Raw genomic sequence first — 57671 nt, 5'->3', positions numbered from 1 at the left:
TGGTACGCGTTCCTGGCGTCAATGATCGTGATGTGCCTGCGCTTTTGGGTCGCCGAGGACCCTTGGAGCATCGGTGCGAAACTAGTCGTCTCCTGCACCGCCTTATGGCATTTGCTTTCCTCCGCGCAAGCGGCATGGGACAAAGACCGTGTGCAAGATGCCCAGGAAATGGCGGTGTAGCAGGTGAGCCATTCGCAGAATCCGCTGCCCGATGAGGCGGCAGAACTACTGTCGCAGGCTGAGCGGTCATCAGCCGACAGTGTCCACTCCACCGAAGCTCCTAGGGCGTTCATGATTGTCTTGGGTATCGTCTCGGCGGCAATCTTTTCGCTCTACGGAGTCATCGACATCGCCCTTTGGTACTGGTCGCCGGTGCTCTTTGTGCCATTGATCGCCTGGTACGCCTACTGGTCGCGACAGCGGCCCAAGTCCCGTCCTGCATTGAGGCACTCGGGCAAATACATCGCTGTCATGCTGTTCATGATGCTCACCCTGCAATTGTGCACCTTCTGGATTCCCCAGACTTGGCTGTTCGCGATACCCAAATTCCTCGCATTGGCCGCTGTCTTCACCGGTTCCCTGTGGATCATGCGCCGCGAAACCATCAAATCCCGCATCAAGGATGGAAATGAACAAGCCATCTAGCAATGCGCAATTCGACGAGCTGATCCATGCACCCATCCGGCTGCGCATTTGCGCCAGCCTCGCCCCGGTGCAGTGGGCAGAATTCGCGCACCTTCGCGGCATCCTCGATGTCGCCGACTCCGTCTTGAGCAAGCACCTCAAGCAGCTCGCCGATGCCGGGTATATCGGCATCGAGCGGTTCACCAAGCTGGGGCGCAGCCATATGCGCGTTTCGCTGACCAAATCCGGACGCCGGGCCTATGTCAGCCATGTGGCGGCCCTGCGGGAGATCACGGCGGGCGGATAATGGCCGATCTTGTCGTTCGCAGACCGTAGTATCGATTCCATGAGCGATGTCCTGTCCCGGTTCGGCGCAGCCACCCGCAAGTGGTTCACCGACGTCTTCTCCGCGCCCACGGTTGCCCAGAGCGGCGCCTGGGAATCCATCTCGGACGGGAAGCACACCCTGGTCATCGCGCCTACTGGCTCGGGCAAGACCCTGGCCGCGTTCCTCTGGGCGCTGGACCGGCTGCACCACGCGGAACTTGACGCTCCAGCATTGCCGGGGATGGACTCCGATGCCGATCATCCAGCAGGCAATGGCACCAAGGTGCTCTACATTTCTCCGCTGAAGGCCCTCGGGGTCGACGTGGAGCGCAACCTGCGTTCTCCGCTCGCTGGCATCCGCGCCACCGCGCACGAAATGGGCTTGTCCCAGCCGTCGGTGTCGGTGGGAGTGCGCTCGGGAGACACCCCGGCCAACGACCGGCGCAAGCTGCTCAAGGACCCGCCCGAAATCCTGATCACCACGCCCGAGTCGCTGTACCTGATGCTCACCAGCCAAGCACGCAAGTCCCTGGCCCAGGTGCATACGGTCATCATCGATGAGGTCCACGCGATTGCCAATACCAAGCGCGGAACCCATTTGGCCCTGTCCCTAGAACGGCTCGACGCGCTGCTGCCCGCCCCGGCCCAGCGCATCGGGCTCTCTGCCACCGTCGAGCCGCCCGAAGAAGTGGCCCGCTTCCTGGCCGGCTCCGCCCCGGTGAACATCGTGCGCCCGCCGTCCACCAAGAAATGGGAGTTGGCGGTGCGCGTCCCGGTGGAAGACATGACCGACCTGCCTTCCGCGGCCGGAGCGCATGATCTGGGTCCGGGTTCCTCCCCCGCGGCGTCGGCGAGCATCTGGCCGCATGTGGAGAACCAGCTGGTGGATCTGGTGCTGGACAACCATTCGACCATCATCTTCGCCAACTCCCGCCGGCTGGCCGAGCGGCTGACCGGACGGCTGAACGAAATCTACGCCGAACGCGAGGGATTCAGCGCCGAGGATGCTTCCACCTCCACCCCTGCCGCGATGATGGCCCAGGCCGGTTCCACCGCTGCCGCGCACCCGGAAGCTCCGTTACTGGCCCGTGCCCACCACGGCTCGGTGTCCAAGGATTCGCGCGCCCAGATCGAGGAAGACCTGAAGATGGGCAAGCTGCGCGCCGTGGTGGCCACCAGCTCCCTGGAACTCGGCATCGACATGGGGCTGGTGGATCTGGTGATCCAGGTCGAATCCCCGAACTCGGTCTCCTCGGGGCTGCAGCGCGTGGGCCGTGCCGGGCACCAGGTCGGCTCGGTCTCCCGGGGCGCTTTCTTCCCCAAGCACCGGGCGGACCTGCTCTCTACCGCCCTGGTGGTCACCCGCATGCGCCAAGGAGCCATCGAGAAGATGGTGATCCCCGCCAACCCGCTGGATGTGCTGGCGCAGCAGACCCTGGCCGCGGTGGCCATGGACGACTTGGACGTAGAGCAATGGTTCGACACCGTGCGCCGCGCCGCCCCCTACCAGCAGCTGCCGCGCAGCGCCTATCTGGCCACCTTGGACATGCTCTCGGGCAAGTACCCTTCGGATGAATTCGCCACGCTCAAGCCGCGGCTGATCTGGGACCGGGATGCCGGCACCCTCACCGCCCGGCCCGGGGCGCAGCGCCTGGCCGTGATTTCCGGCGGCACCATCCCGGACCGCGGGCTGTTCGGGGTTTTCCTGGCCGGATCCGAGGATGACAAGGCGCCCAAGCGCGTGGGCGAGCTGGACGAGGAAATGGTCTACGAATCGCGCGTCGGAGACATTTTCGCCCTCGGGGCGACCAGCTGGCGCATCGAGGACATCACCCACGACCGGGTGCTGGTCACCCCGGCCTTCGGCCAGCCCGGAAAGCTGCCCTTCTGGCACGGCGACGGGCTGGGACGCCCGGTGGAACTCGGGGCGGCGCTGGGCGAATTCACCACGAAGCTGCTGGCCAGCGAACGCACCGAAGCGGCCGAAGTGCTGCACGGCAGCGGGCTGGATCCGTTCGCCGCGAACAATCTGCTCAACTACCTGGACGAGCAGCGCCGGGCCACCGGCCAGGTGCCCAACCACCAGAATTTCGTGGTCGAGCGCTTCCACGATGAACTGGGCGACTGGCGGGTCATCCTGCACTCCCCGTTCGGCTTGGCCGTGCACGCCCCGTGGGCGCTGGCCGTCGGCGCGCGGGTCCGCGAACGCTGGGGGTTGGACGCCTCGGCGATGGCCGCCGACGACGGGATCGTGCTGCGCATCCCCGCCATGGACGATGAGCCGCCCGGGGCGGACCTCTTCGCCTTCGAAGCCGACGAGATCATCGAGGTGGTCACCTCGCAGGTGGCCAATTCCGCGTTGTTTGCCTCCCGCTTCCGCGAATGCGCCGCCCGCGCGCTGCTGCTGCCGCGGATCAACCCGACCAAGCGCACCCCGCTGTGGCAGCAGCGCCAGCGTGCCAGCCAGCTGCTGGATGTGGCCCGCAACTACCCGGACTTCCCGATCATCCTGGAAACCGTGCGCGAATGCCTGAATGATGTCTACGATCTGCCGGCGCTGTCCAGGATCCTCTCCAGCATCTCCTCGCGGGCCATCCGCCTGGTGGAAGTGACCACCGAGCTGCCTTCGCCCTTCGCCCAATCCCTGCTTTTCGGCTACGTGGCGCAGTTCCTCTACGAATCCGACGCGCCGCTGGCCGAACGCCGCGCCGCCGCCCTGAGCCTGGATCCGGTGCTGCTGGGCGAATTGCTCGGGCGCAACGACGTGCGCGAGGTGCTGGACCCGCAGGTCATCTCGGCCTTGCAGGAGCAGCTGCAGCATCTGGCAGCCAACCGCCGGTTGGCGGGCATGGAAGGCGCCGCGGACCTGCTGCGGCTGCTGGGTCCGCTGGACGCCGGGCAGCTGGCCGCCCGGCTGCGCGATCCGGCCGATGACGAGGCGGCGCTGGATCCTGCCAGCGCCCGGGCCCACGCCGAGGCCCTGGTTTCCACGCGCCGGGCTTTCACCCTGCGCCGCTCCGGCCAGCTGGTGTACGCGGCCATCGAGGATGCCGGCAAGCTGCGCGATGCGCTGGGCACCCCGCTGCCCACCGGCATCCCGGCGGCCTTCCTGGAGCCTGCCACCGCTCCGATCCAGGACCTGGTCTCGCGCTTCGCCCGCACCCACGCCCCGTTCACCCTCGGGGAGCTGGCCGCGCAGCTGGGACTGGGCGTCGCGGTGCTGCGCCCGGTCCTCGACCAGCTGGTGGCCGCCGGCCGCTTGTCGCTGGGGGCCTTCCGCCCGCTGGAGCTCGTCCCCGAAGGCGTGGCCGGCGACGAATACTGCGACGTGGCGGTGCTGCGCACCATCCGCACCCGATCCCTGGCGGCGCTGCGCGCCGAGGTGGAGCCGGTGGACCAGCACACCTACGGGCGCTTCCTGCCGGCCTGGCAGCAGATCGGTTCTTCGCTGCAGGGAGCCGACGGCGCCTATGAAATCGTTGCCCAGCTCGCCGGCGCCGAGGTCCCCGCCTCCGCCCTGGAATCCTTCGTGTTCCCGGCCCGGCTGAGGGGCTACCAGAATTCCTGGCTGGATGAGCTGTGCAGCTCCGGGGATATCCTGATCTGCGGCGCCGGAGCCGCCGGCGGCAAGGACGGCTGGCTGTCGCTGCACACCGCCGAGCATGCAGCGCTGAGCCTTCCCCAGCCCGATGCCAGCGCGCTGCAAGCCCTGGACCTGCGCGTGCTCCAGGCCTTCGAGTCCACCGGCGCCTACTTCGCCGAGGAGCTGGCCGGGCGCATCCACCGCAGCGATGAGCCGGCGGCCAGCAGCCACGAGGTCGCCGAATCCTGCTGGAGGCTGTTCTGGGCCGGGTACATTTCACCGGATACCATGGCGCCGATCCGCGGCTACCTGGCCGGCGGAAGCACCGCGCACAAAATCGCCAAGCCCGCCCCGCGGGCCCGCGCCGCACGATTGAACCGGCTCTCCGGGCTGAACCGGCTGGCCCGGGAACAAGCCGGCGGGCCGGCGCGCGGCTCGCGCGGCGCGGCCCGCTGGTCGCTGCTGCCCGCACCGGTAGCGGACCCCACGATCAGCGCCCACGCCACCGCGGAAATCATGCTGGAACGCTACGGGGTGCTCACCCGCGGCTCGGTGGCCGCCGAGTCGGTGCCCGGCGGCTTCGGCCAGCTCTACCGGGTGCTCTCGAAGCTGGAAGAAGCTGGCCATGCCCGGCGCGGCTACTTCGTCGAGAAGCTCGGCGCCGCCCAGTTCTCCACCTCCACCACCATTGACCGGCTGCGCGGATTCCAGCTGGCCGATGACCCGCGCCGCCAGCCGGTGGCCACGGTGCTGGCTTCCACCGATCCGGCGAACCCCTATGGCGCGGCGCTGGCTTGGCCTGCGACCGAAACCGGGCACCGCCCCGGGCGCAAGGCCGGCGCAATCGTCGGGCTGCTCGACGGGGCCCTGAGCCTCTATCTGGAGCGCGGCGGGCGCACGGTGCTGACCTTCGGGCAGCTGCCCGAGCCGTCCTGGCGCATCCTCGCCACGGCGATGGTCGCCGCGCTGCGCACCGCCCAGGTCGACAAGATCGCCATCGCCACGGTCGACGGGCAGCCGGTGCAGGGCCATCCGGTCGGCGCCGCCCTGCTGGGCGCCGGTTTCTATGCGACGCCCCAAGGCATCCGCTTCCGCCGCTGACCCGCTATCGAAGGAGCGCTGCCCATGCCCGAAGGCGATACCGTCTACCGCGCCACCGCCCGCCTGCACCAGGCGCTGGCCGGCGAAATCCTGCTGGCCTCCGATTTCCGCGTCCCGGCCCTGGCCACCGTGGACGTCGCCGGGTACACGGTGCGCGAGGTCATCCCCCGGGGCAAGCACCTGCTGATGCGCCTGCAGCCGCCGGCTACTGCGAACCCGGCCTTCGCCCAGCCTGCGCTGACCTTGCATTCGCATCTGCTCATGGAAGGGCGCTGGGATCTCTATGCGCCAGGCGAACGCTGGAAGCGCCCGGCGCATACCGCCCGGGTGGTGCTGGAAACAGCAAACGCCAAGGCCGTGGGCTTCGAGATCGCCCAGGTGAAACTGCTGCCAACCGAACAGGAATCCGAGGTGGTCGGCCATCTGGGACCCGACCTGCTCGGGCCGGACTGGGATGCGCAACGGGCGCTGGACAACCTGCGCGCCGATCCGCAGCTGGGCATCGGCCAAGCGCTGCTGGACCAGCGGATCATGGCCGGGGTGGGAAATGTCTACCGCAGCGAGATCCTGTTCCTGCGGCGCGTGCATCCGCTCACCGCGGTGGGCGAGGTGGCCGGCCTGCCGGCATTAATCGAACTGGCCCACCGCTTGCTGGTGGTGAACAAGGACCGGTCGCGGCGGGTGACTACCGGGCAGCCGCGCACCCGCGACCCGCTGTGGGTCTACGGCCGGGCGTCGAAGCCCTGCCTGCGCTGCGGAACCCGCATCGGGCTGCTGCGCATTCCCTCGGCTTCCACCGGTGCCGAGCGGGACTGCTACCTGTGCCCTTCCTGCCAGCCAGCGGCCTAGGCGGCGGGGTGCGGCTGCAAGCCTAGAGGTCGACTTCGCCCTGCACGCAGCTGTTCACGTCGCCTCCCACCCAGACCACGCCGTCCTCCACGCGCAGATGCACCCGGCCCTGGTACCCGATCGCGGTGCCTTGGGCGGCGATGTAGCGTTCGGGAGCCAACCCGGAATCGGCCAGCCACCGGGCCAGGCCCGCATTGAGGCTGCCGGTGGCCGGGTCTTCCCACACTGGGTCCCCGCCGACGAAAGCACGCACTTCGAACTGCGTGCCGGCCCCTGGCTCCTGCGGACCTGCAACCCCGATGGCCAGCGTCCCCAGGGCGTTGGGATCCGGGTCCAAGGCCAGTACCTGCTGCGCACTGGAGAGCCTCACCCCGATCCATTCCGGGCCGTTGACCAGCCATGAGGCATCCTGGATCTGCTCCCGGGGAATCGCCAGTACCTCGGCGATGCGCTGCACCAGCAATTCGGCAACCGGTTCGTAGCGGGTCAGCGGCGGGGCAGCGAACCATAGCCGTTGCGGCTCAACGCGCACCTCCACCAGCCCGGCGGCGCATTCCTGGATGACCCGTCCCTTCTTCTTGGGAACCCCGCCGGCCTTCAGCCAGGCAAAGGCCGAGCCCAGCGTCGGGTGGCCGGCGAAGGGGAATTCCTGGGTGGCAGAGAAGATCCGCACCCGGTAGTCGGCGGCCGGATCCTCCGGTTGCATCAGGAACGTGGTCTCGGCCAGGTTGGTCCACTTGGCAAATCCTTGCATCTGCCCGCTGGCCAGGCCTTCTGCATCGTGGACCACAGCCAAGGGGTTGCCCAGATATGCAGTGGGAGAAAAGACGTCGACTTCGCTGTATTTACGCATGGCCATCGAACCAACCTAGCAGACCGCGGCCTGCGCAGTCCTGGCAAAGATGGGAGAATAGCCCCTATGGCTATGGAATCCCCGCTTCCCGTGCGCAACGGCGTCAATGCAACTCGTCTTCGCCTCCCGCGGACCGGTTCGTGGGCAACTGTCGCAGATTATTTGCTTGAGCGCTTCGGCCATGTGGATCCAGAGGGCATCCTGCGCCGCTTCGATGAGCAGCAGATCGTTGGCTTGGGCGGCACTCCGCTCACCCGCCAGACGCCCCTGGGCGAGCACGAATTCATTTGGTACTACCGTTCCCTGCCGGTAGAAACTCCCATTCCCTTTGAAGCCAGGATCCTGCACCAAGACGAGCATCTGCTGGTCGTGGACAAGCCGCATTTCCTCCCCACCACACCCGGCGGACGCTTCATCCAGGAATCCGCGCTGGTGCGCCTGCGCAACCAGACCGGCATCGATGATTTGGTGCCGATGCACCGGCTGGACCGGGCCACCGCCGGGGTCATTCTTTTCGCGGTGAATCCGGCGACCCGCGGCGATTACCAGATGCTCTTCGAACGCCGCGAGATCGCCAAGCGCTACAAGGCGGTGGTCGCCCTGCAGCCGGGCGAAGGCCTGGAAACTGGACGGGTGCTGCATCCAAATGGGGAGCATTCGCAGGTCAAACCGGAATCCGAGCTGCGTGACCTGCTGCAGCGGATGCCGTTGCTCTTCGAGAACCGGATGGCCAAGGTCAAGGGCCAGCTGCGTTCCATTGTGGAAGAAGGCGAGCCGAACGCCCAGACCCTGGTCAAGCTCGAGGCGATCGGAACGAGCACCGGTTTCCATGCCGGGCTGGAGGTCGCCTTGATGGATCTGGAACCGCGATCGGGCAAGACCCATCAGCTGCGAGTGCACCTGGCTTCCTTGGGCCTGGGCATCATCAATGACGCGTTCTATCCGCGGCTGTGGGATCTGGCCCCGGATGACTACCGGCGCCCGCTGCAATTGCTGGCGCACACCATTTCCTTCACCGATCCGCTGACCGGCCACGCGCGCAGCTTCAGCTCGCAACAGCGGCTACTGGAAGCGCCGTCGGTCCCATAACCCCTTCTCACGGGGGAAGAATTGCCCTAGGCTGGTGCCTATTATCCCGTGACCCGTAAGGATGAAGGCAAGATGGCCGAACACCAGCGGACCCCGCAACTCGATTCCCTGGTGGAGTCGGCCCAGTCTGCCATTGCTTCGGCGGCAGAACGGTCCTCCTTCGTGTTGCCCTACACGGCGCCAGATCATCGCCCCAACCCCGCAGTGGAACCTTTCGACACGGTCCGCGGATACCTCTTGGGCGCGTCGGGCTTATTGCTGCTGCTGACCTCGTTGGCGTTGTCTTCCGGCCTGCATGGACGCGCGCCGTCCAGCCTGCTGGATACCAGCCTGGTGCATTCGGTGTTGTGGCCGGCAACTGCCATCGCGCTGGTCCTGAGCGCCGCGTTTTCGCTGCGCCGCAATCAGCTTTCGGCGCGACGCCAACGAATCATTTCCGTTTATTCGATCCCGGCCACAGCGATGATGGCCTGCGCCATCACCCTGGCCTCCGGGTTCTTGGCCATCAGCGCTGCCATCCTGGCAACCATCGCTTCGCTGCTGTCCCTGTACGGCGTGCTCCAGCTGAACAGGAATACTGCGCGAAACCGCTTGGAGCGCTGGGCAACGGATGCCCCGGTAAGCTTCTTTGCCGGTTCCAGCCTGGTCTATGCCCTGCAACTCTGGTTTGCCGCCGCCGGATGGAATGACGGCGGGCAGGGACTTCCTGCTGTGGTGGTGGCGGCCGGAATTTCAGTGGTTGCCGCCGCCTTCGCCCACTCGGAGCGCGGCCGCCACGCCTTTGCCAGCGGCTTCGGAATCTGCATGATCGCCGCTGCCATCCAGGGCTGGCTCAATGAGTCCGCACCGCTGTGGGTCTGCGCGGTCTGGATCTTCATGGCCTTGCTGGTCTTCCTGATGGCCGAGAACCGCCGGTTCCAGATCAGCCATGCCGAGCACCGTGCGCAGCGCGGCAAGCCCATAGAGTTCTAGGACTGGCCGCGCCCGCCACGGGTGCCTAGCGTGGCGCCATGCGGATGGCTCCATCAAGGCGAATGGTTTCGCCGTTGAGCATCGGGTTGGCCACGATGTGCTCCACCAATGCCGCGTATTCTTCCGGACGTCCAAGACGCGAAGGATGCGGCACCTGGGCTCCGAGCGAGTCCTGGGCAGCCTGCGGCAGGCCGGCCATCATCGGCGTGTGGAAAATGCCCGGTGCGATGGTCATGACGCGGATCTGGTGGTTCGCCAGCTCGCGAGCCAGCGGCAGGGTCATGGCCGCTACTGCTCCCTTGGAGGCCGCATAGGCCGGCTGCCCGATCTGGCCGTCAAAGGCCGCCACCGACGCGGTGTTGATGATGACCCCGCGTTCGGTGGTTCCCTGCTCATCGCTCGGCGCTTCGCTATGCGCCATGGCTTCTGCGGCCAGGCGGATCACGTTGAAGGTGCCGTTGACATTGATGTCCAGCACCTTGGCGAAGCGCTCCAGCGGCAGCACTCCCTCGCGGCCCAGCACCTTGCCTGGTGTTGCCACACCGGCGCAATTGACCAGCACCCGCAGGGTGCCAAGTTCCTTGGCACGTTCGATGCCGGCAGCCACCTGCTGCGCGTCAGTGACATCAGCTGGCACGAAGCGGACATTCGCGCCGATCTCGGCGGCGATTTCATCGCCATCCTCACGCGGCAGGTCGAGTACCACCACATGCCTGGCCCCGGTGGCCAGCTTCTGCGCCGTGGCGCGTCCCAATCCCGATAGGCCGCCGGTGACCAGAGCGACTGAATCCTGCAACTGCATGTTTACCCCTTTGTAGACAGTGGTCTTGTGATCTACATTACTGGCCAGTTGCGTGGAGGCGAAGAATCTTGCCCGCGGGCATGGAAAAACCGCTGGACCCCGCGATGGGATCCAGCGGCTCTTGCACTGTCCTGCAGCCTAGTGGCTCGGAACCGTCGCAGGCTCGGCTTCGACTCCAGCCGATTTCTTCTTGCCGCCAAGCAGGAAACCGATCACCACGATGCCGACGCTGCAGCCGGCACCGATCAGGAAGCCAGGTTGGAAGCCTTCGACCGAAGCGGTCAGCGGATCGCCGCCAGCTGCGATCTTCGCGGCGGTGGATGAGGCGACAACGCCAACCAGCAGGGCGGTGCCCATGGCGCCCGCCAACTGCTGCAAGGTCGAGAGCAGGGCCGAACCGTGCGAGTGCAGGCTGTGCGGCAGCGGGTTCAGCGCAGTGGTGAAGGCCGGGGTGAAGATGAAGGCCAGGCCCAAGCTCATCACCAGGTGCATGACAACCAGCAGCCAGATCGGAGTGTCCACATCCAGGACCACCGCGTAGCCCAGCAGCGAAACCAGCAGCACCAGGGCGCCGGGAACGATCAGCGGACGGGCGCCGACCTTGTCGTAGAGCTTTCCGACCAATGGCGCCAGGACACCCATCAGCAGACCACCCGGGAGCATGATCAAACCGGTGGTCAGGGTTTCAATGCCCAACACGTTGGTGAAGAACATCGGCAGCAGGATGATCACGCCGAACAGCGAAATCATCGAGAACATCATCAGCACCAGCGAAAGGGTGAAAGCCCTGTAGTTCAGCGGACGCAGATCCAGCAGCGCCTTGTCTTCCTTCTGCAGGTTCAGCTGCAGGAAAACGAAAGCGAGCAGGCACAGAATCGCGCCAACAAGGATGCCCAGGTTCAGCGGGGTGACGCCAACCGACAAGCCGCTGAGGCCGTAGACCAGGCCACCGAAACCCGGGATGGCCAGAATCAGCGAAGGAATGGACAGCGGCGTCGAGGCGCCGTCAACGTCCTTGGACAGTCGAGGGGTGCCGATCAGCAGAGCCGCAACCGCGATCGGGATGATCACGATGAACATGAATCGCCACGACAGGTACTGCAAGATCAGTCCGGATACCGTCGGGCCGATGGCCGGGGCTACGGAGATCACGATGGAGACATTGCCCATCAGCACGCCGCGGCGCTCAGCCGGGACCAGATGCAAGATGGTGGTCATCAGCAGCGGCATCATGATGGCGGTGCCGCTGGCCTGGATCACGCGGGCCACCAGCAGGACGCTCAGGCCCGGCGCGAGGGCAGCCAGCAGGGTGCCCAGAGTGAACAGGCCCATGGCCAAGACGAAGACATTGCGGATGCTCATCCGCTGAAGCAGGAAGCCGGTCATTGGAATGACCACGGCCATAGTCAGCATGAAGATGGTTGACAGCCACTGAATCGCGTCAGCGGTGACATTGAATTCATCCATCAGAACAGGCAGGGCCACGTTCATGATGGTCTCGTTCAGGATGACCACGAAGCTGGAAACAATCAGCACCGCAATCGTGGTGAAGTTCTGTTTGCTCAGTCGTTCTGGAGCGTTCGTCACGGCAGGAATCTGCTTCCACGAGGATTCGGAAAAGGAAACGCTATCTGACGCTTGCGGCTGCTTCGCCGGGCAAGAAAGTTCAAATAGCTCTATCGATTTTATCGCTTGGGATTGCGGTGCACTAGGGGTGCAGGAAACCTTATAGGTGAGTTCGGCAACACAGATCCAGCTTCACGGAATGTCGAGGGTTTGTGTACGAAGATAGAACCATGAACGTGCGCACTCCTGACCCATACCCTGGATGGCTCTCCGAAGAAGACCTCTACGAGGCACGGCAGCGCCTGCCCATGCTCTACGTCGAGGCCATTCCCGTGCGCCTGGACCCGCTGGGCTACGTCAACGAGGTGGGCCTGCTGCTCACCGGCGATGATGACGGGCGCATGCTGCGCACCTTCGTTTCGGGGCGAGTGATGTACCGCGAGACCATACGCGCCGCGTTGATCCGCCACATCGAAAAGGACCTGGGCACCATGGTGCTTCCGCAGCTTCCTGCTTCACCGGTGCCCTTCACCGTTGCAGAATACTTCCCGGCGCCGAGCGAAACCGGTCTGACCGATGATCGGCAGCATGCCGTATCCATGTGCTACATCGTGCCGGTTCGCGGCGAGACCAGCCCTCGCTCCGATGCGTTGGAGCTGACCTGGCTTTCGCCCAGCGAAGCGCTCAGCTCGGACATCCAGGGCGAGTTCGCTGGCGGTCGAGAAAATATTCTCCGTCAGGCATTAGCCCATGTCGGAGTGAATATCTAGCCCTGCTGCCCGCTATTTGGAATGATTCCCTGCCGGCGCTTGATGATTGATCCAACCCAGCTTCCCAAGAGCACCCCGAGCATGCCCACGGTGCAGCCGATCAGGGTCTCGACCACGCGGTCGTACATCACCGAGCCGCTCAGGCCCGTCACCAGCGAGACGCCCACGAGCGCCATCGGGGTAATGAAGACCTGCGCCAGAAAATAGTTGCGCATGACCAGCAGCTCGGCCATGAATTGGCATATGGCGATGAAGGCGAGCAGGATCCAGACCTGCGGGTTCAGGAAGATCAAGATCGCCATCAGGACCATGCCTGCCAGGGTGCCGAGCATTCGGTGCACGCCGCGCCGGATGCGCAAGGTCGTGGTGTGCCCGACCAGGGGAACCACCGCGGCCACCATCGCCCAGTAGTTGTGCCCGGCTTCCAGGCTGCTGCCCACGGTATTGGCCAAGGCGCCGGCCACGCCGGCTGTCAGGATGTAGAACAGCCCTTCCCACCAGATGGCCTTGCGGACGTTATCCGATAGTGGCGGCAGCGGGGTGCGCTTCCACAAGCTGGTCCACTGCCCGAGTGCACCGGCCGCACCGATGGCTACCGACAACAAGATCGTCAGGGCCGACACGAGCAGGGCTTCGCCGATTGGCGCGGGGACGGGGATCGAGGCAATTGCCGCGAATGCGAAGATGTGGAACAGCGAACCGCCGGGCCGCAGCCGCATGAAACCCACCAGCACCGAGCAGGCACCGGCCACGAGAGTCGTCGCGCCAACTACTTGCCACTGCTTGATTCCAGGGTCCGAATGGTCGATCCACCAGTGCGAAGCGGCCAGCGCCAGGGCGATTACCGCGAAGAACAAGGCCCCGGAACGCACCTGCATCCGCAACCGGTTCCAGTAGCCGTCCACGCGCCCATACACGCCGGTAAAGGCGCCGAACACGGCAAAGACCACAAGGTCCAGCCGGTCAATCGCGAAGAGCGTGATCAGAGGCGCAAAAACACCGATGCCGGTGCGCAGGCCGATCCAATGGTCCTTGCGGGCAGGCCCCAGCGTAATGAGCGCCTTGGCGGATTCCTTCAGATTCTCCAGACCCACATCTTCCTTCCGTCGCGTTGGACACAACACGTACGCTCCATTATTCGCGCTTTGCCTTGTGAAGCGTTAGGTTTTGGCGCACATTGCCCCTGTCGTTTTCCTCACCGCGCGGTTAATACGGCACACTTGGTACGTGTCCGAAAAGAACTTTGACCCCAGTGCCCCGCATGCCCGCCAGGATGAATTCGGCTTTGAAGTCGGAACCCGGCTGACCGCTCCGGACGGTTCCCCGATGTTGGGACGTACCGGCGTTATCCGTACCCCGCACGGCGACGTCAAGACGCCCGCGTTCATTGCGGTAGGCACCAAAGCTACCGTCAAGGCAGTCACCCCGGTGCAGGTTCAGGAGCTTGGCGCGCAGGCTGTGCTGTCAAACGCCTACCACCTGTATCTTCAGCCAGGCGCGGATATCCTCGATGAAGCTGGCGGACTAGGCAAGTTCATGGGCTGGCAGGGGCCGACCTTCACCGACTCCGGCGGATTCCAGGTCATGAGCCTGGGCTCGGGCTTCAAGAAGGTCATCGACATGAAGTCCGTAGACCAGTCTGGTCCGGACGACGCCGTGGCCCCGGGCAAGGAACGCCTGGCCAATGTGGACGAGGACGGCGTCTGGTTCAAGTCCCATCTCGACGGCACCAAGCACCGCTTCTCCCCTGAGATCTCCATGGGCGTGCAGCACCGGATCGGCGCGGACATCATGTTCGCCTTCGACGAGCTGACCACCTTGCAGAATTCCCGCGGCTACCAGGTCGAGTCCCTGGAGCGCACCCGGCGCTGGGCCGAGCGCTGCATTGCCGAGCACTTTGCATTGACCGACTCCCGCGAAGGCAAGGAATACCAAGCCTTGTTCGGCGTCATCCAGGGCGCCCAGTACGAGGACCTGCGCCGCAAGGCCTGCCAGGACTTGGGGGCCATGGCCTTCGATGGCTTCGGCATCGGCGGCGCCTTGGAGAAGGAAAATCTGGGAACCATCGTCGGCTGGTGCGCCGAAGAGCTTCCAGAGAACAAGCCGCGCCACCTGCTGGGCATTTCCGAGCCAGATGACGTCTTCACCGCGATTGAGAATGGTGCCGATACTTTCGACTGCGTCTCGCCCACTCGCGTTGCGCGCAACTCGGCGTTCTATACCCCCTGGGGCCGTTTCAATCTTTCCGGCGCACGCTACAAGCGGGATTTCACTCCGCTGGTGGAAGGCTGCGAGTGCTATGCCTGTAAGAACTTCACCCGTGCGTACATTCACCACCTGTACAAGGCCAAGGAACTGCTCAGCCACACGTTGATTTCCATCCACAACGAGCAGTTCACTGTTTCGCTGGTTGAATCCGCGCGCCAGGCGATCGAAGATGGAACCTTCTTCGAGCTCAAGGACAAGGTGCTCTCCAGCTACTACGCTGGCGAACCGGATCCGCAGGGCCAGCCGGCCGCCCTGTAGCCAAGGGCCGCAAAGCAGTCGAGGCATCGATTCTCCACGCACTGGGCAGTGCAAGGAGAATCGATGCCTCTGGCTTTTCTAAGCCGAAGCCCTCTGCCCTGCGCGGGTCATCGGCAAATGCATGATCCCGTCGTCGTCATAGTCTTCTCCGGAGCGGAGGAAACCGAACTTTCCGTACCAGCCCTCCAGCTGGGTCTGGGCGCTGAGCTGGATCTCCGCCTCCGGAGCGCAAAGCGCCACGGCACGCTGCATGAGTTCCCCGGCCAGGCCCCGGCCTCGGGCTTCTGCGGCCGTTGCAACCCGCCCAATGCGCGGAGTGCCGCTTGCGCTGTCCATGATTCGCACAGTACACAGCACTTTCCCGTTCTCGGTGGCCACCAGATGCACAGTGCCGGCATCCAGATCGCGGCCATCGATGTCCGGGTAGCACGATCGCTGCTCGACGATGAATACCTCGGCACGCAGTTTCAGTATTGAGTAGAGCAATTCTGCGGAAAGCCCATCGGGCTCGTGGATGGAAATCAAATCGTTCATCCTCCAAGACTACCTACGCCCCCGCGCCCAGCTTCCTGCCGGAAACTTGAACCAGGGCACTTGCACCAAAGAGCATTGCCGCGATCCACAGCAACAAGGGAATGGGAGTACCGGGGCTGAGCACCAAGAAGAAAATTGGCGAGAACGTGGCAGCTGCCCGAAGGAAAGTCGCTGTTTCCAGGAAAAGATACGTGGCCACGGCCGACTCGCTGGTGGCTCCCCCGAGTAATGCATCCCAGTCCCGTTCTTCCCTGCTGGCGTGGGCACTGCTTGCCGCAGCACACCCCAACGCGGCGACCAGGCCTGCGGCGATCCAAAGCCAAATGCGATCCAGCTGGATCATGCCCAGCATTCCCAGCCCGCCGGTCAAGAACAGCAAGGCGGTGGCTGAAAAGAGCATTGCATACAGCGTTGCTGCCCGCATCAGGCGCTGTTCCGAAATCCCTAGAAGCTGGGTGAGCTGCCGTTCGGAAACGAGCGGTGCAATGGTCGCGGAAATGCTCAAGGTGAGAACCAGGCAGAGCACCAGGTAAAAGGCCGCTGCGCTCAGCGGGTTGGCAATTCGCTGAACCGTGGCGGCCAACGCGAAAGCCAGGAGCAGGAACCCGGCCACCGAATGCCAACGGCCTCCCCTCAGCAAACGGAGGCAGAGAATGCGCCACGCCACCGGCAACTTGGCGGTGAGCTTGCCACCGCGTGCGCGCCTGCGGCTAATAGCGGATGTCGCCGGAGCCGAGAGGCCTCGCGAGTCGCCCTGCATCAAAGCCCCCACGGCGAATTGCTGGTGCTCTCCGGCAAAACGCAACGCCTGGCCCGGAATCTGGTCAAAATGGCGAAACGCACCGTACGTACTCGCGCCGCTAAGTACCAGGATAACGAGCAAGGCGAGCACCCAGGCAGCCGGCTTCAAGGTGGCCGCAGCCATAGCGCCAACCAGGCTTTGGGCCCAAGGAATCTGGAACATCAAGAGCATCCACAGCACGGCCAAGGCGATGAGCAGCCCGAGGCCCACCCAGTCGCAGATCCGTCGCGCAGCTATTTGGTGGTTCTTCCCCTGGATCGCCGTGGCCGCGTTGGCAAGCCCGACACCGGCCACTGCGAAGCAGGCGAGCCCAAGGACTGCAACGGGTACCGGGAGCGATCCGGCCAGCCCCAGCATCACGATCAGCCACAACGCACCGGCAAAGCTGCTCGCGAAAAGACCGATGAGCACCGCATTTCGCCAAGTCGGCTGGCGGATAGCCCGGAGCTTGACCGGTAGCGGCAGCCACCAGTCGGCCTTGGCCGCACTGAGCCCGCAAGGCCCCAGGTAGAGCATGAGCCGAAAGGTTGCCAAGCCGGCCAAGGCCAATAGCACGAAAGAGAGGTCCTGCAAGCGCCAGACGGCGCTGGGCAGCTCTTGGTGCGCTACGCCCTCGCCCAAGAGCACAAACAGCATGCCAAAGAGTGCGCTGAAGAGGTAGGCCAACGCCACCAGCGCGGCCAGCACCCAGACATAGGCATCGGAAAAGCTGTCGAATTTCTCGGAGAAATTCCGCCGCTTCTTGGCTCTATTGACCAGTTCTCGAGGATTGAAATCAACGGCATGGCTTGCAACCCGGCTAGCGCTCAAGCCACTGCGCCCCTGCCTGCGGATCAAGCAGTTCACCCTCGTCTTCATCCAGAAGCAGCACTTGGTCCACGCAGCTTCGCACCATCAGCGGATCATGGGTCACCGCTAGCAAAGTTGTTCCCCTGGCGCGTACCCCGGCAAGCCGCTGGTACAGCTTCTGCCTGATACGCAGGTCCAGGCGTTGTTCCGGTTCGTCAAGAATCAGCAGTTCTGCCGGACGGATCAAGGCCGCGGCGAGCAGCAGCTTACGGCGTTGGCCAGAAGACAGCTCGCCGGGAAGGTGATCGGCAGCAGCAGTGATTTCGAAGAAGTCGAGTTCTGCCTGGACTAACTGGGCCCAATCATCCAGTCCGTGTCCACGAGCGACCATTTCCAGATGTTCGCGCACCGTGAGTTCTTCGAAGAAGGCGCCGTCGGTGACCTGTACTGCGACGGTACGGCGAAAATGCTCCGAGCTTTCATTCACGGGAAGGCTTTGGAACTCGACGGTGCCTTCCACCGGAATGAGATGTCCCAGGATCGTGCGGATCAGTGTTGATTTTCCGCTGCCATTGGCACCGATAATTCCTAAGCCAGCACCGGGAGCCAGCTGCAGGTTGATCGGCCCGCAGATCACGCGATTGGGATAGCCAATGGTCAAGTCGCGTGCTTCTAGCTGAACTTCAGCGCTTTGACCTGTCTGCATGCCATCGATTCTAGTGTCCGGATACAGCTGTGGGCATCGCCCTCACGGATGATGCCCACAGGATCACTAGCTTGCGATGGCCGCTTGGCTGTAGCCAGGTTCGCGCTTCTTGAACCATTTGATGACCATCGAGGTCACCGGAACAAACAGGACCTCCACGGCAGTCTTGTAGATGAAGCCCACCACCACGTAGTTGATGAATGTCGGCGCATCGGCGATGCCGATAACTGGCGCTGCAATGGCACAGAAGATCAGGGTATCCAGGAACTCCCCAACACCGCTGGAGCCGATCAAGCGGAGAATCAGCCCGCGCTCGCCGGTACGTTCCTTGAGCTTGACCAGCACCCATGAGTTGGCCAGCTGCCCCACCAGGAAGCCGCAAGCGGAGGCGACGACGATCTGCCAGATCGGGCCAAGGGTGCGCTCAAATGCGTCTTGCCCGTCGTAGAACTCGGCTGATGGCAATTGGATCATGACCCAGAAGCAGAACACTGCGAAGAACGCCAAGGCGAAAGTCACCAGGATTGAACGGCGAGCCGCCTTCAATCCGTAGACTTCCGCAATGACGTCGCCCAGAATGTAGGCCAGCGGGAAGAGGAAGAAACCGCCATCGGTGACCAGCGGACCGAAGCTGACACCTTTGGAGGCGCCGATATTCGAAAGAATCACGACCGCGCCCATCAAGGTGAGCACCGTGGAGAAGTAGGGAGAACCCGAAGAAGCGAAAACCGCGTTCTTGGTTCGAATCAGATTGTTGCTGGCGTTGGAATCGCCCATGAAATTTTCCTTGTCAAAGTGGTTCGCCAGAACATCGCTAAAAGGCACGGCCCTGCCCACGAATCAAAAGGGTGGAGGTTCCATGCCTGCGCGCTGTCCCGCTGTATTAGCACTTACGCAACAAGTATCCCATGCATAACTGCGGCCACGTTCTCACCTGTTGAAGGCCAACCATGTTTCAGAAATCAAAGAATTCCAAAATTCATATCTCACTTGAATGTCTTCGAACTATAAATTCGAGGAAACAAATAGTGCAGTGACCGTCCTCCCGTACATCAGCATGAAAATTTTCCTTTTTTGAACGCGTTCAAATAATTGGTAGAATCGGATCCACCCACTTCCATCCAAAGGCTCCATGACAACGCAACCACGCACCGAAAAAGGCCAGCAGACCCAAGCCAAGCTCTTGGCAACTGCCTTGGAGTGCTTTGCCACGGACGGATATAAAGCCTCGAGCATGCGTGCCATTGCTTCGAACGCAGGGGTTTCCCTGTCGCATGCGTACTACTACTTCAAGTCCAAAGAGGAGATCGTTGCCCAGCTCCTGCTGAACCTGCGCAGGGAGCAATTCGATCTTTGCGCGGGGATGCTCGCAGAGGGAAATACCCTCGAAGCCAACATCCGCGCAGTACTCGACACGGGCGTCGAAGCGTTGGCTCCCTATCACGATTTCGGGCCTGCGTTCCTGCGTCTGATGCTCGCGCGCGATATGGGCAACGACGAGATTTCCAGCATTGAATTGGAGATATGGGAGAAGGTCGTTTCCGGATCCCGCCCGTTGCCCCCATTGGGCATACGACGCGATCTGCCGAAGTTCTTGCTGCTGGTCTCCCGCCAGATCTTCTCGGCGTGGGCTTTCGACCAGTCGCCGCAGCAGCGCCGATCCAGGCTTCTGATGAAGAACATGGCACCGGTTGCCGCCAAGTTCGCGGTGCTCTGCCGCTTGCCTGTGGTGCGCTCGCTCTTTGAAGATGTGCTGGCACTGATGGATCCAGGGCCAGCAGGGATTGCCGAGGTGTCCATGGCAGATCCTTCACCGCTGAGACGGCCGAAAGCCTCCTGAAAAGCTGCGGATTGCGCGAGCCGGCAAACACCCTGACACAGAGTTCCGTATCACCGCGCCTTAAGGCGTAAAGTCAAACATGCCGATAGGTGATCCCTAGCGAACCAAAGGAGAATGCAGCACTATGAGCGCAATGGCACGAGCACTGCCAAGCTGGACCCACGACTACGCCACGCTGCGTGATCGCATTGCTTCCTTCCCGAACCAGCACGAGATTCGTTCGGTGAATCAAGACGGTGAAGACGTGGAAATCCTCCGCTACTGGCCTGATGCTTCCTGGTCCGCGCCAAAGGACGCGCAGCGCTTGATCCTCTTGGGCACTCCCAACGACAGCACCGCTGCAGAACTCGCCACTTCGGGTTGGCAGCCAAGCACGACCATGCATCTGCTGGCCGGCAAGCCCGACGACGTCGAGCAGGTAGTCAAGCTCGCCGATACGTCCGGGCTTTTCGAGGCTCCAATGGATAACTATGACGTCGTTGAGGTTACCGACTTCGACCGTCCGGTCGCCCGAGGACGCATGCGCTACGGCGAAAACTACGGCCTGCTTACCGACCCGGACCTTTTCTCCCCCGCTGATCCCGATGCGGCTCGCCGCGCGGTACTGGCTAACTTTGCAGGCGCAGCTTTCGGCCACGGGCTGCCCTGGCTGCTGCTGGTAGCCACCGCAGAACACGCCCAGCAGCTTCCCGAGGGCTGGTCCAAAGCGACCACGCTCAGCTTCTGGCAGCACGGCTAATCCCATTCCCTACCCGCACTACCCGCAATTGAGACTATGACTAATACAAACACTGCCTCTCCAGCCATGACCCTGACCATCGCTGGTTCCGAAGCCACTGGCGGCGCAGGCGCCCAGGCCGATTTGAAGACCTTCCAGGAACTGGGAACCTTCGGCATCGTGGCTTTGACCTGCATCGTCTCCTTCGATCCCAAGGACTCCTGGAACCACCGCTTCGTTCCCGTTGACCAGCAGGTAATTGCCGATCAGCTCGAAGCCATCCAGGCCTGCTACGAGGACAAGCTCAGCACGGTCAAGCTGGGCATGATGGGCTCGCCAGCAACGATCAACACCGTTGCCACCGCGTTGAAGTCCCAGCAGTGGGACAACGTACTGCTGGACCCGGTGCTGATTTGCAAGGGCCAGGAACCAGGCCACGCACTGGACACCGACGAAGCCCTCAAGGCTGCCTTGCTGCCCTTGGCTACGTTCGTCACCCCGAACCACTTCGAGGCTGAACAGCTCTCGGGAATCAAGATCACCACCGAAGATGATCTGATCGAAGCTGCCAAGAAGATCCACGAGGTCTCCGGCGCGGCGGTCCTGGCCAAGGGTGGAGTCCGCATCGCTGGCGAAGACGCCGTGGACGTTTTCTACGATGGCACGACCCTCGAGGTCTTGCGCGAGAAGAAGATCGGCGAAGTTGCGGTCTCCGGCGCGGGCTGCTCGCTGGCCGCAGCCGTAACTGCAGAGCTGGCCAAGGGCGCTACCCCGCTGGAGGCAGCCCGCACAGCCAAGGCGTTTGTCACCGAAGGCATCCGCAACCGCGTTTCTGGCAACACCCCGTTTGACGCACTCTGGCAGGGCGGCCGCCGCTAGGCCCTGGCTGCTGGAGTGTTTGCTGGCCACTGCCGTTCACGGCGGTGGCCAGCAAACTGCTTTAACCGTGATCCCAGTCATTGGCCTAAGCCAACCGCACTTGTTATGGTTATTCCGGAAGTGCTCAGAATCAATGCGTGGAGAACCACAGGAAGGAGCGGTCGGCTATGCAAGCCACTTTGACGCTCTGCCCGTTCGTCTGCGTATCGAACGGGGTTGGCAACACATTTTCCGCTTAAGGCTCCTGCCTTAGGCAATGTTCCAGTGCCCCCAATTTTTCGTTCCCTTGCAGACCTCAACACCTTGACGATTCGTGATTCCGTGCGCCCATGAAGCGCGTGCGGACTATTTGAGGATTTCCCATGCAGCCATTGACCGAAAAAACCATCCGCTCTTCCTTCATCAACGCCAGCCGCCAAGAAGCGAAGAAATTGACCCTGCCCGAAAACTTTGCCTCCCTCGAGTGGGATTCGCTGGAGTACCTGGGTTGGCGCGACCCGAAAATGATGCAGCGCGGCTACCTGCTCCACACCGATGAAGCGGGGCAGACCCGCGGCATCCTCTTGCGCCCCACCGACGGTGGCCGCAAGCCGACCAACGCCACGATGTGCGAGATGTGCCGCGATGTGAACATCCCCTGCGCGGTAGGCATGTGGACGACCAAGCGCGCTGGCCAGGCTGGACGTGACGGCAATACCTTGGGGACATTGATCTGCCTGAACTTCGAGTGCTCCCGCAATGTGCGGATCCCGCCTCCGAAGAATCCGATCTACCCGGACCCAATGGTTGTCGTTGCCGAGCGCATCCAGCTGCTCGACGAGCGCGTGCATAGCTTCCTGAACCGCCTCTAGGCAACCGCAGCCTTCAAGCCGATTCCGGCGCCGCCCGCCCAGCAAGTAGTGAACTGATGAGTAACAAAGCGTCCAAATTTTCTCAAAAATGGACGGGCCCATCAGGCCTTGCTGGGCGGGTTTGTCGCAGTGGTTCGCGGATTTTATTGTGAAATTCCCAAGCCAGCACAATATCCAGCCAAAGGTTACTATTCAACAACCCCTTGATATATGAGCTACGTCACCTAAGATTCCAGCTATGGGTATACGCACTAGCGGACGTTTACCCCGGACGATCATCAAGGCTCGCACCGCTTTTATGTCGCCCGCCCATGACGGGAGCAGCACCGCTATCCAGCCCAGCTAGGAGAATCATGGTCACTCGCCGCACGCAGAGAGTGCCGCGCCTGATTTTGGGATCAGCCACTGCGCTTGCACTGGCTGTTACCTTGTCAGGACCGGCAAGCGCAGCAGGAATCCCCCAACCAGGCGACGGCGAAAATGCCGCGTCCCTGCCAATCACCAGTTCATCAGCGCTGTCCAACCTGAAAGTCTCCGGACCTCTTGCCAAATCAACTGGTGAAGTGTCTGTTTTCGTTCAGTTCCAGGGTGATGGCGCCTTCGAGACGGTGAAGAAGTCCGGCAAGAAGAAGGACACTGCCAAGGTCAAGAAGATCGGCAAGGAGGTCAAGGCCAAGGGCAAGCAGCTGGCAGCCGAGGCCAACTCGAAGGTCATCTACACCACGCACAACGCACTGCAGGGTGTCGCACTGACCGGTGATGCCGCTGATCTGCGCAAGCTTGCACAGCGTAGCGACGTTGCCAAGATCAGCTCCATCGTTCCCAAGAAGCCCTCCAACCGCAGCTCGGTAGTTGACACCGGCGCCCTGGAATCATGGAAGTCCCTGGACAAGACCGGCGACGGCGTCAAGGTGGCTGTACTGGATACCGGTGTGGATTACACCCATGCCAGCTTCGGCGGCCCGGGCACCTTGGAAGGCTACAAGGAAGCCCAGGCTTCCGATGAGCTGCCCGGTGCAGATTCGGGCCTGATCGACACCAACAAGTTCATTGGCGGTTGGGACTTGGTTGGCGATGACTACAACGCCGACTCCGACGATCCCACCTACCAGCCAATTCCGCATCCGGACCCTAACCCGCTTGACTGCCAAGCTGCCGGACACGGCTCCCACGTTGCCGGAACCACCGCAGGCTATGGCGTCAACGCCGATGGCTCGACCTTCACCGGGGACTATTCCTCGCTGGACGCCGACGCGCTGGCGCAGATGAAGGTCGGCCCGGGCTCGGCCCCTGACGCACAGCTCATCGGCATCCGCGTCTTCGGTTGCGGCGGCTCCTCCTCCGTGGTTGGCCAAGCACTGGACTACGTACTTGATCCGAACGGCGACGGCGACTTCTCGGACCGCGCCGACGTGGTCAACATGTCCCTTGGTTCGGATCATTCCCCGGCCAACGACCCTGAAAATGACATTGTCGACGCCCTGAGCGCAGCCGGCATCCTCTCGGTTGTCGCTTCCGGCAATGCCGGCGATGTCACCGACGTGGGCGGTTCGCCGGGCAACTCGCGCTCCTCGCTGACCGTAGCCAACTCCGTTGGCTCGCACGTCACCCTGGACAAGATCCAGGTCGATGGTCCCGACAATGTCGCCGGTTCGGCCTCGGGCCAGTACTCGGCGAACTTCAACTACACCAATGCTGATCCGGCCGTCCTGTCCGGAGAAGCAGTGATGGCTCCGGCCGATAACGCATTCGGTTGCGACGCTTTCGAAGAAGGTTCGCTGGAAGGCAAGTGGGTTTGGCTGCAGTGGAGCGAGAACGGCGAGTTCCCTTGCGGTTCCGGCGCCCGCTTCAACAACGCTGAAGCCGCCGGTGCCACCGGTGTCCTCTTGGATGCAGAAAGCAACCTGTTCGATGCAGGCATCGCCGGCAACGCGACCATCCCAGGTGCGCAGTTCACCTTGGACGAGTCGAACAAGCTGCGCCCAGCAGCTGAAGCTGGCACGCTGCAGGTTACCCTGTCCCCCGAATTCGTTGGCGGTTCCTCCAGCGAGTCCGGCGTTGCAGACACGCTGAATTCCTCTTCCTCGCGTGGCGTCCACGGTTCCAACGGCGTGGTCAAGCCGGATGTGGCTGCCCCAGGTACGCAGATCGGCTCGGTTGGCGTGGGCACCGGTACCGGCACCGCCGTGATGACCGGTACCTCGATGGCCACTCCATTGGTTGCTGGTATCGCCGCGCTGGTTCTGGAAGACAGCGACTACACCCCATATGAAGCCAAGAGCATCATCATGAACACCGCGGCCACCGACATCAAGGCCGCCAATGGCGAAGCCTACGGTCCGAACCGTGTTGGTTCCGGTCGCGTGATGGCCGATGCAGCACTCCAGAGCCCTGCTTTCGCCTACGATTCCGAGGCAGCGGATCTGACCAGCGTGGTCTTCGGCGTTATCGAGCTGGGAGGCAAGAAGCCGTTCAGCGCGCAGCGCGAAATCACCATTGAGAACACCAGCGGCAAGGCGCAGAGCTATGACGCCAATTACGTGGCCGCTACCGAGATCCCAGGCGCAAGCTTCACCTTGGATCGCAGCAGTGTCACCGTGCCGGCCGGCGGCAGCGCCAAGCTGAACGTCACCCTGAGCGTTGACCCGCAGCAGTGGGCCAAGACCATCGATCCAACCATGGCTACCAGCCAGTCCGGTCTGGCTCGTGCCTGGGTTGCCGATGCCAGCGGTCGCGTCGAGCTGACTGCCATCGATGCTCCGACCCTGCGCATTCCAGTCCAGGCAGCACCCAAGCTGGCTGCCGACATGGAGGGCAAGCTCAAGAAGCTGAAGAAGGGCGCGGATACCACCACCCTGAGCCTGAAGGGCAAGGACATCACTGCTGGCGAGGGCGCTACTTCGGTGACCTCCCTGCTCGGTGCCTTCGAGCTGGGGGCTTCGAGTGAGCGCGGCGACGATTCGCTGGACAGCATCCCGGCGGCCCGTTCCGTGGACCTGCAGCACGTTGGCGCATCGAGCACCGCTGCCCGCACCGGCGTGGCTGACGGCCTGCTGAATGTCGGCATCTCCACCTGGGCCAACTGGGCCCATCTGGCTGGCGGCACCGAGCTGGATGTCGAGATCGATACCAATGGCGACGGCGAAGCTGACTTCGTTACCTTCAACGCCGCATTCGACGAAGTTGACCTTGACCTGGCAGCAACCTTCAACCTCGCCACCGGCGAGCAAGTTGATCTGCAGCCAGTGAACGGCATGCTCGGCGATGTCGATACCAACACCTTCGACACCAATGCAGCGGTCTTCCCGATCTCCCTGTCCGCCCTGGGGCTCGATGAGGATTCGTCGGAGATCTCCTACCGTGTTCTGGGCTACTCCTGGTACAACACCGATGAGAACGGCTCGATGATCCCGGTTGACCAGACCGACTGGATCGACTTCAACGTGGCAGCGCCACAGGTTGATTTCGGTGCAGAAGGCACCTTGTTCACCGATCTGTCCGGTACCCAGATCCCGGTGACCGTTGCAGACAGCACCAAGGCATCGAAGGCACTGTTGCTTCACCTGCACAACGGCAATGATGACCGTGCACAGGTTCTGGAAGTAACTGACGGAAAGAAGAAGGGCAAGAAGTAGGCCTTCCACCTCCCAAGAGCAGGCCCGGGGCACTTCCTAGCGAGTAAGGAAGAGCCCCGGGCCTACACCTTTAAGATCCAGCCGCGCAGCTTATTGCATGCGCAGCTTCTCTTCGAGAACCAGTACTGCGGCTTCTCTTACCTGGGCCGCGAATTTCCCATCGGCCTTGGCCTCGGCTGCCAGGGCCTTCGCCATGGTGATGGCCGGAGCCGATTTAACGCATAGCGGAACAGTTCCGCCGGCGGCCACGAACTTCACTGCGCGCTCGCCCACCGGCAGGTAGCCGACCTGCTTGGCTTCACAGAGATCATCGGAAATCACGATTCCCCCATACCCCATTTGCTCACGCAGCAATCCGGTGATGATCTTCGAAGAGAACGGTGCATCGTTCTTTCCATCGAGCCGGGAGTAGCGGGCGTTGGAGACCATGACCCAGGACTTGCCCTGCTCGATAGCCTGCTCGAATGGCTGCAGATCGCTGGAGTCCGCATCGATCTTCGTATCGGTCACTTTGGTACTGGTATCGGTGTTCCCAGCGACCCGGCCCAATCCGGGGAAGTGCTTGACTACCGGTTGCACGCCTTCGGAGCGCAGCGCTTCGTTCACCGTCGAAATGGCCTTGGAGACCCCCGCGGCGTCATGCGCGTATTCGCGGCCAAAGTAGCCGATGGGTGCGTTGCCGGTGCCGATACTGGCCGGAACAACGTCCGCCACCGGAGCCAGATTCACGTTGATGCCGGCTTCAGCCAGTTCTTTCCCGGCGGCGCCCACTTCACGCTCCAGCTTCGATACAGGCCACCCTCCCTGCGTCAACGCAGTCGGCAGTTCGGTGAAACCGGGGCCCTGGAGCACCCGGACAAAGCCCCCTTCCTGATCGGTGGCCACCCAGGCCGGCAATTGCCCGGGAATGCCGGACTCCAAGCCCTGGGTAATTTCCTGGACCTGGGCGGCGGTCTGCTTCACCGGCAGTTGCGAACGGCCACGCAGGAAGACATTGGAAATTCCCTGCTTCTTCATCGCAGAAATTTCCGCAGCGGTTGCTCCTGTTGCCGGGACACCGGCCATCACGAGGCTCGCTGCCTGTTCGCTGGCGCTCAGCTCGTCGGCCAGCGCTTCTGCTTGCTGGCGCAGCGAGGGTTCCTGGCTGCGGCTAGGCGATGGGCTTTCTTCGGCCCCGGAGTTGCCGGACGGGCTGGGAGTTGCCTGCTGCGCAGGAGTCCTCGTACTGCTCGGGCTGCTGGAACTGCCAGCGGACTTGCTCGAAGCTGCTTCTTGGGCATTCGGCGCACTGCAGCTAGCGAGCATCACCGTCATCAGGATTCCGACTGACATGAGCTGCTTGGCACGGGTAGTCATGAGATCATCCTCCCACCGTAAACTGCGAAGTTGCCGAAGAGCCGAGAACCTTTTGCCGTTGGCAGAACGCTAGGCACGCACCACCAGCAGTTCATCCCAGTCGGTGGTGTAGCGCTGCGAAATATGCTCTCGTTTCATCGACCATTCAGGGATTTTGGCCATTCCGGCATGCCCCAGTCCAATGGATTTGGCACCGAATCGCAGGGAGATGTCCTGGACTACCGACGAGACGTTTTCTTGTTCCTCGGCAGCCGGATCGGGACTCTGGCCAAAGAGGTCCAGCTGTTGCTCGCCCGGAGAATCGCTGAGCCCGGAGAGGATCACTCCCCCGCGAACATAGTCCATCCCCGGTTTCATCAGATCCCGCATCGCGGCAATTGCCAGCTTGCTGAGCACGATGGGATCCCGCGTCGGACGCGACAGGCGCACCTGGGCACTGGGGAATGAGGCTTCTCCCCGGGCGAAGCGGCTGGTGCCCGCGGTGACGGTAAGCAATGAAGCGTACAGGCCTTCGCGCGCCAAGCGGCCGGCAGCCTTCTGCGCATAGATGGACATGACTTCTTCCATCGCTTCATAGGTGCGCACCGGCGTGGAGAAGGAACGGGTGAACATGACCTGGCCGCGGTCCGCGCGCTCCTCCACCGGACCGATGCAACGTTGCCCGTTGAGTTCGAAGACCGTGCGCTGCAAGACGACAGAAAACTTCTTGCGGATCGCCAAAGGGTCAGCTGCTTGCAGGTCCGCGATGGATTCAATGCCCATGGCTGCCAGCTTGGCACCGGTTTTGCGGCCCACGCCCCAGACATCGGTGACTGGAACCCGGTTCAGGATACTGCCCAGGACCTCGGGATCCATGAGCTGCTGGACGCAGACTCCGCCCAGTCCCGGATTGTGCTTGGCAATATGGTTGGACAGCTTCGCCAGGGTCTTGGTGGATGAGACACCCACGCAGACTGGCACCCCGATAGTCTTGTCAATGGCGGCACGGATCTGGGCCGCGGTGCTGCGCACCTGCTCCAGGTTGCCTTCCAGGCCGACGAAAGATTCATCGATGGAATACACCTCGTGCCAGGTCCCGAAGCGTCCGAGCAATTCCATGACCCGGGCAGAAATGTCCCCGTACAGTTCATAGTTGCTTGACCGCACCGCAAGGTTGTGGGAGTCCATATAGCGTTGGACCTTGAAGAAGGGTTCTCCGGTAGGAATGCCCAGATCCTTGGCTTCCTGGGAACGGGCCACCACGCAGCCGTCATTGTTCGACAGCACCACCACGGGACGATTGCGCAGCGAATAGTCGAAGGCCCGCTCGCAGGAGACGTAGAAATTGTTGACGTCCACCAGGGATACGTGGTCAGCGGACATGATGCAGGCACCTGGTAATGACGCCGAAGACGCTGACCTCATCGCCTTCGGCCAGTACCACGGGCAGGGGAGATTCATCGCTGAGCAGCCCAACCTCGTGGCCGTCAATCTGCCAGCGGCGCACCAGCATCTGCCCGTTGAGGTTGACGATGACCACAGAGCCGTGGCGCACGGCCAGCGATCGGTCCACGATCACTTCATCGCCGTCGAAGATGCCAGCTGACCGCATGGCGTGGCCCGAGACGCGCATGATGAAGGTGGAGACACGGTCACGGACCAGCAACCGGTTCAGGTCCAGTCCACCGTCAAAATAATCGCGTGCTGGCGAGGGGAAACCCATCGCGGATACCGCTTGGACCGGCCCTTGGGTTGCTCCCGGAGGCATCAGCTCCTGTTCTTCAGCCACACCCCACCACTTTCTAGTACAAATATTCGAATGCTTGAATTGTAGCGCGTTATCCAGCAACCTTCATGTTTCCGGCGAGCGCGCTACCCCCGGGATTCCGTAGCAGAGGTCCTCCCATGGACCTTGGCCTGCGCTTTCCAGCTGTACAGCGCGGCGGATACAACGATAACCAGCAGCGTCGCGGCACCGGAGACCACGATAATTGCCCTGGCCGGGCCAATCAGCAATCCCGGGGTGCCGATGAGATAGCCCAATGCGACCATGATGTTGATGAGCATCCGCAGCTGCGCCCAAGCAGCACCATGGCGGGATTCCGGCACGTATTCGTAAATGGCTGTTCGTACTCCAGTATTGTGCAGTCCATTGCCCAGCCCGCCGGCAAGGAACACCAAGGCCAGGCCAGCCGCGTTGGACCAGAGCCCTTCCGTGAGGATCGCGGCGCCCACCAGCCCTCCACCGAGCAGAATCGGCAAGGCGCTTCGGGTACCGAAGCGGCGATTGCCTCCCAGCAGGGAACCGAACACTGCGCCCACGGACCAGGCACCGAGCAATACCGCGTATCCAGTGTCGTTATCGGTGATCCCGCGCAGGTAGAACACCCCCGAAACGCCTTCTGCTGCGGTAAACAGCACGATCGCCGCCACCGGGAGCAGCAAGATCCGCAATTGTGGATTGCGCGTCAATGCAGCTCCACCGGGCGATACCGGTCCACCCGGATCCGGCTCGTTCCCTGCGTCTGCTCCTTTCCCGTTGGCGGCTTGCGAGCGGGACAGGAAGATGGCCGCCAGGGCCAGTGCCAGGAATCCTGCCGCCGCGTACCAAAGCACCGCGCCGATCCCCGCTTTCGCGAAGACGAGTGAAGCTATCGCCGGCGCGATGATTCCCGCCAGGGACGTCGCTACGACAAGGAAGCTGCTGGCACGAGCAATGCTGAAGCCTCCGCGGATGCGCGGAATGATCTTGAAAATGACCGCTCCGTTAACCACCGCGCAAATACTGGCCACAGGCATCAAGGCGAGGCTCGCGAAGATATTGGAGGCAATGGCCATCACCGCGAAAATCGCCACATGCACGCACAGGTTCAGGATCCACACCCTGAAAAGGGCTGCCCCGTCCACCCAACGCCCTATAGCCGGGGCGGCAAGGATCGGCGGAACCAAGCCGGCGAGGAACAACGCGGTTACGCCCCAGGACCCCAACTGATCCGCGGATTCCAGGGTCAAGGCAAAGACCGCCATGCCCTCGCCGAGCATGGAGAGCAATGCAACCACGCAGAACAGGACACAACGCACCGAAGACTGCACCTGGCCCCCTTCCTCCGCGCGCATGCCACGCTGGCCTAAAGGTTCTAGTCTATGGGTAGGGGGATTCGCCTCCGAGGACATATCGCGCCAAAGGAGTCTCGTGAAAGTATTACTGGTCAGCTGCGGAGATGTCGCCACCGAGGCAGGACTGCGGCTCCAGCAGGAGGGCCATCGCGTCACCGGCTGGCGGCGCAACAGCCAGAAGCTGCCCGCAGGATTTACCGGCCACAGCGTAGACCTGCTCGATGCCGCCCAGTGGCCAAGCATCGATCCGCAGACCGAAATCGTCGTGCTCACTCCCGTGCCAGCCACCCGCGATGCCGATGGCTACACGCGCGGCTATCTGCAGGTCGCCAAAGAACTGGCTTCACGGCTGGCAGCCCAATGCCCCAATCTTCGCCGGCTTATCTACATCTCCTCCACCGCAGTGATGGGCGGCGCCAACGGAGAACTCGTCGACGAATCAGCACCGCTTGCCCCAGCTAGCCCCACCGCGCAGGTCCTTGCGCACACCGAGGCAGCGCTCGCCGGCAGCGGCCTGCCGGTAACAATCCTGCGGGCGTCGGGAATCTACGGCCCGGGCCGCACCCGGCTCATCGATCACGTCACTGCCGGAGCCGCACAGATTCCCGCGGGCTCGCATTGGACCAACCGCATCCACCGCGATGACCTGGCCGCGGCCATCGTTCACGTTGCGGCGCTGGGAGAGCAAGCCGCTGGCCTCTACCTGGCCAGTGACAGCACCCCAGCCCAGCTAGGCGAGGTCTACCAGTTTTTGGCTAAGGAACTTGGTTTGCCTGCGCCGGAAGAGGCAGGACAAGCCCCGGCACGACGTGCTGCCGACCGCCGGCTCGATAATTCCAAGCTGCTAGCCAGCGGGCTTGAACTGCAGTATCCAGGATTTGCCGAAGGCTACCGCGCGATCCTTGCCGGGACATCAACCCGCCATGCCTAAAGCGCGTAAAAGACAGCCTTAAAGGAAAACCGGCTTGCAGCGCATCGCCATGATGCACCGCAAGCCGGTTGTTTTATTTCGTTCCGGGTGTGGACCGAAACGCTTAGAACCCCTTGCGCAAGGGGTTGAAGTGCCGGGCGATGCCTGGAACCTGCTGGCCAGCAATCTGGGCAGCCAGGATCTTGCCAGTCAGCGGTCCCAGCGCAACGCCCCACATGCCGTGGCCGCCGCCAACCGACACGCGCGAGGATCCGGTCTGGCCAATGAGTGGCATGCCGTCCGCGGTGCATGGGCGTCCACCCACCCATTCTTCTTTGCGGTTCTCCCAGTTAATCCCCTGGTAGACCGGGGTCGCAGCGGCAACGATGGCCTCAATGCGCTTCGGCTCCAGCTTGTGGTTGGCGTCGCGGAATTCCATGGTGCCGGCGATGCGGAAACGATCGCCCAGCGGGGTGCAGGCAACGCGCTGGGTCGGGAAGTAGATCGGGTGCGTTGGCATGTGTTCCGGCTCCACGGTGAACGAGTAGCCGCGGCCTGCCTGAACCACAACGTTCACACCGAACTTGCTGGCCATGTCGGTCATCCAAGCACCGGTAGCCAGCACCACGTGATCCGCGGTGATTGAACGGCCTTCGGAACCGATGACGGTGACCGAGCCGCGATTGTCGCGCACATCGGTGACGTTGAAGGCTCCGATGATGTCGCCGCCGCGGGCGATGACGGATTCGGCCAGTGAATCCATGAACTTCGGCGGGTTGATGTAGCGCTGGTTCTTGATGGCTACGCCCGCAGCGACCTTATTGGACAGGGTCGGCTCGATGCCGCGCAACTCGTCGCCGGTGAGCAATTCGTAATCAACTTCGCCGCCGGTCTTCTCGATCATCTCGAATTCATGCAGCAGCGCATCGCGGTCGCTGAGCGAGGTGAATCCGGTCAAGAATGGATTTGCCGGCTTGGTCGGCTCCTGCACGCCCGGCCCTGCCGAAGTCGCCTGCGCGATTTCGTCGAAGGCATCCAAACCGGTTGCGCCGATTTCCGAGTAGACCCGCATGGCTTCTTCCCACTTCTTCGGGGTCGAGTGCCAGGCAAAACCGATCAGGAAGCGGAGCAACTTGGCATCGGCCTTCAGCGGAATGTACAGCGGGGATGCCGGGTCGAGCATCATCTTCAGGCCGTTCTTGAAAATTGCAGGCTCCGCGATGGGCAGGGTCAGGGCCGGGGTCAACCAGCCGGCGTTACCCCAAGAGGAACCGGACGCGATGCCGCCGCGATCCACGACGGTGACCTTAATGCCCGTTTCCTGCAGGTACCAAGCGGTCGACAGGCCAACAAAGCCAGCGCCTACAACAACGACATGATCTGGCACGCCTACTCCAGCCATGATCCACTCTCCTAGCATTTCGACGGCCTCTCCACACGAGCCCGCATGTCTTCACTGTCGCGCGATCCCCAGGGAAAATCAACGCGTCCTGACGATTCGACGGTGAGCGCCACCACACCGGCAGGAGGTTCGTGTTTCTTGCGGTAAATGATTGCCTATTCCGAACTTTCAACAAGTACTTCCTCCCGTACAGGCACTTTCCCCAGAGGCTGCATCACTATCGCCCATCGGGAACTTCTCCCCCAGCGCGTCCTGCGTAGACTGGAGAGAAGCGAATTACCAATCCCGCCGATCAGCCATTTCTAAGGAACTGCACCACACTCATGGCCTCACGTAAACCAGCCAAGAAGAAGCCTGCCCAGGGTCATCCAGCCCGCCGTTCCGGCGCCAGCAGCGTGCCTTTTGAATCCGAAGTGCGCCAAGCTCTTCAGCCGTTCAAGTCCTCGCTCTTCCGCCACTTCCACGAAGAGGGCCAGGCAGCCAGCGAGACCCGCGCAGCGCTCGAAGGGCTCACTACCCTGCTGACCGTGCATGCCCAGTTGCGCCAGAGCGTTGACGTCAAAACCCTGGATCCGACGATTCTGGGTGAACAGCTGGGCCACTTGACGTCGCTGGGCAAGGAAGTTTCGGAAGCCAGCGCTGCGATCCTCAAGCATTACCTGACTTTCCTGGGCACAACCGCTAATTTCGGCGGAAGCGTGGATGACTTCAAGCAGACTTTCGAATTCCTCTCCCGCATGGCTGGCGATTCACCCATCGTGGCACCCTATCTCGAAGATGATGAGGCCAACGGCAGCCTCGAAGCGATGCCCTTCGTTTTTGCGGCTCGCGAGTTGATCAGCTGGGTTGGCGAAGGCAAGCCGACCACCCCAGCTGGCGTACTCACCGGCGATACGCTGCAGGATGCGGCCAGCGCGCTGGGCCTGTTCGTCAAGGTCGATGAATCCGCCGGCGTTCCAGAGGATGCCCAATGGGAGCCGGAAGACGGCACTGCCGTTTCTTCGCTGGCCGACGTTCCACGCCTATCGGCATACTGGGACGCCCTGATCGGCACGGCCATGCTGCGCTACCAGGAACCGAACGCAACCCCAACCGAGTCGCTCAGCGATGCGCTGCTGGCATCCAGCGGACAAGGCGCCCGCTTGGTCAAGGAGCTGATTGCAGAGGTTCTCTACTCGCACATCCTGATCAACACCTTGGAGCAGCCGGGCAAGGCGCAGATCGCCGAGATGGTGGCCGGCGTGTTGAGCAATGCCGCATCATCGACACCGCCACGTGCCGAGTTCGCGTTGCAAGTTCCGACCGAAGATGACCTTCCCGCCGAGCAGCATCACCTGATTGCCAGCCTTGAGGAGGTTGTCCCCCAGGTCGAGTCCCTGCTGCGCGTCTTCGAGCGCGAAGGCCTTGTCGAGATTAATGACGAGATCACGATTCCTGTGGTCTTGCGCTCTTCACTGGAACGAGCGCTGGCCAAGGTTTCTGATCATGTTTTGAAAGACACCCAAGAGGCAGAGGCTTCCGAGGCTTAACCACCAGCAACGGCAAAGGGTGCGAGAACTAATTCGAGTTCTCGCACCCTTTGCCGTTGCTTCATCGATTAGGAGCTGCGCGTGGCCAGCTCGGCGTCGTGCCATAGCAGGCGATCGAACCATGGGCCCCGCTTGGTTCGCCGGCCTTCACGGCCAAAGAATCTGCGGTTGCTTCTGCGTTGATCGCAGCATCTGCCGTCTTGCTATCAAAGCCGCCCTTAGGCTCCACGGCCAGGCCTTATTGTTGCCAAACAACCGTATCTGCCTGGGTACTCATGCGCTCTCGCTTCCCAGACAGGAAATGCTCTCCATAGGCGCAAAACCCCGCCACGCAGGCCCATTCCGACCTGAGGTGTGAGGCAGAACGCAGAAACACGGGCTGGGTTTAAGTTATAAAAGGTACGTTGCATTACTGACAGACAACGGCGTGCGATGGGGGCACAGCGCCGATGAAAGATCAGTCCGTTTACGCAATGCAACGTACCTTTTAATCACCCTCGGATCCTTAGTGATGCCACTCGCAAAACACCACCAAGTACCTTCCCGGTGATCGGTCTTCACCGATACATGTCTAACTTATCGCGTCCTGCGAAAATCCGAAATCATACTTTAGTAGGAGGGTAGGGGTCAGAACGGGATGCTTGCGCGCAGTGCCCAAACACCGTTTTCGGAACTGGTTGCAAACTTTCCACCAAATGCACGCATCCTGTCACCCATGCCAATCAGGCCTGTCCCGCCTTCGGGCAACCCACTCGCCTTCTTGTCGAAATTCCCCATCTGATTAGTAATTTCCAGGATGCCCTCTGCCCCTTGGACCGTGAGTTCGAAGGTGCACTTCCCGCCCAAGGCACCGTGCTTTATCACATTTGTTGTACCTTCTTGCATGACCCGATAAATCGCAGTCTGTGCAGAACGGGGCAATTCGGAAATTTTCTCGTCAGTGGTGGAGCTCACCTCGAAATTTGCCTCTTTTAGCCTCTGAACGAAAAGTTCTGCACCCTGAAGCGCGTAAACAGTAGTAGCGGCCGGCTTATCAATGCCCTGGGACGAGGGATCTGCCATGGTCCCATCAGCCCTCAGGACATTGAGCATCAGGCGTAAATCGTGCAAAGTCTCAGTACTCAGTTTGGCGATGACATCCAGAGCTTCGAGGGCCTTCTGACCATCGTTTGCGAACTTCGCGGCCTTCGACTGCATGGCCACGACCGTGATGTCATGCGCGACAATATCGTGCAGATCCCGGGCAATGTTCTTTCGCTCCCGGTCGACAGCAAGACGAGTCTGCTCTTTGACCGTATGCATTTGCCGAAGAGCGAGCTCGTTCTTCTCGCGCAGCAAGTAAATATTCCTCGTTAAGAAGAACGCCATCGCCGTCAACGGGGCAATCCCGACAAGCAGAACCGCGTCTTGCCCGGACTGGATGCCGAACTGCACCATCCACGCTGCGGACAAGGTTAGGAATAAGGCCCTAACGCTCATGGCACTGGCCGTAGCTGCCAGCGCCGAAAAAATCATGAATGAAACGACAGTCCAGAAGAACAAGGCGCCGTCCGTGAGGAAGAAATAGGCAACTGCCACAAACAATCCGACGGATACGGCAACCCAGCGAAGACCAAGCGCAAGAATTGCGCACAGTCCTACGCCGAGCAACGCGCCTCGAACCGAAATATCCGACGAACCACTAAATCCGTCTTCCAGCAGAGTCACGAACTCGCTACTGGAAACCGCGATCAGAACCGCAAAACCAGTCCAAACAATGACACCCCGACCAGCGAAGAGCTTGGTCAGGGTGTCCTTTAGTCGTCCATTCATATGCCGAATAATTCCCGGCTCAGATGATCAAGTCAAATAAACCGCGTTATGGGCAGGCGACGCCGTAGCGTTTGCAGAACCACTCCGAGAAGGCTGAGCCAAAGCCAGCAGGAGTAGCAACGTTGCCACTGCTGGAGGCTGGAGAGCTCGCGGCAGATGCAGGAGCTGCCACGGCGGTCAATGGTGCCAGAACTAATGCTGCTACGGCCAGCATTTTCAAACCCTTCATAACAAACTCCACATCAGATCAACTTATATACTTTCAGGTGAACAGGCCAACATGAGGCCACCCGCATCGAATCAGAGGAATCAGATGGAACAAATAAAGGTCCTTATTGTCGATGATGAACCTCTAATTCGGCATGCGTTGGGCACAATCCTAGCAACAGACCCCGGAATTGTAACGGTTAATTCTGTTGAAAATGGGCAGGCCGCCGTCGAGTATTGCAGCGGCAATCAAGTGGACGTTGTGCTCATGGATTTGCAGATGCCGATAATGGACGGGGTTAGCGCTACTAAAGCAATCAAATCTGCCGAAGACAGCCCCTCCGTGCTTGCCATTACCGCCTTTTCTTCTGACGACTACCTGGTTCCGGTACTGACCGCTGGGGCCAGCGGATACTTGGTAAAAGACTCTGAACCAGATGAAATTATTCATGCGATCCATGCCGTTCACCAAGGAACTGCAGCCATTTCCCCGTCGGTTTCTTCTGATCTAGTTTCTGCGGTTCGCGAAGCTTACCGGGATAATTCCCAAGACATTCAAGAACTGGCCTATGACTTGGGAATTACCAATCGGGAATTCGAGATTCTAAAACTGCTCGCACGCGGGCTAAACAATACCGAGATTTCAAGAACTCTGACTATTTCCGAAACTACGGTTAAAACCCATATGGCGAAGATTTTCGTTAAGCTGAATGTTCGCGATCGGGTCCAGGCCCTGGTTGCGGCCGCGCGTATGGGCCTTATCGAAATCCCCAAAGACTAGCGCCTGCTTTCCAGCTATTAGTGTGAAGTCAACCTCTTTGACACCTTGCCCGGCTGGTTCGGGAATATCTGCGCGCCATATGCGTTGAACATGAGCATAGACCGCTCAAGTTTCTATTAGGAGGCTCACTTGCCAGCATTTTTCGGCGCACCGTCAGATGGCTCGTTTGAGGAATTCCTCTCTCGATTCCTGTCTTCACGTGCTCAGGCAGCACGTCCCATCGACCTCACGCGCCTGCTTTCCGCCCGCACCCACGAAGCGGTAGCCACCGCGGCAGCGATTTCCCAGGAGCATGGCCACGACGAGATTGATTCCCTGCACCTCCTGATGGCTCTGCTGCGCACCGAACCAGTCGGCGAGCACCTGACCGCCATGGGTATCGACATCGAGGCTTTGAGTGCAGATGCCATCGCGCGCATGCCCAAGTCCCAGGAGAAGGGCGAGAAGCCATCCCACCTATCGTCGGCAGCTCAGCGCAGCCTCTTTGACGCCTATCAGGTTGCTCGTAACTACGGTTCGACCTACATCGACCCTGATCATCTTTTCCTGGCCTTCGTTTTCAACCCGGAATCTCCGGTCAGCCAGCTCCTGGCGCAGCACGGCATCACCGGCCAGTCCTTGCAGCAAGCCGCCATGGAGCAGGCCCAGCGTGGCCAAAACGATGCCCAGAACCAGTCCGATTCCGAGTCCGACGTGTCCATGCTCGAACGCTACGGAACCGATCTGACCCTACTGGCCTCCGACGGCCAGATTGATCCGGTGATCGGACGCAAGGAGGAACTGGATCAGGTTATTGAAATCCTGGCCCGTCGCACCAAGAACAACCCTGTGCTGATTGGCGAGGCCGGCGTGGGCAAGACCGCCATTGCCGAAGGCCTGGCCCGCGCCATCATCGATGACCAGGTACCAGCCCAACTGCGCAATGCGGCCTTGATCTCCATTGATCTTCCGGGCATGCTCGCCGGAACCCGCTACCGCGGAGATTTCGAGCAGCGGCTCACCGGCCTGCTCGACGAGGTAGCCGCAGCCGAGGGGCAGGTGCTGATATTCATCGATGAGATGCATCTGCTGGTCGGTGCAGGCTCTGGCGAGTCCGGCAATATGGACGCCGCAAATATCCTCAAGCCGCGTTTGGCGCGTGGCGAGCTGCACATGATCGGCGCCACTACGCTCGATGAGTTCCGCAAGGTGGAGAAGGACAGCGCGCTGGCTCGGCGCTTCGGCAAGGTTACTGTCGCCGAGCCGTCGGAGGAAACTGCACTGGCCATTTTGGACGGCCTGCGCGAATCCTACGAGGATCACCACCAGGTGCAGTACACCCCCGAAGCGCTCAAGGCCGCGGTGACGCTCTCTGCCCGCTACCTGAACGACCGCCAGCTTCCTGACAAGGCCATCGACTTGATCGATATCGCCGGTGCCCGGCGGTCCATCGCTGCCGGAGATGCCGAGGATGTGCAGTCCCTGCGTGCCGAATTGGTAGACGCCGAGCGTGAGAAGTCACGCGCTATCGGCGAGGAACGATTCGAAGAAGCTGGCGCATGGCGTGACCACATCGTGGAGATGACCGCGCGCATCAAGGCTGCTGAGGAGGCCGGCGATGCAGGGGTCACCCGGGTAGTGGATGAGAAGCAGATTTCGGAAGTGATCTCCCGATCCACCGGCATCCCCACCTCGCGCATCTCGGGAGATGACAAGGCACGCTTGGCTTCGCTGGAAGATTCCCTGCATGCTTCGGTCATCGGCCAGCACGATGCCGTTGCCGCTGTGGCACGCGCCGTGCGTCGCAACCGTACCGGAATGTCGCCAGCAGGTCGCCCCATCGGCTCGTTCCTTTTCCTGGGTCCCACCGGCGTCGGAAAGACCGAACTGGCCAAGGCTCTGGCTGCAAACCTCTTCGGTTCGGCCGAATCGCTGGTTCGCGTCGATATGAGCGAATACGGTGAGAAGCACACCGTGGCGCGCCTGATCGGAGCACCTCCGGGGTACATCGGCCATGACGAGCCCGGCCAGCTGACCGAGAAGATCCGCCGCAACCCGTATTCGGTCGTGCTGCTCGATGAAATCGAGAAGGCCCACCCGGACGTGTTCAACGTGCTGCTGCAGGTACTCGATGACGGCCGGTTGACCGACTCAGCCGGGCGCACTGTCGATTTCTCCAACACGCTGATCCTGATGACCAGCAACCTCGGCGGCGAGTACTTGGCCAACAAGGCCGGAAACTTCGGTTTCACCTCCGCCAATGCCACCAGTGAGGCTGGAGAAATCCGGGCCAAGGTCATGGGCAAGGTACGCGAGTTCATGCGCCCAGAGTTCCTGAACCGGCTGGACGAGGTACTGCTGTTCTCCAAGCTCTCGCAGTCCGAGATTGGCCAGATCGTCAAGCTGGTCATCGCCGAGACCGAAGCTCGCTTGGTGGACCAGGAGCTGAAACTGGAGGTGAGCGACGCTGCCGTACAGTGGCTGGCAAACGAAGGCTACGACCCCGAGTTCGGTGCTCGCCCGCTGCGCCGGCTGGTACAGCGGAAGGTACAGGATGCCATTGCCGACCTGCTGATCAGTGATTCGCTTGCCGCTGGTGACACCGTTTCGGTGGACTACGCCGCTGGCATGCTGAAGGTGCAGAAGAAAGTCGAGATGCCGACTCCACCTGCTCACAACGAGCACGCGCCAAACTACTTCGATAGCTAGGCCGGCATAGCCCATAAAGGGGCTTACTCGGTCGGGACTTCCGTCCCGGCCAAGCAAGCCCCTTTTCTTCACTTAGAAAGTGCGCTAGTCAGCGGCAGAAATGCAGTCAACCTCTAGCTAAGCAGGAAGACTCCCGGTACCTTTGACTGCATGGCGAACATTGGAATGATCACCCTTGATGCCCTTGACGAGAAAGCTGCCTCGGCTTGGTGGAGGGCTGTTCTGGGCGGGAAATATCTGGGCCAGTACCCGGGGTTCACCATGATCAGCGTCCCTGGCTTCAGCGCTCGGTTGGGGTTCCAAAAAGTTGATGAGATCACTGCCGGCAAGAACCGGGTTCATCTCGACTTGGAAGCAAGCACCAGCCGCGAGCAGGAAGTCACCCGTTGCATGGCTGCTGGCGCAACACGCGTTGAGGACCACACCGAAGATCCCACTTTTGGCTGGACCATTATGCGCGATCCTTACGGAATCGTCTTTTGCATTTCCGACCCACACGAGGACTGAGGACATGTCGCTGTTCGCCAGGAAATCATCGGAGGCTTCGACTCACCGGGTGCAGATCCATTTTGCCCAGCCGATGACCGAACGCCTGCGCAAAGATCATGAGGCGGGCCTGCTCGATACATTGTTGCCCAAATACAAGTCTTCCGGAACCATCATCAGCGCCAAGACCACATTGGACGCGGCTGAGGAGCCGATCTCCAGCGACATTAACCTTGAAGTGGCCACCCCCGAACCGAAGAAGCTGTTTTCCGAATTGCTCTCTTCGCTCATCGATGGAGGACTGGGGCATGGTTCCTGGCTGATTATTGATGGACAACGCACCGAAGTAGGCGGCAGCGAGTACGTTTTGCTTCGAACCAGGCTTGGGGCCGAATCGGAATCGGATCTGGAGCCAACAGTCAGGGCCCTGCAGCATGCATTGGGTGACGGCGAAATCGGATGGCATGAGGATGTCTACTACCGGCATGATGGCCCGGTGTTCGTTTACAACGGCGACTCCGCCCAAGCCATCATCCACACATTGGAAACAGAACTGGTGAAGCATCCGTTGCTGGGCAACGCAGAGATCCTTTCGGTTTCCCCGCAACAGTAAAAGGACTCGATGGAACTCTCCACCACTAAGGTGCCTTCCGAGGAACAAATACTCTCGCTCTACAACGCGGTGGGCTGGAGCGCCTATACAGACAACCCAGACGTACTATTTGAGGGCCTGAAGAATTCAGCATGCGTAATCTACGCCTACGACGTAGACCACCAGTTAATCGGCCTTGTGCGCGTGGTCTCGGATAATGCCACCATCTGCTACGTCCAGGACATCCTGGTGCGTCCATCTACGCATCGCACCGGCGTAGGCCGTGCTTTGTTCTCTGCCGTACTAGTGAAATATGAGCATGTGCGTCAGCTGGTCCTGATCACCGATGATGAACCCGGGCAACGTGCCTTCTACGAATCCATGGGGCTCACGGAAGCGTCGGATTTCCGTCCCGGTGCGATCCGGACCTTTGCCAAATTCTCGTAACACCTCTCCCTTCGCTGCCTGGCCTGTATAGACTGACCATTCATCGATAATGAGGAGTTATTCTTGCGCACCCGTTCGGTCATTGCCCTGTCATCGTTGGCTTTGCTTCTAGCAGGGTGCAATGCAGCTCCCGAACAAGCAGCGCCAGCCGATTCGACGGCGGCTTCCGTCGCTGGCTCCACTCCGGCGGCACAGCCCGCGGCCGAAACCGGTGAACCCGGTGAAACCGCCCCCGAGCCTGGACCCGCGGAGTTGGACGCCAACGCCAATTCGGGACAGGCCTGGGCAGATTCCAAAATTGAGATGTGGAAAGAAAACTCTGGCATCAAATCCACCAAAGGCTTCTTGTATCCCTACAACCTAATGACTTCTTGGGAATCTCCAGCACCTGGTGCCATCAATATCTTCTTGGATAACAGCATGAAGTTTGGAACCCAGATGCGGGAAAGCTACGAAACCAACGAGGATGAGCTGCGCATGATGGGCCGAATCATGTTCGAAAGCGTAGGCGAGGCCTCGCCGGAATTGGAATCTGTCACCTTCGCTACTGAAGACGGCAATAACTCAGGAACTTTCACCCGGGCTCGTACTGGTGCCGATCCCGAGGACCGCAAAGCCTGGGCCACGGAAAAGTACACGCAGTGGCTGTCCGCCATGAACGATACCTACAAATCCCTATGCGGCGCTGAAATCACTGAGCTGGAAATCTACCGCACATGCCTGCCCGCTGACCCCCACGCCTACGTTGAGAAAGTCGAGTCGCCTGCGCTTGGCGAACTCGTCGTCACCCTCGCAGACGGTCCATGGATCGACGGCGAATACGACATGCCCGCATCGATCTTCGTCTCGGGAAATATGATGCTCAAGATCAACGAGCGTGCGGCAACCGGCGAAAAAGTTGAAAAGCTGACGGTACTGGCCAGAAATGGCGATGACACCGATACGGCACTCCGCAAGGACTGGGAAATGTAGTTCATTTCCTTTCATGATCAGTTGATGGGCCCTCAGCCCCTAGGGTGGTACCTATGACCCAAGAACTCTCCATTCCATACGAAGACCTGGAACTCAGCGCGCTCTGGGACCGAGCAAAGGCGGCGAAGGCCGTCATCGTGCTCGCACACGGTTCAGGTGCTGGAAAGGATCATGACTTCATGGCCGGCTTTGCGCTAGCCGCTGCGAATCTGGGTGCCAGCGTCCTGCGTTTTAATTTCCCCTACATGGATGCTGGAAAGAAGTTTCCCGACAAAGCGCCAGCTGCGGTCGCAGTGTGGCACCAGGTCCGCCGTTGGGTTGAAGAACACTTGGCTGAAGGCCTGCCAATCTTCACGGCAGGAAAGTCCTTTGGCGGGCGCATCGCTTCCCTGTCAGTTGCCGAGGGCATGCCCTCGGCAGGGTTGATCTTCCTGGGGTACCCGTTGCACGCGCCTAAGAAGGAAGAGAAGCTACGCGATGAGCATCTCTACCCGATTGCGGTGCCGATGCTTTTCCTCGAAGGCACCCGAGATCCCTTTGCCAACCCCGAAAAGATGGAAGAAGTCGCCAGCAAGCTGAACGAGCACAGCGAACTTTCCTGGTTCGAAGGTGGCAACCATTCCTTCAAGGTAGCCCGCTCCGGCCGCACCGTTGCCCAGGATGGCGCGTGGCTGGCGGAAACTGCTCTTGCCTTCATCTCCAAGCACATCGCATAGTCCAACGGTCCTAGTCCACCTGCTTTTCCAGGAATCGGTAGACCTCGGTTTCATCTACTCCGGGAAAGGCTCCGGTTGGCATGGCCGCCAGCAAGTGGGTATTGGCGCGCGTAGCCGGCCACGCATTGCCGAACCACTGGCTGGATAGGTCAGCAGGTGGACGGCGGCAGCAGTTCTCGTCCGGGCAGGTGGATTGGCAGCGCTCCTTGGTATCCCGCCCGCGGAACCACTTCACATGCTCAAAAGGCACGCCAATGGACAAGGAATACAGTCCCGAGGAATGGCGCTCGGTGCGCGCCGTGCACCAGAAGGTCCCATTGACGGTATCGGTGTACTGCTCGAAGGAACGGAACTTATCCATCTGCTCGAAGACCACGCGACTTGTCCAATACCGGCAAATGGTTTGTCCTTCAATGGCACCGGTGTGATCGGCTGGAAAGTTCACTCGGTCATTCTCATAAGCCTTGTGCAAGATGCCCGATTCGTGGACCTTCTGGAAGTGGCAGGTCATCCCCAGATGCTCGGTGGCAAGGTTGGTGAACCGGTGGGCTGCGGACTCATAGGACACGGCGAAAGCATCGCGCAGATCCTCGATGGCCAACTCACGGTTGTTCTTAGCTCGCCGCAAGTAGTCCACCGTGGACTTTTCCGGCATCATCAACGCCGCGGCAAAGTAGTTGGTCGCGACCCTCTGCGAGAGGAAATCGAAATAATCGGTTGGAGTCCTATGACCCAATACGTGATGCCCTAGCGCCTGCAGCAACACCGAACGAGGATCATGTTCCGAGCGGTTCGCCTGCGTCAGATAGATACGCTTGTTCTTCTGGTCAGTCACCGAACGCGTGGAATGCGGAAGATTGCCCACAAAGCGCAGGCTGAATCCCAGATGCTCGGCGATATCTGCTGCACGATGATGCGAGAGCGGCCCTGAATCGTGGCCAACTGCAGAGAGGACTTTGGCGGCTTCCTGCTCGATATCCTTGTAGTAGTTGTTGCGTTGGCGCATCTCATGGCGCAACGCGGTATTGGCCCGACGGGCTTCTTCAGGGGTCGCGGCCTGCTCGTTCAGGCGGCGTTCCAATTCATGCTGCAGTCCCACCAGGGATTCCAGGACGTCCATGGGCAGACGCGTGCCAACACGAACGGTAGGCAATCCCAAGGACTCGTACAGTGGACCGCGTTGGGCACGTTCCAATTCGATCTCCAAAGCAGCACGGCGCGATGGCGGTTCGGTGCCCAGCAGATCGTCGACGCCAACCCCCATGGCTCCAGCCAGGGACTTAAGCAGCGATAGCTTCGGTTCGCGCTTGCCGTTTTCAATCAGCGACAACTGGCTCGGCGCGGTGTCAACGAGCGCCGAGACATCATCCAAGGTCAGTTGCTTGCCCTTGCGCAGAAAGCGGATTCTGCGGCCGAGAGCAATGGCGTCGAGTTCTGTATCTTCGCTGCCAGCGCCATTGCCGGCTGAGTTCACTGAGCGATTCCATGTGGTTGCAGTCACATGACAAGGTTATGCCAAGGATCGTGAAAATTTCTAGATCTTCCGGATTCAACCCGTAATTCAATCGCCCAGCAGTGACGCGGAAGCAAATATTCACGGTTCTTTCCTTGCTTCCCCGGCGAGCTACTCTCAACAAATGCACAGCCTTTCTGCGGAATCTTCAGCGAAGCGCAAACGTTGAAACTACAAAGAGATCCAGCAAGGAGCACCATGCACGCAGTCTCCACCCGCCCCCTACCGGCCCCGCGCCATGCCCACGATCCACCCCGGACTTTGGTCATCGTCGGCACCGATGGCGCAGGCAAAAGCACCACTATTGAAGCTTTAGTACAGCAGCTGCGCAACGATCGCATTCAGGCTCGTAGGCTCGCAAACGTCGCCGCGCGGAGCTGGCTTACCAAATTCTCTCGCGCCCTGGGAATGACGTTCCCGACTTTCACCCAGGATTTCTTCGAAACTTCCATTCGCAGCTTCAATGTTGCCCGCAATATGCTTTTCGCGGCCCGCTCTCCCGGACTCAGCGTGATGGACCGGCACCTGTATTGCCAATTAGTGCTGCGGCGCTTACGTGGCCATCCTCCGGGACTGCTTCTCCCCTGGCTTGCGGCGAAAAGTACCGAGCACGCGAGAATTGTCCTGCTCGACATCGACCCCATCCTTGCCTTTGAGCGGATCAATTCCCGTGGCAAAGACGACGAAAGCATGGAGTATCTCAGGGACAGTCGAAATGAGTATCTGCGTCTTGCGCAAGTGCACGGTTGGATAACTCTTGATGCCTCGCTGCCCACATCCCAGCTGGTTGAACAACTTCGCTTGGTCATCGGCAAGTAGACTCGTCCCATGAGCGAAGCACAAGCATCTTTTGCACCGGGTTCCATTCTCGAATTGGCGCAAAGCACCAAGAAGCAATGGGAGCTAGGGCAGGTCCGGCTCATTGCGAGCGGCATTCTGGCGCAGGACGGAACGTTGTGGTCCAGCGAACTGCGGGAATCAACCTGGCAACTGTCGATTCGCTCTATCGAGAAATCTGCAGCCTTCACTCCGTCGCCTTCGGCTCAAGTCTTCACGTTGATCGCCGGCGATTTCGTGCAGCTGGATGTAGACGGGCAAGAGCACGGATTGGAACCGCTGCGCCCGTTGAAATTCGAAACGAGAAATTCTGTCCAGGCGAGCCAGCCCGCCGAAGAACTGCTCATCGTGCACGTGGCCGCCATTCCAGAGCAGGTACGACCCACCGTTCGCATTGTCGAGCTGTCCAAAAAGCGCGAGCAATACCTCTTTGATGGGCAACTGGGCCTTTTGGTCCAGGGCTCCGCCAAGCTCTTGCTCGGCGACAGCGAACAGTCGCTGAACCTGCGTGACACCGTCGTTGGCTCTGACGCCGGTGAACCACGCATCTCCGGCCGCGGTTTCATGGCTGTGGTTTCTTTCGACCAGCCCTAGCCCGTTCCGGCTCAATCAGCCATGGTCGCAAGATCCATAAATCTTCGCACTCAGAAACTGCACTGCCGGCCAAGAATATCGGCCATAGCGACAAGTCCAGGCCCCCATCTGGCAAAAGCCAGCTACCAGTCCAGACTCTGATACTTCACGTTTCCTGGCCCGATACACAACGCCTGCCGTGGCGAATCAGCACCTGCGGTTTCCATAAAATCCCAGATCATCAGTGATTCGCCGATTCTCGCAGACCCCGGAATCGGTCTGCTTTGGCTTCGCCCTTATCTAGGCTTGCTGTTAAATTTTACTCTTCTTCGCTAGGGATTGATTCAATATCGGCAGATTTCCATGCCTTGACTCACATTCAGCGCAAGAAGCGATAAATTTCCATTTTTGTGAAGAAGTGAAAATCTTAATTCAAAAAACCTCTGTTGAAGCCCTCGCACCTGCGGAAAAGTAGTTGTCACGAAGAAGTTCACAAGATCACCTTCCGATCGACATGAACCCGCAGCTTGTGCGAAGGAGCCGAAGCAATGACTACTGAAAACACCAACGAAACCTCGATCGACAACCGCATCGCAGCCATCGAGAGCGACTGGGAAAACAACCCCCGCTGGAACGGCGTAACCCGCGACTACAGCGCTGCCGACGTCGTGAAGCTCCAGGGCCGGGTCCAGGAAGAGCACACCTTGGCCAAACGCGGATCCGAGAAGCTGTGGAAGCAGCTCACCGAGGAAACCCCCACCGGCGGCTACACCAACGCGTTGGGCGCACTGACCGGCAACCAGGCAGTGCAGCAAGTCAAGGCCGGCCTTCGAGCCATCTATCTTTCGGGCTGGCAGGTAGCAGCGGATGCCAACCTTTCAGGCCAGACCTACCCGGACCAGTCGCTGTACCCGGCCAATTCGGTTCCCCAGGTCGTGCGCCGCATCAACAACGCATTGCAGCGTGCAGACCAGATCGAGTTCTCCGAAGGCATCCAGACCGTCGAAGACTGGATGGTCCCCATCGTCGCTGATGCAGAAGCCGGCTTCGGCGGCCCGCTGAACGCCTACGAACTGATGAAGTCCATGATCACCGCTGGCGCATCGGGCGTCCACTGGGAAGACCAGCTGGCCAGCGAAAAGAAGTGCGGCCACCTCGGCGGCAAGGTGCTGATCCCGACCCAGCAGCACATCCGCACCCTGAACGCGGCCCGCCTGGCCGCCGACGTGGCTGGCACCCCTTCCGTAGTTATCGCCCGCACCGACGCTGAAGCGGCAACGCTGATCACCTCGGATGTCGATGAACGCGATCAGCAGTTCATCACCGGCGAGCGCACCCCGGAGGGCTTTTACAAGGTCACCAACGGTATCGAGCCATGCATCGCCCGGGCCAAGGCCTACGCACCGTACTCGGACCTGATCTGGATGGAAACCGGCACCCCTGACCTGGAGCTGGCCCGCAAGTTCGCCGAAGCGGTCAAAAAGGACTTCCCGGACCAGATGCTTTCCTACAACTGCTCGCCGTCGTTCAACTGGAAGAAGCACCTGGACGATGCGACCATCGCGAAGTTCCAGCGCGAACTAGGCGCCATGGGCTTCAGCTTCCAGTTCATCACCCTGGCCGGATTCCACGCATTGAACCACTCGATGTTCGACCTGGCCTCCGGCTACGCGAAGGACGGCATGAGCGCCTACGTCGAATTGCAGGAACGCGAATTCGCTTCCGAGGCCGCCGGCTACACCGCCACCAGGCACCAGCGCGAAGTCGGCACCGGCTACTTCGATGCGATCTCCACGGCGCTGAACCCTAACGCCTCAACCCTGGCCTTGGTGGGATCCACCGAAGAAGGCCAATTCCATTAGACCCTGATGGGTCGATGGTGCTAGCCGGCAAAGGCGCCGGCTAGCACCAGCACCATTTCCAAGATTTTTAAGGACGCTGCCATGAACTCCCCCATCACCCTGAACAACATCACCATTACCGCTATCCCCGTTCGCTACCAGGAGCAGATCCTGACCAGCGAGGCCCTGGACTTCCTTTCGGCCCTGCACACCGCATTCGAACCGCGCCGTGCCGAGTTGATGCAGCGCCGCCAGGTCAACCGGGCGCGCATTGCCAATGGCCGCGATCCGAAGTTCCTGGACGAGACCCGCGCTATTCGCGAAGACGATTCATGGCAGGTCGCCCCGATCGCTCCGGGGCTGGAAGATCGCCGGGTGGAAATCACTGGCCCGATCGAACGCAAGATGGCTATCAATGCGCTGAATTCCGGGGCCAAGGTCTGGCTGGCCGACATGGAGGATGCTTCCTCGCCAACCTGGCAGAACGTCATCAAGAACCAGGTCAACCTGATCCGGGTGCTGGATCAGGACCTGGACTTCACCGCGCCGGATGGCCGCGAGTACAAGCTGAACAGCTACGATCTGCAGCAGCTGCCAACCATCGTGGTTCGTCCCCGCGGCTGGCACCTGCCGGAGAAGCACCTGCTGGTTGCCGGCACCCCGATGTCCGGTGCGCTGGTGGACTTCGGACTGCACTTCTTCCACAACGCCAAGCGCCTGCTGGCAGCCGGACGCGGCCCGTACTACTACCTGCCGAAGCTGGAGAACCATCTGGAAGCACGGTTGTGGAACGACGTGTTCAACATGGCCCAGGATCTGATGGATATCGAGCGCGGCACTATCCGTGCCACCGTGCTGATCGAGACCATCACCGCCGCATTCGAGATGGAAGAGATCCTCTACGAGCTGCGCGAGCATTCCTCGGGGCTCAATGCTGGCCGCTGGGATTACATCTTCTCGATTATCAAGAACTTCCGTTCCCGCGGACCGCGCTTCGTCTTCCCGGATCGCGACACCGTGACCATGACCGCCCCGTTCATGCGGGCCTACACCGAGCAGCTGGTGCGTGCCTGCCACCGCCGCGGGGCTTCGGCCATCGGCGGGATGAGCGCATTCGTTCCCAACCGCAAGGACGCCTCGATCAACGAGCTGGCCTTCGGCAAGGTCCGCGAGGACAAGGCCCGCGAAGCAGCTGATGGCTTCGACGGCTCCTGGGTTGCCCATCCCGACCTGGTTTCGGTTGCCCGGGAGGTGTACGACGAGGTGCTCGGCGAGAACCCCAACCAGTTGCAGCGCACCCGCGAAGATGTCGAGGTTTCCGGCCCGGCCCTGCTGAACATCGAGAGTGTCACCGGCAAGATCACCGAACGCGGCATCCGCGACAACATCGAGATCGGCATCCGCTACATCGAGTCCTGGCTGCGCGGCAACGGTGCTGTGGCGCTGCGCAACCTGATGGAAGATGCTGCTACCGCCGAGATCTCCCGTTCGCAGCTGTGGCAGTGGATCCACCAGTCGGCGATCACCGATGAGGGCGAGATCATCACCCGTCGCTGGGTCCAGGAACTGGCCGAGGAGACCATGGAGGGGTTGGAGCGCTTCGAGGGTGATCGCTTCGAGGAAGCCGTGGAAATCTTCGAAGCTTGCGCCCTGCGCGATGACTTCCCGACCTTCCTGACCAAGAACGCCTACCTGCGCTACCTGGATGCGCCAGCCCGCACCCTGGAAATGGCAGGTTAGGCAGTACCCGAGACCCGGCCGATAGAAAACAGTCGTCCCTGAACGTCGGCCACGCAAAGCGGCATTCATCCGTTGGTAACCAGTCCAGCGGGTGGATGCCGTTTTGCGTGTGCGGTGGCTAGGCTGTAGCCATGGCTTTCCAGTTCAAGAACCCGGCCGAGGACCTGTGGCAGCCCGATCTGCTGGGCGAGGATTTCTCGCAACGGCCGCTGCCGATGTCGGACGGTTCGACCGCGACGTTGATCAGGCACCGTCCGCGCAGAACGCTGCGCCTGCCGCCGCCATTGCGCGGGATCGCGGTGCTTTATGTGCATGGCTGGTCGGACTACTTCTTCCAAAAAGAGCTCGCCGAGTTCCTCAGTGAAGCCGGAGCGGATTTCTACGCACTGGACCTGCGCCATTATGGACGGAACTTGCCGGTAGACCAGGCCACCAAAATCGCCGAGCACAGAAGCCCGGGCTTCACCACCGATCTGGAGGAGTACTTCGAGGAATTCGACGCGGCCCACCGCATCATTTCCAGCGCGCATCCGGGCACCCGCTTTGTCCTGCTCGCCCACTCCACTGGCGGGCTCAGCGCTTCTCTGTATGCGGCAGCCAACCCGCAGAAAGTTGATGCGCTGGCGCTGAACAGCCCGTGGCTGGAATTCCAGGCCAGCGAGATCGGGCGCACCGCCTTGGCGAGGATCGTCCAGGCGGCCAGCAGCCGCAACCCCCACCGCTTCTTGCCGACGGTGGATCCAGGGTTCTACACCCGCACGGTCTCCAGCCAGTTTTCCGGCGAATGGGATTACGATCTGGGTTGGCGCCCGGTCAACGGCTTCAAGCTCACCGCGGGTTTCATCTCTGCAGTCTTCAATGCGCAAGCCAAGGTGAAGAAGGGGCTGGATCTCCAGATGCCCACCCTGGTGATGCTTTCGGCGGAAGACTATTTGCTGCCACGCTGGCACGACACCGCCACCCGCGCCGACGTGGCCTTGAACGTGCAGGTCGTCGCCCAGCGCAGCATCGACCTAGGCCGGGAACTGCATTTGGTGCGCCTGCCCGGCGCGCTGCACGACGTGTTCCTCTCCTCGCCAAAGATCCGCTCCAAGGCCTACATGGCGTTGGGCTCATGGCTTGCGGTCGTCAAGAACCGGCAGCGTGATTCGCTGGTGGCCTCCAGCATCCGCCGGATTGTTCCTTCCGGCATCTAGTGCGGCCTAGCCCGCGACCTTGCTGGGCACCTGGTCATTGACCAGTTCCAGCTGCCAATCGCCGGGCTCATTGCCGATGATGGCAACCGAGCCATTGCGGATGGTGTCCAGCTTGTAGCCGGCGAAGTGCGAGAGCGTGTAGCGGATAATGGTGCCGTGGCAGATTACCGCGACATTCTTGCCCGGGTAGTCTGCTGCAATCTGGTTGATTGCGCGCAGGCCACGGTCAACTACAGATTCCAGTGGTTCAATTCCGCCACCGTTCTTGTCCGGCCATAGCGCCAGCGCTTCGGCCTCAACCATGCCCTCGCCCTGGGCGTAGTCGCGCTCGATCAGCAGGTCGTAGCTAGGACCCAGTTCCAGTCCCAGACCGTCGGCGATGATCTGTGCCGTCTCGCGTGCACGAGAGAGCGGCGAGGAAACGATAGCGTCCCATTGGCCGCCGTCCAGCACCGAGACAGCCTCGCGGGCTTGGGCTCGCCCGGTGTCGTTCAGGGGGATGTCGCTGGAACCCTGCAAGCGGCCTTCGAGGTTCCATTGCGTCTGTCCGTGGCGGACGAATCCTAGTTTCATATGCCCATTCTCCCACCCGGCAGGTGGCCAACAGCAACCGCTGGTGGCCAAGCTCACGATGGATCTGCAACACTTAAGCGCGTCATGGCTGCCTGGAGCGCATAGGATTTTCACGGCTGTGCCCTGCCTTTGGCGCGGGCCCGTCCCCATCGAACGCACCCCTTATAGGATCCGAGCATTACTATCGTGAACGAAATAAAGGCGTCTCTCGCCCGCGGGCTGACTGCCCGCCACATCCGCTTCATGGCCCTCGGCTCAGCTATCGGAACGGGCCTTTTCTACGGCTCCTCTTCTGCTATCCAGGCTGCTGGCCCTGCCGTCCTCTTCGCATACATGATTGGCGGCGCTGCCGTCTTCATCGTCATGCGTGCCATGGGCGAGATGGCTGTCAAGCATCCGGTTTCCGGATCCTTCGCTCACTACGCTTCGCGCTACCTGGGCCGCTTCGCCGGCTTCGTCACCGGCTGGACTTTTGCCTTTGAAATGGCCATTGTCGCGATCGCCGATGTGACCGCGTTCGGCATCTACATGGGCTTCTGGTTCCCGCAGGTGGCGCAGTGGATCTGGGTGCTGGCGGTCGTCCTGCTGATCGCTTCGATCAACCTGATGAAGGTCAAGGTCTTCGGTGAAACCGAATTCTGGCTGGCTATCATCAAGGTGACCGCAATTATCGCCATGATCATTGGCGGCGCCGCCCTGATCATCTTCGGCTTCAACGCCCCTGAGACCGAAACCGCAACCGGCATCGCTACCCTGATGAGCGCTGGCACCCTGTTCCCCAACGGCTTCGTGGGCCTGCTGCTCTCGTTCTCCGTCGTGATGTTCGCCTTCGGCGGCATCGAAACCATCGGCATCACCGCTGGTGAAGCAGCTGATCCTGCCAAGTCGGTTCCAGCCGCCATCAATACCGTGCCATGGCGCATCCTGCTCTTCTACGTAGCTTCGCTGGCCGTAGTCATGATGCTCTTTGACTGGCGCCAGATCGACGGCTCAGCTTCGCCATTCGTGCAGATTTTCGACGGCCTGGGCATCCCGGCCGCCGCCCACGTGCTCAACGCCGTGGTGATCACCGCAGCCGTTTCGGCGATCAACGCCGATACTTTTGGGGCTGGCCGCATGCTCTACGCCATGTCCGAGATCGGCCATGCTCCGAAGTCCTTTGGCCGCATCTCGCGTAACGGCGTGCCGTGGATGACCGTGGTCATCATGGCCATTGTGCTGCTGGTCGGCGTGGTGCTCAACGCCCTGCTCCCGGAGTCGCTGTTCACCATCATCGCTTCCATCGCTACCTTCGCCACCGTCTGGGTGTGGATCATGATTCTGACTTCGTACCTGGCCATGCGACGCAAGGAAGCCGCGGCGGGCCGCGGACCGGCCGTCGCCCGTGAATACGCTGTGCCCGGCGGCACCGTTGCCGTATGGATCGCCTTGGCCTTCATGGTCTTCGTTGTCGTGCTCTTGGCCCTGAGCCCGACGACGCGTGTAGCCCTGTACACCGGAATCGCATGGCTCGTGCTTCTGGCCGTGCTCTTCAAGCTGCTGGTACGCCCAGCGGCGCCAATCAAGCAGGACAGCGACTCCTTGCTGAGTTAGCCACCGCACAATAAAACAGGACAGCGACTCCTTGCTGAGTTAGCCACCGCGCAATAAAATATGCCTGGTTTCGCATAAAGCGAAGCCAGGCATATTTTTTATGTCTTTCTACTTGATCCCGGTGGAGGTTCCGGCCTGAGGCCCCGAGGGCGGCTCCAGGCCATGGGGTGTGCGCAGCTCCTGGAACAACGCCAGGCTGGCCCACGCGAGCATGCCGCCTGCGACGATCCACAAGCTGCCGAGCCCCAGCCGCAGGTAGGCCAAGACGCCACCCAGGGAACCCATGGTGATCATCAGCCAAAGCACTGCGTAGCGCATCCATAGCATCCGGTAGCCGCCTCGGTCCGACCCGGTGGCCAACCCGATGATTGCTCCACCGAGTGCCTGCCCGAGCTTGACCAACGTGCCGGTCATATACGTCAGGCCCAGGGAAACCTCTCCCGAACGAGTGTAGGAAACATTGACCACGCCCATCGCGGCGGCCAGCAGCAGAGCCGTCAGCTGCGGCAAGAAATTCCCGGAGATGGCCGCAGCGAGCAGCAGTGCCGCACTGGAATACATGGCCACTGGCCGGCGCAGCCTATCGAGCCGGAAGGTAACCAGCGTTGCGAGGATGACACCTGCGACAAAGCAGCCCACCAAGGACATCGCCATCGCCCATCCGGCAAGGTCCCCTGTCATCAGCGCCACGGAGGAACGCGTGGAGTTTCCCGACATGAAGGAGAGGAAGTAGCCGCCGAAGTGCACGAATCCGACGCCATCAACAAAGCCTGCCATCGCCGTAATCGTTCCGGCGAAGAGGATTCCGCGCCATCGAAGGTTCTTTGCCACTTGCCCTGCTTTCTCTCGCCATCAGCACCATCCGGTTTCCGTAGGAGCCCTGCCATTATCTCCCCCGAAATCAGCAGCTGCGAATAAGGAATGCCCGGTGAGCAAAAGTTGTTACCTCAAGCATGAGCGAAAATACGGCTGTCCAGTCCCCGGAAGACAAGCGCATCCGCGTGGATATCTTCTCCGATATTGCCTGCCCTTGGTGCTTCATCGGCAAGCGCCGCTTTGAGCGGGGTGTCGAGGCGTTCGAATACTCCCAGAACGTGGATGTCTACTGGCACTCGTACCAGCTGGACCCGAGCCTGCCTGAGAACTATGACGGCAGCGAGGCCGAATACCTCTCCCAGATGAAGGGGCTGGGCCAGGAACAGGTCGCCCAAATGCTTGACCATGTCACCGCCCAGGCTGCCGCCGAAGGATTGAACTACGACTTCGCCAACTTGAAGGTCGCTAATTCCTTCACTGCACTACGCGTACTGGAATACGCCAAGAAGCATGGTGCCGGAAACGAGATGAAGGAAGCGCTGCTTTCTGCCCACTTCGAGAAGGGCCTGAACACCGGAGACCTAGAAACGCTGCTCGAACTGGCCGGAACGCTGGGGCTGGATACCGGGGAACTGCGTGCGAAGCTCTCGTCCGGATCCTACGTTGAGGAAGTCAACGCAGATATCGTCCAGGCACGCGAGCTGGGCATCAGCGGTGTTCCTTTCTTCATCATTGATGGAAAGTACGGCATTTCCGGCGCCCAGCCAGCCGAGGTCTTCGCAAATGCGCTGGCCCAAGTGCATTCCGGAGATGTGCAGACCCCGTAGCCAGCTATTTGCTGCAGACCAGCTTGCCTTCAGAAGTATCGAGCTTGCGTTCTTTTTCCAGGCCGTCGAACTTCTCCCCCAGCGCCAGGTCCACCCGGCTGCCCCACTTCTTTTCGTCGTAGATGAAAACGATGCCGGGGATCTGGCGCTGCACGGTGAAAGCCTGGGCATAGCCATCAGGCCCGGCAATGACCGCGCCAGCGGTTTCTGAGAGCGACTTCCACCCGGAAGTCAGCGACGAAATCTTGAAGCCGCGCTTTTCCAGTGCCTCGGCAGTGTCACCCGCAAGACCCGAAATATCGGTCGTGTTCAGCACGCGTATTTCGACATCTGAAGGTTTTTGGTACTTGAAATCGATGGCCGGGCACTTGGGGTTTTCGATTTTCGTCTCGCTTGGCTTCGGGCTCGCAACGGCGGCAGGCTCGCCACCCAACTTCAGCGTTCCATTGAAAACGAGTACGGCGCCGGCCAAAACCGCGATCACCAGCAGGGCCATCACGGAGAAAACAATGTTCTGGCGTTTGCGGGCACGCCGCTTAGCCTGGCCGTCCGAGCTGAAACTTAATTCTTGCTCGTCGACAATATGCGCACCGTGCCATTGCCCCGGGTCATCGCGATCACGCATCATTCCACCTTGCTCTGGTCAGCCTTCGGCAGCTGCTGGCCTGAAGGCGACGTCATCGTCATCCTCGTGGCGCTAGCTTATCTAACTAGCGTCCAGATCCAATATGCGTGCGTGTATTACCGAGCGATGATGAAGCGCCGAGCGCAGCGCGCGGTGCATCCCATCCTCCAGATACAACACGCCCCGATAGCGCACTACATGCGGGAACAAGTCGCCATAGAAGGTGGAATCTTCAGAGAGCAATGTTTCAAGATCCAAGGTGGCTTTGGTGGTGACCAAGTCAGCTAGTTTCACTTGCTGCGGGGGAAGTCCGCTCCAATCACGCGCCGAAGAATAGCCGTGGTCCGGGTATGGACGGCCTTCACCTACCGCTCGAAAAATCACTATTCAAGCATACGGACAAACTCTCCAGACCCACAGACCTGCAGATCAGGCGCTAGTTGGCAGGCCGCAGGAAGGCCACTTCCCGAGACGGCGCCGATTGATCCGGGTGGCAGCCGGACTCGCCGCGCAGTTGCCGGGCGAATGCTACACGCGAATGCGAATAATCAGACACGCAATGCGAAAAAGCAAGGATTGTTACGCCAAGGGAAACTTGGAGGAACCGGGCGTAACTTTAGCTGGTAACAATCGCGTCATAAGGTGCACTCTGGGTTTATGAACAACGTAGTCACCGAGATCCCACTGCTCGATATTTCTACCGCACGCAATGCTGACGGCTCCTTCAACAAGGATTTCGTTGCCGCGATTCGCGACGCCGCACACCGCGTCGGCTTCTTCCAGATCGTCGGATACAGCGCATATGCCGGGCAGGACCAGGAACTGCTCGACACCATCGCAGAATTCTTCCAGAAGCCCGTTGAGCAGAAAATCAAGCTCGATAACCGCAATAGCGCCCAGTTCCGCGGCTACACCCGGATGGGCACCGAAATCACCCGCGGCCGCGCCGATGCCCGCGAACAGATCGACTACGGACCGGAACGCGAGACGTTGGCGGTCGTTCCCGAGGACAAGCCGTACTTGAACCTGCAGGGCCCGAACCAGTTCCCTGCCGATTTCCCCCAGCTCGAAGAGCGCGCCATGGCGTGGGCCGAGCTGATGAACAAAACCGGCCACGAGCTGCTTTCGGCCATCGCTGTGGGGCTGGGCTTGCCCGAAGGCCACTTCGACGAGCCATTCGCCAACACCCCGTCATGGATGGGCAAGTTGGTGCACTACGTTTCGGGCGACGTCGTACCAGAGTCGGGCAACCAGGGCGTTGGCCTGCACGCCGACTACGGCTTCGTCACCCTGCTGCTGCAGGACCAGGTTGGAGGGCTGCAGGTGCAACCCTACGGCCAGGAAGAGTGGATCGAGGTGCCGCCGACCCCGGGTGCATTGGTAGTGAACCTCGGGGAGATGCTCGAAGTCGCGACCAACGGCTACCTGATGGCCACCATCCACCGCGTCATTGCGCCACCAGCTGGCGTTGACCGCTACTCGGTGCCGTTCTTCTACTCCCCTCGACTGGATGCAGTGATCGACAAGGTCGAACTGCCAGCCGAGCTGGCTGCCGAAGCTCGCGGCGTCTCCGATGATCCGGAAAACCCAATGCTGGCTTCCTACGGTGCCAACGTGCTCAAGGGATGGCTGCGAGCCCACCCGCAGACCGCGGCCATCCACTACCCAGAGCTGGCCAAGGGGCGCAAAAGCGCCTAGGCCGTGAGCTTCTGCAGGGATCAGGAGCTGCACACGCAAAACCTGTTGGCGTCGAGCTGGTGAGAGATTACCGGCCCGGCGCCAATAGGCATTTAAAGCGCCTCGCTTATTCGACGCCGGAAAGCACGCAGAATTCGTTGCCTTCAGGATCAGCCATCACGATCCAGCTCTCGTCCTCCCGCTGGCCCACATCGGCGTAGCTGGCCCCCAAAGAGATCAGGCGATCAGCTTCTTCTTGCTGCTGGGCGTTTTGAGGACGCAGGTCCAGATGGAGGCGATTCTTGATGCTCTTGGTTTCGGGCACTTGCGCGAACGTCAATTTCAGCCCGCCCGGGCCTTGGGATTTGGACCCAATACTGACCAAGCCGGCTTCTTCTTCCAATACGTCATAATTCAGCGCTTCGCACCAGAACCTCGCCACCAGCATCGGGTTCGCGCAGTCGACGGCGATTTCGCTCAATACACTTGCCATAGTCTTACCTTGCCGAAAGATTGCTGAACAGTTGCCACGGATACTACCCGCCAGGTTCTGGCAATGCCGGTAAGCGCAAAAAAATAATGTCCCGGCTCATCGTTTTCACGATGAGCCGGGACATTACATTCGGCGGAGGATAGGGTGTGTAGATTCACGACATATTAGACACATGAGTCGGGACATCCTAGACACTCGCATCTTGACCGATGAGTCGCGTCATCCTTGACACTATTACATGTCTAGAAACCACGTCATCGTCCACCAGATCCGCGACGCCGGCATGAGCGTCACCGAAGCCTCCCGCCACTACAAGATCTCTCGCCAACGCATCTACCAGCTACTACGCGCCTACGACCACGGCGGCGATGCCGCGCTGGAACCTGCCAGCAAAAAACCACACACCAACCCGCGCGCCACCAGCCCCGAACTCACAGCACGCATCCTCGAATTACGCCGCACGCTCACCGCCAACGGCCTCGACGCAGGCCCCATGACCATCCAATACCACCTAGGCAAAGAGCACTTGCACGTGCCTTCCACGGCCACCATCCGCA

52 protein-coding genes (1 of these 52 running past the window's edge) are annotated in these 57671 nt (G+C 61.1%); 32 read left to right on the top strand and 20 right to left on the bottom strand.

All coding sequences use genetic code 11. The features are described 5' to 3' along the window. The 5 genes in view from ACIOU9_RS14445 to ACIOU9_RS14425 are tightly spaced (at most 39 nt apart) and all read left to right on the top strand, a layout consistent with a single transcriptional unit that may run on beyond the window. A protein-coding gene (locus ACIOU9_RS14445; protein WP_402697321.1) for a hypothetical protein crosses the window boundary here: on the top strand, window positions 1-180 show its 3' end. Its footprint begins 285 nt before the window's first position; only the last 180 of its 465 coding nucleotides appear in the window; the start codon falls outside the window, past its left edge; the stop codon is at window positions 178-180. 3 nt (window positions 181-183) lie between these two features. Then, a complete protein-coding gene (locus tag ACIOU9_RS14440; RefSeq protein ID WP_133834373.1) occupies window positions 184-645 on the top strand; it encodes a hypothetical protein in 462 nt (153 codons plus the stop codon). Further along, window positions 629-931, top strand: coding sequence for a transcriptional regulator (locus ACIOU9_RS14435; protein WP_105658582.1), 303 nt, complete (start codon window positions 629-631; stop codon window positions 929-931). Before ACIOU9_RS14440 ends, ACIOU9_RS14435 begins: the two co-directional genes overlap by 17 nt. 39 nt (window positions 932-970) lie before the next feature. Further along, the gene (locus ACIOU9_RS14430) at window positions 971-5635 is read left to right on the top strand and encodes an ATP-dependent helicase (RefSeq protein ID WP_402697319.1); all 4665 of its coding nucleotides are present in this window, start codon (window positions 971-973) and stop codon (window positions 5633-5635) included. Between the two features lie 24 nt (window positions 5636-5659). Continuing rightward, entirely contained in the window at window positions 5660-6484 is an 825-nt protein-coding gene (locus ACIOU9_RS14425) for a DNA-formamidopyrimidine glycosylase family protein (protein ID WP_105658584.1), read from the top strand. A gap of 22 nt (window positions 6485-6506) precedes the next feature. Here ACIOU9_RS14425 and ACIOU9_RS14420 read toward each other — a convergent pair whose 3' ends face one another. Further along, complete coding sequence (locus tag ACIOU9_RS14420; protein ID WP_332594857.1) at window positions 6507-7343, bottom strand: PhzF family phenazine biosynthesis protein; 837 nt, start codon at window positions 7341-7343, stop codon at window positions 6507-6509. 60 nt (window positions 7344-7403) lie between these two features. Between ACIOU9_RS14420 and ACIOU9_RS14415 the strand changes: the two genes are divergently transcribed. Together ACIOU9_RS14415 and ACIOU9_RS14410 are read left to right on the top strand one after the other, a co-directional pair. Next, the gene (locus tag ACIOU9_RS14415) at window positions 7404-8426 is read left to right on the top strand and encodes a pseudouridine synthase (protein ID WP_332594858.1); all 1023 of its coding nucleotides are present in this window, start codon (window positions 7404-7406) and stop codon (window positions 8424-8426) included. 48 nt (window positions 8427-8474) lie between these two features. Next, entirely contained in the window at window positions 8475-9398 is a 924-nt protein-coding gene (locus ACIOU9_RS14410; protein WP_402697316.1) for a hypothetical protein, read from the top strand. A 25-nt stretch (window positions 9399-9423) separates the two neighbouring features. Here ACIOU9_RS14410 and ACIOU9_RS14405 read toward each other — a convergent pair whose 3' ends face one another. Together ACIOU9_RS14405 and ACIOU9_RS14400 are read right to left on the bottom strand one after the other, a co-directional pair. After that, window positions 9424-10200: an SDR family NAD(P)-dependent oxidoreductase gene (locus ACIOU9_RS14405; protein ID WP_402697314.1), complete on the bottom strand. Its 777-nt coding sequence runs from the start codon at window positions 10198-10200 to the stop codon at window positions 9424-9426. A gap of 138 nt (window positions 10201-10338) precedes the next feature. Next, window positions 10339-11787 carry an MDR family MFS transporter gene (locus tag ACIOU9_RS14400; RefSeq protein ID WP_133834369.1) on the bottom strand — a complete coding sequence of 483 codons (1449 nt, stop codon included), beginning with the start codon at window positions 11785-11787 and terminating at the stop codon, window positions 10339-10341. Between the two features lie 209 nt (window positions 11788-11996). Between ACIOU9_RS14400 and ACIOU9_RS14395 the strand changes: the two genes are divergently transcribed. Beyond that, window positions 11997-12536, top strand: a complete 540-nt coding sequence (locus ACIOU9_RS14395; protein ID WP_105658590.1) for an NUDIX hydrolase family protein — start codon at window positions 11997-11999, stop codon at window positions 12534-12536. On the opposite strand, the gene ACIOU9_RS14390 is transcribed toward ACIOU9_RS14395, so the two are convergent. Further along, the gene (locus tag ACIOU9_RS14390; RefSeq protein WP_286134340.1) at window positions 12533-13630 is read right to left on the bottom strand and encodes an FUSC family protein; all 1098 of its coding nucleotides are present in this window, start codon (window positions 13628-13630) and stop codon (window positions 12533-12535) included. The genes ACIOU9_RS14395 and ACIOU9_RS14390 overlap by 4 nt on opposite strands. 133 nt (window positions 13631-13763) lie before the next feature. Here ACIOU9_RS14390 and tgt point away from each other — a divergent pair, with 133 nt between their 5' ends. Continuing rightward, window positions 13764-15062: a tRNA guanosine(34) transglycosylase Tgt gene (gene tgt / locus ACIOU9_RS14385; protein ID WP_105658591.1), complete on the top strand. Its 1299-nt coding sequence runs from the start codon at window positions 13764-13766 to the stop codon at window positions 15060-15062. A gap of 78 nt (window positions 15063-15140) precedes the next feature. Here tgt and ACIOU9_RS14380 read toward each other — a convergent pair whose 3' ends face one another. The 4 genes from ACIOU9_RS14380 to ACIOU9_RS14365 form a co-directional block, all read right to left on the bottom strand. Further along, a complete protein-coding gene (locus ACIOU9_RS14380; RefSeq protein ID WP_105658592.1) occupies window positions 15141-15596 on the bottom strand; it encodes a GNAT family N-acetyltransferase in 456 nt (151 codons plus the stop codon). Window positions 15597-15609: 13 nt separating this feature from the next. Then, on the bottom strand, window positions 15610-17208 hold the full coding sequence (locus tag ACIOU9_RS14375; RefSeq protein WP_332487411.1) for a hypothetical protein: 1599 nt from the start codon (window positions 17206-17208) through the stop codon (window positions 15610-15612). Beyond that, complete coding sequence (locus ACIOU9_RS14370; protein ID WP_105658594.1) at window positions 17198-17893, bottom strand: ATP-binding cassette domain-containing protein; 696 nt, start codon at window positions 17891-17893, stop codon at window positions 17198-17200. Before ACIOU9_RS14370 ends, ACIOU9_RS14375 begins: the two co-directional genes overlap by 11 nt. Window positions 17894-17959: 66 nt before the next feature. Then, window positions 17960-18670 (bottom strand): queuosine precursor transporter, encoded by a 711-nt coding sequence (locus ACIOU9_RS14365; protein WP_332487409.1) that lies wholly within the window; start codon window positions 18668-18670, stop codon window positions 17960-17962. 355 nt (window positions 18671-19025) lie between these two features. Here ACIOU9_RS14365 and ACIOU9_RS14360 point away from each other — a divergent pair, with 355 nt between their 5' ends. From ACIOU9_RS14360 to ACIOU9_RS14340, 5 genes are all read left to right on the top strand, one after another. Continuing rightward, window positions 19026-19733 (top strand): TetR/AcrR family transcriptional regulator, encoded by a 708-nt coding sequence (locus ACIOU9_RS14360; RefSeq protein ID WP_332487407.1) that lies wholly within the window; start codon window positions 19026-19028, stop codon window positions 19731-19733. Window positions 19734-19857: 124 nt separating this feature from the next. Further along, window positions 19858-20472 (top strand): hypothetical protein, encoded by a 615-nt coding sequence (locus tag ACIOU9_RS14355; protein ID WP_133834364.1) that lies wholly within the window; start codon window positions 19858-19860, stop codon window positions 20470-20472. A 36-nt stretch (window positions 20473-20508) separates the two neighbouring features. Further along, complete coding sequence (locus tag ACIOU9_RS14350; RefSeq protein WP_105662427.1) at window positions 20509-21330, top strand: hydroxymethylpyrimidine/phosphomethylpyrimidine kinase; 822 nt, start codon at window positions 20509-20511, stop codon at window positions 21328-21330. Between the two features lie 362 nt (window positions 21331-21692). Continuing rightward, a complete protein-coding gene (locus ACIOU9_RS14345; protein WP_105658599.1) occupies window positions 21693-22181 on the top strand; it encodes an FBP domain-containing protein in 489 nt (162 codons plus the stop codon). Between the two features lie 563 nt (window positions 22182-22744). After that, the gene (locus ACIOU9_RS14340) at window positions 22745-25816 is read left to right on the top strand and encodes a S8 family serine peptidase (RefSeq protein WP_402697311.1); all 3072 of its coding nucleotides are present in this window, start codon (window positions 22745-22747) and stop codon (window positions 25814-25816) included. 90 nt (window positions 25817-25906) lie between these two features. Here ACIOU9_RS14340 and ACIOU9_RS14335 read toward each other — a convergent pair whose 3' ends face one another. From ACIOU9_RS14335 to ACIOU9_RS14320, 4 genes are all read right to left on the bottom strand, one after another. Next, window positions 25907-27172, bottom strand: coding sequence for a glycoside hydrolase family 3 N-terminal domain-containing protein (locus ACIOU9_RS14335; RefSeq protein WP_332730651.1), 1266 nt, complete (start codon window positions 27170-27172; stop codon window positions 25907-25909). A gap of 69 nt (window positions 27173-27241) precedes the next feature. Beyond that, complete coding sequence (locus ACIOU9_RS14330; RefSeq protein WP_332594866.1) at window positions 27242-28534, bottom strand: Y-family DNA polymerase; 1293 nt, start codon at window positions 28532-28534, stop codon at window positions 27242-27244. After that, entirely contained in the window at window positions 28524-28940 is a 417-nt protein-coding gene (locus ACIOU9_RS14325; RefSeq protein ID WP_105658603.1) for a LexA family transcriptional regulator, read from the bottom strand. Before ACIOU9_RS14325 ends, ACIOU9_RS14330 begins: the two co-directional genes overlap by 11 nt. 83 nt (window positions 28941-29023) lie before the next feature. Then, entirely contained in the window at window positions 29024-30268 is a 1245-nt protein-coding gene (locus ACIOU9_RS14320; RefSeq protein WP_402697309.1) for a hypothetical protein, read from the bottom strand. 76 nt (window positions 30269-30344) lie between these two features. Here ACIOU9_RS14320 and ACIOU9_RS14315 point away from each other — a divergent pair, with 76 nt between their 5' ends. Next, window positions 30345-31199: an NAD-dependent epimerase/dehydratase family protein gene (locus ACIOU9_RS14315; protein WP_332487392.1), complete on the top strand. Its 855-nt coding sequence runs from the start codon at window positions 30345-30347 to the stop codon at window positions 31197-31199. 103 nt (window positions 31200-31302) lie between these two features. Here ACIOU9_RS14315 and ACIOU9_RS14310 read toward each other — a convergent pair whose 3' ends face one another. Next, window positions 31303-32580 (bottom strand): FAD-dependent oxidoreductase, encoded by a 1278-nt coding sequence (locus ACIOU9_RS14310; protein WP_332504462.1) that lies wholly within the window; start codon window positions 32578-32580, stop codon window positions 31303-31305. 323 nt (window positions 32581-32903) lie between these two features. On the opposite strand from ACIOU9_RS14310, the gene ACIOU9_RS14305 reads away from it, so the two are divergent. Then, window positions 32904-34109, top strand: a complete 1206-nt coding sequence (locus tag ACIOU9_RS14305) for a hypothetical protein (RefSeq protein ID WP_105658607.1) — start codon at window positions 32904-32906, stop codon at window positions 34107-34109. 627 nt (window positions 34110-34736) lie between these two features. On the opposite strand, the gene ACIOU9_RS14300 is transcribed toward ACIOU9_RS14305, so the two are convergent. Beyond that, the gene (locus tag ACIOU9_RS14300) at window positions 34737-35921 is read right to left on the bottom strand and encodes a histidine kinase (RefSeq protein WP_332487388.1); all 1185 of its coding nucleotides are present in this window, start codon (window positions 35919-35921) and stop codon (window positions 34737-34739) included. Window positions 35922-36234: 313 nt separating this feature from the next. Here ACIOU9_RS14300 and ACIOU9_RS14295 point away from each other — a divergent pair, with 313 nt between their 5' ends. From ACIOU9_RS14295 to ACIOU9_RS14265, 7 genes are all read left to right on the top strand, one after another. Beyond that, on the top strand, window positions 36235-36909 hold the full coding sequence (locus ACIOU9_RS14295; RefSeq protein WP_105658609.1) for a response regulator transcription factor: 675 nt from the start codon (window positions 36235-36237) through the stop codon (window positions 36907-36909). A gap of 129 nt (window positions 36910-37038) precedes the next feature. Further along, window positions 37039-39597 carry an ATP-dependent Clp protease ATP-binding subunit gene (locus ACIOU9_RS14290; RefSeq protein WP_105658610.1) on the top strand — a complete coding sequence of 853 codons (2559 nt, stop codon included), beginning with the start codon at window positions 37039-37041 and terminating at the stop codon, window positions 39595-39597. A gap of 150 nt (window positions 39598-39747) precedes the next feature. Further along, the gene (locus ACIOU9_RS14285) at window positions 39748-40104 is read left to right on the top strand and encodes a VOC family protein (protein WP_105658611.1); all 357 of its coding nucleotides are present in this window, start codon (window positions 39748-39750) and stop codon (window positions 40102-40104) included. Window positions 40105-40108: 4 nt separating this feature from the next. Continuing rightward, window positions 40109-40696 carry a hypothetical protein gene (locus tag ACIOU9_RS14280; RefSeq protein WP_146112328.1) on the top strand — a complete coding sequence of 196 codons (588 nt, stop codon included), beginning with the start codon at window positions 40109-40111 and terminating at the stop codon, window positions 40694-40696. A 9-nt stretch (window positions 40697-40705) separates the two neighbouring features. Further along, a complete protein-coding gene (locus ACIOU9_RS14275; RefSeq protein WP_105658613.1) occupies window positions 40706-41122 on the top strand; it encodes a GNAT family N-acetyltransferase in 417 nt (138 codons plus the stop codon). A gap of 252 nt (window positions 41123-41374) precedes the next feature. Beyond that, window positions 41375-42094 carry a hypothetical protein gene (locus ACIOU9_RS14270; protein WP_286134343.1) on the top strand — a complete coding sequence of 240 codons (720 nt, stop codon included), beginning with the start codon at window positions 41375-41377 and terminating at the stop codon, window positions 42092-42094. Window positions 42095-42147: 53 nt separating this feature from the next. Continuing rightward, window positions 42148-42810 (top strand): alpha/beta family hydrolase, encoded by a 663-nt coding sequence (locus ACIOU9_RS14265; RefSeq protein ID WP_105658615.1) that lies wholly within the window; start codon window positions 42148-42150, stop codon window positions 42808-42810. A gap of 10 nt (window positions 42811-42820) precedes the next feature. Here ACIOU9_RS14265 and ACIOU9_RS14260 read toward each other — a convergent pair whose 3' ends face one another. Beyond that, window positions 42821-44311, bottom strand: a complete 1491-nt coding sequence (locus ACIOU9_RS14260) for a helix-turn-helix transcriptional regulator (protein WP_105658616.1) — start codon at window positions 44309-44311, stop codon at window positions 42821-42823. 210 nt (window positions 44312-44521) lie between these two features. Here ACIOU9_RS14260 and ACIOU9_RS14255 point away from each other — a divergent pair, with 210 nt between their 5' ends. From ACIOU9_RS14255 to ACIOU9_RS14235, 5 genes are all read left to right on the top strand, one after another. Further along, the gene (locus ACIOU9_RS14255; protein ID WP_105662415.1) at window positions 44522-45142 is read left to right on the top strand and encodes an AAA family ATPase; all 621 of its coding nucleotides are present in this window, start codon (window positions 44522-44524) and stop codon (window positions 45140-45142) included. 9 nt (window positions 45143-45151) lie between these two features. Beyond that, window positions 45152-45754, top strand: coding sequence for a HutD family protein (locus tag ACIOU9_RS14250; protein WP_105662414.1), 603 nt, complete (start codon window positions 45152-45154; stop codon window positions 45752-45754). A 527-nt stretch (window positions 45755-46281) separates the two neighbouring features. After that, window positions 46282-47595, top strand: a complete 1314-nt coding sequence (gene aceA / locus ACIOU9_RS14245; protein ID WP_105659180.1) for an isocitrate lyase — start codon at window positions 46282-46284, stop codon at window positions 47593-47595. A gap of 81 nt (window positions 47596-47676) precedes the next feature. Further along, window positions 47677-49314, top strand: coding sequence for a malate synthase A (gene aceB / locus ACIOU9_RS14240; RefSeq protein WP_332498606.1), 1638 nt, complete (start codon window positions 47677-47679; stop codon window positions 49312-49314). A 131-nt stretch (window positions 49315-49445) separates the two neighbouring features. Further along, window positions 49446-50510 (top strand): alpha/beta hydrolase, encoded by a 1065-nt coding sequence (locus ACIOU9_RS14235; RefSeq protein ID WP_332487375.1) that lies wholly within the window; start codon window positions 49446-49448, stop codon window positions 50508-50510. Between the two features lie 6 nt (window positions 50511-50516). On the opposite strand, the gene ACIOU9_RS14230 is transcribed toward ACIOU9_RS14235, so the two are convergent. Further along, the gene (locus tag ACIOU9_RS14230; RefSeq protein ID WP_105659183.1) at window positions 50517-51083 is read right to left on the bottom strand and encodes a histidine phosphatase family protein; all 567 of its coding nucleotides are present in this window, start codon (window positions 51081-51083) and stop codon (window positions 50517-50519) included. Between the two features lie 186 nt (window positions 51084-51269). Here ACIOU9_RS14230 and ACIOU9_RS14225 point away from each other — a divergent pair, with 186 nt between their 5' ends. Continuing rightward, window positions 51270-52676: an amino acid permease gene (locus ACIOU9_RS14225; protein ID WP_105659184.1), complete on the top strand. Its 1407-nt coding sequence runs from the start codon at window positions 51270-51272 to the stop codon at window positions 52674-52676. Between the two features lie 108 nt (window positions 52677-52784). On the opposite strand, the gene ACIOU9_RS14220 is transcribed toward ACIOU9_RS14225, so the two are convergent. Further along, window positions 52785-53507: a YoaK family protein gene (locus ACIOU9_RS14220; RefSeq protein ID WP_332730634.1), complete on the bottom strand. Its 723-nt coding sequence runs from the start codon at window positions 53505-53507 to the stop codon at window positions 52785-52787. A gap of 122 nt (window positions 53508-53629) precedes the next feature. On the opposite strand from ACIOU9_RS14220, the gene ACIOU9_RS14215 reads away from it, so the two are divergent. Then, entirely contained in the window at window positions 53630-54319 is a 690-nt protein-coding gene (locus ACIOU9_RS14215; protein ID WP_332594871.1) for a DsbA family oxidoreductase, read from the top strand. Window positions 54320-54323: 4 nt separating this feature from the next. On the opposite strand, the gene ACIOU9_RS14210 is transcribed toward ACIOU9_RS14215, so the two are convergent. Both ACIOU9_RS14210 and ACIOU9_RS14205 read right to left on the bottom strand, forming a co-directional pair. Continuing rightward, window positions 54324-54944, bottom strand: coding sequence for a LytR C-terminal domain-containing protein (locus ACIOU9_RS14210; protein ID WP_166650803.1), 621 nt, complete (start codon window positions 54942-54944; stop codon window positions 54324-54326). 81 nt (window positions 54945-55025) lie between these two features. Further along, window positions 55026-55328: a type II toxin-antitoxin system VapB family antitoxin gene (locus ACIOU9_RS14205; RefSeq protein ID WP_105659188.1), complete on the bottom strand. Its 303-nt coding sequence runs from the start codon at window positions 55326-55328 to the stop codon at window positions 55026-55028. A 273-nt stretch (window positions 55329-55601) separates the two neighbouring features. Here ACIOU9_RS14205 and ACIOU9_RS14200 point away from each other — a divergent pair, with 273 nt between their 5' ends. Then, entirely contained in the window at window positions 55602-56642 is a 1041-nt protein-coding gene (locus tag ACIOU9_RS14200) for an isopenicillin N synthase family oxygenase (RefSeq protein ID WP_105659189.1), read from the top strand. Window positions 56643-56748: 106 nt separating this feature from the next. Here the strand turns inward: ACIOU9_RS14200 and ACIOU9_RS14195 are convergent, their stop codons facing one another. Next, window positions 56749-57114: a VOC family protein gene (locus tag ACIOU9_RS14195; RefSeq protein WP_105659190.1), complete on the bottom strand. Its 366-nt coding sequence runs from the start codon at window positions 57112-57114 to the stop codon at window positions 56749-56751. Between the two features lie 238 nt (window positions 57115-57352). Here ACIOU9_RS14195 and ACIOU9_RS14190 point away from each other — a divergent pair. Next, on the top strand, window positions 57353-57671 hold a 319-nt coding region (locus ACIOU9_RS14190), incomplete at its 3' end, for a helix-turn-helix domain-containing protein (RefSeq protein ID WP_402697307.1).

Source organism: Glutamicibacter sp. NPDC087583 (assembly GCF_044743685.1).
Lineage (GTDB): Bacteria > Actinomycetota > Actinomycetes > Actinomycetales > Micrococcaceae > Glutamicibacter.
This window is presented reverse-complemented; position numbering and strand designations above follow the sequence as displayed.

Excerpts from the sequence above, each read along its gene's own strand:
- ACIOU9_RS14395 (WP_105658590.1), top strand. The coding sequence starts at position 11,997 with ATGAACGTGCGCACTCCTGACCCATACCCTGGATGGCTCTCCGAAGAA.
- aceB (WP_332498606.1), top strand. The coding sequence starts at position 47,677 with ATGAACTCCCCCATCACCCTGAACAACATCACCATTACCGCTATCCCC.
- ACIOU9_RS14355 (WP_133834364.1), top strand. The coding sequence starts at position 19,858 with ATGAGCGCAATGGCACGAGCACTGCCAAGCTGGACCCACGACTACGCC.
- ACIOU9_RS14295 (WP_105658609.1), top strand. The coding sequence starts at position 36,235 with ATGGAACAAATAAAGGTCCTTATTGTCGATGATGAACCTCTAATTCGG.
- ACIOU9_RS14250 (WP_105662414.1), top strand. The coding sequence starts at position 45,152 with ATGAGCGAAGCACAAGCATCTTTTGCACCGGGTTCCATTCTCGAATTG.
- ACIOU9_RS14405 (WP_402697314.1), bottom strand. The coding sequence starts at position 10,200 with ATGCAGTTGCAGGATTCAGTCGCTCTGGTCACCGGCGGCCTATCGGGA.
- ACIOU9_RS14345 (WP_105658599.1), top strand. The coding sequence starts at position 21,693 with ATGCAGCCATTGACCGAAAAAACCATCCGCTCTTCCTTCATCAACGCC.
- ACIOU9_RS14425 (WP_105658584.1), top strand. The coding sequence starts at position 5,660 with ATGCCCGAAGGCGATACCGTCTACCGCGCCACCGCCCGCCTGCACCAG.
- aceA (WP_105659180.1), top strand. The coding sequence starts at position 46,282 with ATGACTACTGAAAACACCAACGAAACCTCGATCGACAACCGCATCGCA.
- ACIOU9_RS14370 (WP_105658594.1), bottom strand. The coding sequence starts at position 17,893 with ATGCAGACAGGTCAAAGCGCTGAAGTTCAGCTAGAAGCACGCGACTTG.
- ACIOU9_RS14195 (WP_105659190.1), bottom strand. The coding sequence starts at position 57,114 with ATGGCAAGTGTATTGAGCGAAATCGCCGTCGACTGCGCGAACCCGATG.
- ACIOU9_RS14360 (WP_332487407.1), top strand. The coding sequence starts at position 19,026 with ATGACAACGCAACCACGCACCGAAAAAGGCCAGCAGACCCAAGCCAAG.
- ACIOU9_RS14330 (WP_332594866.1), bottom strand. The coding sequence starts at position 28,534 with ATGTCCGCTGACCACGTATCCCTGGTGGACGTCAACAATTTCTACGTC.
- ACIOU9_RS14320 (WP_402697309.1), bottom strand. The coding sequence starts at position 30,268 with ATGCGCGCGGAGGAAGGGGGCCAGGTGCAGTCTTCGGTGCGTTGTGTC.
- ACIOU9_RS14210 (WP_166650803.1), bottom strand. The coding sequence starts at position 54,944 with ATGCGTGATCGCGATGACCCGGGGCAATGGCACGGTGCGCATATTGTC.
- ACIOU9_RS14230 (WP_105659183.1), bottom strand. The coding sequence starts at position 51,083 with ATGAAACTAGGATTCGTCCGCCACGGACAGACGCAATGGAACCTCGAA.
- ACIOU9_RS14265 (WP_105658615.1), top strand. The coding sequence starts at position 42,148 with ATGACCCAAGAACTCTCCATTCCATACGAAGACCTGGAACTCAGCGCG.
- ACIOU9_RS14285 (WP_105658611.1), top strand. The coding sequence starts at position 39,748 with ATGGCGAACATTGGAATGATCACCCTTGATGCCCTTGACGAGAAAGCT.
- ACIOU9_RS14235 (WP_332487375.1), top strand. The coding sequence starts at position 49,446 with ATGGCTTTCCAGTTCAAGAACCCGGCCGAGGACCTGTGGCAGCCCGAT.
- ACIOU9_RS14200 (WP_105659189.1), top strand. The coding sequence starts at position 55,602 with ATGAACAACGTAGTCACCGAGATCCCACTGCTCGATATTTCTACCGCA.
- ACIOU9_RS14310 (WP_332504462.1), bottom strand. The coding sequence starts at position 32,580 with ATGGCTGGAGTAGGCGTGCCAGATCATGTCGTTGTTGTAGGCGCTGGC.
- ACIOU9_RS14305 (WP_105658607.1), top strand. The coding sequence starts at position 32,904 with ATGGCCTCACGTAAACCAGCCAAGAAGAAGCCTGCCCAGGGTCATCCA.
- ACIOU9_RS14435 (WP_105658582.1), top strand. The coding sequence starts at position 629 with ATGAACAAGCCATCTAGCAATGCGCAATTCGACGAGCTGATCCATGCA.
- ACIOU9_RS14215 (WP_332594871.1), top strand. The coding sequence starts at position 53,630 with ATGAGCGAAAATACGGCTGTCCAGTCCCCGGAAGACAAGCGCATCCGC.
- ACIOU9_RS14365 (WP_332487409.1), bottom strand. The coding sequence starts at position 18,670 with ATGGGCGATTCCAACGCCAGCAACAATCTGATTCGAACCAAGAACGCG.
- ACIOU9_RS14280 (WP_146112328.1), top strand. The coding sequence starts at position 40,109 with ATGTCGCTGTTCGCCAGGAAATCATCGGAGGCTTCGACTCACCGGGTG.
- ACIOU9_RS14300 (WP_332487388.1), bottom strand. The coding sequence starts at position 35,921 with ATGAATGGACGACTAAAGGACACCCTGACCAAGCTCTTCGCTGGTCGG.
- ACIOU9_RS14430 (WP_402697319.1), top strand. The coding sequence starts at position 971 with ATGAGCGATGTCCTGTCCCGGTTCGGCGCAGCCACCCGCAAGTGGTTC.
- ACIOU9_RS14415 (WP_332594858.1), top strand. The coding sequence starts at position 7,404 with ATGGCTATGGAATCCCCGCTTCCCGTGCGCAACGGCGTCAATGCAACT.
- ACIOU9_RS14380 (WP_105658592.1), bottom strand. The coding sequence starts at position 15,596 with ATGAACGATTTGATTTCCATCCACGAGCCCGATGGGCTTTCCGCAGAA.
- ACIOU9_RS14255 (WP_105662415.1), top strand. The coding sequence starts at position 44,522 with ATGCACGCAGTCTCCACCCGCCCCCTACCGGCCCCGCGCCATGCCCAC.
- ACIOU9_RS14275 (WP_105658613.1), top strand. The coding sequence starts at position 40,706 with ATGGAACTCTCCACCACTAAGGTGCCTTCCGAGGAACAAATACTCTCG.
- ACIOU9_RS14350 (WP_105662427.1), top strand. The coding sequence starts at position 20,509 with ATGACTAATACAAACACTGCCTCTCCAGCCATGACCCTGACCATCGCT.
- ACIOU9_RS14420 (WP_332594857.1), bottom strand. The coding sequence starts at position 7,343 with ATGGCCATGCGTAAATACAGCGAAGTCGACGTCTTTTCTCCCACTGCA.
- ACIOU9_RS14335 (WP_332730651.1), bottom strand. The coding sequence starts at position 27,172 with ATGACTACCCGTGCCAAGCAGCTCATGTCAGTCGGAATCCTGATGACG.